Raw genomic sequence first — 56,956 nt, 5'->3', positions numbered from 1 at the left:
CTTTTAATGTAAATCCACTTGTAGCTAAAGACATTATTAGATCATGTCCTCCACCTAATAATATTGGTGCAGTTATTCCTATTACTCCAGACATTATAAATGGAATCATTACTTTATATCTCTTTTTTAAATTTTTAATACTTCCATATATGTCTTGTGTTCTAAGTATTCCCTTATTAAAAATAACGCCACTTACTCCTACAATTATTCCTAATATAACTAACGTCCAATAATACTTTAAAGGTAATACTAAAACTGTGCTAAATTCAAATGCTGTGCGTAATCCTAAAAACTGCTTTGTTATAAAATCCGATGCTATTGCAGCTGCCATTGCTGATAATAATACAAGAGGTGAAAAATTTTTATGAACCTCCTCTAATGCAAACATAACTCCTGATAATGGTGCATTAAATGCTGCTGAAAGACCTGCTGATGCCCCAGATGTAATAAGATACTTTTCCTCTAAATTAAGTCTTTTTAATTTTTTACTAAAACCTTCACCAATAGCTGCCCCCATTTGTACTGAAGGACCTTCCCTTCCTATTGAAAGACCAGCTGATAAAGCTATAACTCCACCTATAAATTTATAAAATAATACCTTAAACCAATTTACTTTTAATTTTTTTACTAATATTCCTTCTACTTGTGGGATACCACTTCCTGATATCATAGGCTCTCTTTCAACCATAAGTCCTACAACATAACCTAATATACATAGTATTAAAAATACCATGAATATTTTAGATGGGTTTCCTCTAGCATACTCATAAAACTTTTTAAAATTTTCTGTACCCCATTTAGCTAATAGTCTATTTAATACTATTATTAATCCAGCAATTAATCCTATTAATATTCCTTCTCCTATTAGCTTAAATCTTAAATTTTTTCGTCCTGTTAATACTCTTGATGTATTTTCTGTATCCATATTTCCCCCTAATATTAAATTTCACTTTAATATTTTATACTTATTTTCTTTATGACGCAAAGTATATATTTTTTTATTTTTGAATAAATAGACTAAAAAAAGACAAAAAAACCTAAATAAATAGGTTTTTCTCTTTTCAATGTTGTCTATTATATAAAATTATTTACGATTTTCATTAATATCTCTACATTTTCTTTATCCTCTGTACTATATTTATTTACTAATAATACTATAGTACATAATAATATATATACTAGTTTTTCTACTTCTAATTCATCTTTTTCTTTTATTGTGTTATTTTCTTCATATAATGATAATACAATTTTTTTTACTATTTTATCAGCATTTAATTCTTCTTTATCTTTAGATTCAAAATTTCCTTTTATAAAATAGTGACCTAAGCCTTTTCTTGCTTTAATATCATAATATAAACACTCTATAATTTCTCCTAACTTATTTAAATCATTTTTAATACTATTTGATATTTTTTTTATCTTATTAAAAGTTCCTTCCCAGCTAGTTTCTAAAACTCTTATATATAAATCTTTTTTATTACTATAATAATTATATAAAGTTCCAACTGCTATATTACTTTCTTTGGCTATTGCTTTCATATCAACATTTTCATAGCCTCTTTCTCCAAAAAGTTTTATAGCTGCATCAAATATTTTTTCCTCTATGTTTTCTATTACCTTTGGCATTTGTAAAAATCGCCTCCTTAATATTACCTATTTATATTTTAACAAATTTACTCCCATAACCCAACATATTTTTAGTAATAATTTTAATAAGAACCATTATACACTAAAGTTAAATAAAAATTTTATTAATATTTTCTTAAAATATGTACAATACTATATTTATATAAGGAGATGATTGTTTAATGAAAAAAAAGTTTTTTGTACTATCTTTAGTATCCTTATTATTTTATTCTTTTTTATCATTACCAACATTAGCAGTAAATAAGTTTAATAATCTAAATACGGTTCCAGTTTCTGATGTATATAAAAAAGGATTTTATAACTTTAATATTACTTATACTAGCTGTGAAGCTATTGCTAAATTAGTAAGTACAGATAAAAACGCTGTTATAATGGTAGTTAACTCTGATAATACTCTAAGGCTATTTAAAAAATGTACTCCAAATGACCCTACTATTCTTATAGGAAATCTTACTAAAAATGATACTGTTATTATTATTGGTGAAGGTGAATTCTCTATAAAATTTATTAAAAATACATAATCAATTTACAGTTTAAAAATGAGATCTTCTAAATTTTTAGAGGATCTCATTTTTAAATTTAATTATCTATAGAAAAATGTTATCTAAATCTAATTTCTAGTTTACATAAATAATTAAAGTCATATGAAATATACTTATTATTTTTATATTATTATATCTTCAAGTTATAATATTCATTAATAAATAATATATTATACTGTACTACAAATCTTATATTAAATGGGGGTAAGCGTTTTATATAAGGGAGGTTATATTGTTATGTATAAATTGTATAATAATATATCTGTAGGACTATGTAGCTCTCTTCTGTTTTACATTTTAACTTATATTTCTAATGAAATAGCTAGATTACTTATACAAAATTCTGGATTGCTAGTAATTTTGATAATGTTTATCTTAGTTCTAATTTCATTACACATTATTAATATTATTGTTAAATTACTAAGATAGCTATATACGAAAAGAAGGTAAGGTAATTTCAATTATTACTTTACCTTTTTTATTTCCTTTTATTATTTTAAATTAATACTATAACATACTTCTTTTTTAAAAAATAATGTATTAAATTTATAATTTAACTTATGTTGATAAAGCTATCTAAATATATTAAACATTTTGCTTATTAATACTTATAATTTATAAATAATGTTACAATATAACTATATAAATATAATTTTTAGTTATTTAATCAATTAAATTTTATAATGGAGGATAATTAGATGAAAGGAAAAACAGAAAAAGAAAAAATGTTATCAGGAGAATTATATTGCGCTGAAGACACCGAACTGAAAAAAGAGCATATTAAAGCTCAGAAAATTTTAAGTGAATTTAACAATTCATTATCTGAAGATAGAAGTAATTTATTAAAATCTTTATTCGGAAAAACAGGTAATAATTTTTGTATAAAGCCAACTTTTCATTGTGATTATGGGTATAATATTTATGTAGGAGAAAACTTTTTTGCTAATTATGATTGTATTATATTGGATGTTTGCAAAGTAACTATAGGTGATAACTGCATGATGGCTCCTAGAGTCTGTATATATACAGCAACTCATCCCTTAGATTCAGAAATAAGAATATCAGGATTAGAATATGGTAAACCTATAACTATTGGAGATAATGTTTGGATTGGTGGAAATTCAGTTATAACACCAGGTGTAACTATTGGAAATAATGTAGTTGTCGCAGCTGGATCTGTGGTTGTCAAAAACATACCAGATAATGTAGTTGTAGGAGGAAATCCTGCTAAAATTATAAAAACTTTATAGTTTTAACTTTTAAATCACATATATAAATATTTATTATTATTTTTAATACTTTCTTTTAATAAAAGAGTAAGTTTTTATACTTACTCTTTTATTTAGCCATAATAAATTAAATTTTCTAGTTATATTATAAACCTAAATAATGTTATCTTCAAGAACTCTTCTTGGTGCACAAGTAAATTTCTCACCAGCTCCCCAATCAAATCTAAATAAACCTTGTCCTCCACCTGCTGCAATAGAATGTATTTTTGTAAATCCATTCATGTTATCAACTGTTACAGTTAGAGTTAATCTATTTCCTGCCCTTTGGAAATGCTTTTCATAGACTAAAACTATTACTCCATTCTCATCATTACCCATAACTACATAATAATCAATTCTTTCACCAGTAAAACTGCCATCTACAATACCACTATCTAACCTTCTAATTGTCTCCTTTAATGATAGATTAACCCTAAAATCATCTGCTCCCATAACTAATCCCACTCCTTTTAATATTCTATATGTAAAAGTTTTAACTTATCTTAATTATATCATACTATAATTATACTTTTGCCTTTTTAGTAAAACATTACCATTAATTCTCTTATGTTATTTTACTATTGGTTTAATTTATTTTTGTGTATATAAAATTCTTTATATACGCAAAATAAATTTGAAAGGTGGTTATATTAATGAAAAAATTTATTTGGACTATCTTAATTATTTTCACCCTATCGTCAACTTGTTTCTTTAAACCTGTCTATGCTATTAATTTATTTAAGGAAGGAATTTATAAAGTCTCTGATTTTAACCCTCCTCAAGAAGATAAATATACTGTGCAAAATTCATCTTCAGAAAATAGTGTTTTAATTCAAGTCTATAATAATAATCTGCTTTTAATCCAATCAATTAAACTCATTCCTAGTTCTGAAAAATATAAATTAATAGAATTATTACCAGATTATAAAATTGTAATAATTGGTGATGGTGAAGTGTATATATCTTAAAGATAACTATTTTTATTTTATATTTATATGCAAAAAAGAACTGATAATTTTAATTCAGTTCTTTTTAGTTTATGAAATATATTTATATTGACGAGAGTGTAAAATAGTCTGTGTAAACTTCAGAAAATGATATAATAAATTATCAATTATGGAGGGAACACAGACTATGTCATTTTCAAAGGAAGAATTAATAAAAATATTAGCAAAGGATCCAAATATTAAAACAGCTGAAGATATTCAAAATGTTTTAAAAGACTTATTTGGAGGAATGCTTCAGCAAATGCTAGAAGCCGAATTAGATAATCATCTTGGATATGAGAAACATGATTACCAAAATAAAAACACAACTAATAGCCGTAATGGCAAGAGCCGAAAAACTATGAAATCCAATCTTGGCTACTTCGACTTAGATGTTCCAAGAGATAGAGAAGGTTCTTTTGAGCCTGAAATAGTAAAAAAACATCAAACTGATGTTTCACATTTAGAAAGCTCAATAATTGGGATGTATGCTAAGGGAATGACTACAAGAGATATAGCATCACAAGTAAATGAAATATACGGAATGGACATATCACCAACATTAGTTTCTAATATAACAGATAAAGTAATTCCAATGATTAGAGAATGGCAAAGCCGTCCGTTGGAAACAGTATATCCTATAGTATTTATGGATGCTATTCACTTTAAAGTGAGAAAAGATAACACCGTTGTTTCGAAAGCAGCCTACGCTGCGATTGGAGTAAATATTGAAGGAAAAAAAGATGTTCTTGGTATATGGATAGGAGCATCAGAGTCATCAAAATATTGGTTGCTTGTTCTGAATGAGTTAAAAAATAGAGGCGTAAAAGATATACTAATTGCTTCAGTTGATGGGTTAGTAGGGTTTAACGAAGCCATTAGAGCTGTTTATCCGAACACTGAAATTCAAAGATGTATTATTCATCAAATAAGAAATTCAAGTAAATACTTATCTTATAAGGATTTAAAAGCTTTCAATGCAGATTTAAAACTAGTTTACACCGCTTCTACTGAGGAGGTCGCATTAGCGGAATTAGATAGATTAGAAGAAAAATGGGGAGAAAAATACTTAATAGCAGTAAGGTCTTGGAGAAATAACTGGAATGAGTTATCAACATTCTTTAAATATCCACCAGAGATTAGAAAAATAATATATACAACTAATGCAATGGAAAGTTATAATCGTCAACTGAGAAAAGTTACTAAAACTAAATCTATATTTCCGAATGATGAATCATTAATGAAGATTTTATACCTTGCTACCGTTGATATAACAAAGAAATGGACCCAATCAATACGAGGATGGGCTCAAATTTTAGCTCAACTATCAATCTTCTTCGAAGGTCGTTTAGACGACCAGTTGTTCTAAAAAATATTTAGTCTAACTCTTATTAAAGTGCAGATTATTATGTAAAATTTATCAATTAAAGAAAAATAAAGGTTGGATGTTGTATTAACCTTTCCAACCTTTAAAATAAAACTAAATTTTCTAAAGTTTACACAAAAATATTGACAGACTCATATTGACTTTTCTTTAATAAGCCCTAAAATAGTATTTACTATTCCCATGATTAAAAATAATAGTTTATAATATTCTATTTTCCTTATCTATATACCTCAACAATGAATATCTTTTACTAATGATAATATACATTTTATTCTTTTTTCTGATAGATAATTTTCTTTATACATTATATTGATATTTTTATACTTTTATTATATTTGTTTTCTTCTCTCTGATGAATACTCCCTATTTTTTTCTGCCCAATTCTTATTAGCTCTAGTTTGTGATTAACTCGTTTTTTTATTCATAGTTATCTTCTTATTTTAAATAATTTAATTATACCTAATATTGTTACTATACAAATTAGTATCAACTTTATTATTTCAAATATATTTAATGCTGAAAAATTTATATCTCTTAATATCCACAATATAATTATTAATACTACTATATCAATGGTTAAATTCTTTTTACTCATAATTATCAATATTAAAAATACATTTCTAACATATATTTAATATACTATTCTCCCTCCCTCGCCTTACAACTACATTTCACTCCATGTATTATACGTATATCAACATTTTTCAAAAAATAAGAATATAGAATAATTTTTCCGTTATAATATAATCTTTTCCCTAAATAAGTTCCCACACTAATAATAGCATCTCCTTCAAACATAACTCCTATTGCTATTAACTCAACTTATCCTACTGATAAAATTTTTTCCCTAATATTTCTTACCATTTTATTAAACTCTGAATTTCACATTTTATTTTTCAATTTATTAAGTTATACTTTTATTATTCTCATTGTTCATCTGATTTGGTAGATTCATCAAAAGATATATGTCATTTATTTGGTATATATTTTTATTTTTTCAACTTTTTAAAAATATGCATTTTATTACATATTATTCTACTCTCTGTTCAATATAAATCTCAATAATAAGTAAACTTAATATTCTATATAAAATATGTACTTACTCTAAATAAATATATTATTTATTTACTTTAAAGTATTTATATATAAACAACTATAATAAAAGGTATAGTAAACTTTAACATCTACTCTACCTTTTACTATAGTTGTTTTCTTCTTTCTGATATCAATTCGTCAAGTTCCTTTAAATCCTCTTCTGTTGCTTTATTTCTTATAAAAGACCTTGCTTTACTCCTATCTTTTAAATAATTAGAATGCTCTTTATTCTTCTCTTGCCATCTTTTATTTGCCTCTGTTTGCTTATTAACTTCCATATCTAAAAACCTCCTGTAATCAGTTGAAAAACTGATTTTATAAACAATATTAAAAATACTATTGTTTCTTATTTAATTATTAATAATATAAGTGTTATTATACTTATAACTAAATCAAATAGGCTTATTCCTAACGTTATCTTTTCTATTTTTTCATTTTATCTTTACCTCCTTAACTAATATAATATATTTAAGAAGAAGATTCAAGGAATAGAAGGGCTTAAAATCCCGCCTCTGATTATTTGTTTAATGAGAGTATTATATTTATTGGATCTGTTGTCAAGGTTGCAATTGATGTTATTAGCTTTATTAAATCTTTATTCCTTTTCCTACTTTTATTTTACACTTATATTATACTTCCGTATTAATATAAGTTAGTATTTTTTTATAAAAAATTAAAAGGATAGAGTAACTTTTTTTATTTACTCTATACCTTGTATATTAATATCATTCTTTGTTTATTCTATGTCTAATACCTAGTATAATTTGTAACATCACTATCTGCATCATTAGGTCCGTAAATTTGAAGTCTACCAAAATTTTCAGTATCTATTATTTTTATATCTCCTTTATTTTCTACTATTTTATATGATAACCCCCCATGTCTTTGTGGTACTAATGCTCCACATTCATTTCCTACAACTGGTGGAACATTTAATGAAAAACTTTCAGTATGTCTATAATTTACATAATCAATAATCTCTTGATAAATATTTAGCATACCTATAGGAATCGTTTTAACATCTATTATAATTCCATTTTTCAATACTGTAATATCAGTTGTTCTTCCTCCTATTTCAATAATTATTAATTGTTTGTTTCCTATCTTTTCTCTAGTATTTTTATCTATAGCATAGTAGGCACTAGACCCTTCTGGTGCAACTACAACATCTTAAATAAATATCTTTCTCTTATTGATTATCCCGCATCTATTATTCATAATAAATTCTGTAAGATTATCGTCCTCAACTGATTGATATATACTTGTTGCATCTACAAAATAATGTGCTGAAGCATTTCTATTTGCTCCATAAAAATAAATTGCATTATTTCTTGCTGAATCTGTTCCTTCTGGAGTTCCTGTTCCATGAACTACAATATACTTTATTGAATTTCCTTCATAGTGGTTATAAGGGCTTATCATTCTTTCAATCTTTAACATAAATATCACCTTTCCTTTTTAAAATATTTCTATAATATAAAAAGCAGGATTACTCCTGCTCTGCAAACTAAATTTTCAACTTTTTATATTAATTTACTCTTGATCTTTTTTAGCTGACTTTACTGTTCCTTTTACAGTTGATTGTCCAAAGTAGAAGGACATAATCATTATTGCAACAGTTGTGAACTATTCTGTACTCATAATTTCTCTAGCACTTAAAATACAAAATACTGTTATAACTAATAATGCTATAATTTTCTTTACTTCTATGAGACCTATAATCTTAACTATAAATATATTCATTTCATAACCACTTTTTATTTTTCTAATTTAAATTTTTATATCCTTTAACTCTTTCAACTTCCCTTCTCTTAACATAATATAAAAGACGTTTGTACCTGCTAACACCTACTCAATTAGCTTCTACAAACGTCCTAAATAACAATTTTTATGATATTATATTATCATTTTTTATTTATTAAATCTAATTTCCACTTTATTTTTATTTATTAACACATTTCATTTTATTATTACATTTTTCTATTGTTCTGATTTTTAACTATTTATAAGTTTTTGTAAAAATACATTATCTAAATTTACCTTTCTGACCCTTGCTGCTATTTCTTCTTTATCTAATGTATAAAGACCTTCATCTACCATTCTCTTAAAATACTCTGCTCCGGCAAAAGTATATCTATTTTTTCTACCTTCTCTAGTTTTCGCTTTTTCATTAGCATATGAAATTATATCGCCTATTGCAATTGAAGCAGGCAATATTAAAAGAGGAACTCCCATTGCTAATCTAACTGCATTATGTCCAGCAAGACTTCCAGTGCAAATAGCTTCGGTATGTCCTACAAATAATCCACTTTTTTCACCTGCACAAAATAAATTATCTACACCATCAACCTTTAAATCATTTGTTCTTGGCGCTACTGAAAGATATCTTATTGAATTACCTTTGCTTCCTGCATATGGATCTACATATTTAGCTTTTTCTAATCCTTTTATCTTCCTTAGCTTTTGTAATGGATAATAAGTTGTCATAAGCTTTGCATGTGCAGTATAAACAAAACAACAACATTTAAAGAAGTATTCTCCTCTGCTAAAGAATCGGATAAACTATTATATTATAAATTACCTGAAAAAACTACTGCACAGAAAATATATAAGTTAAGAAAATTAAATGGACTTACTCAAAAGAAGTTTGCTGAAATAACAGGGGTTGGTTTCTCTTGCATATCTAAATACGAATTAGGATATAAGCCTAGTAATAAAAATCTTATTAAGATAATGAATAAATTTAATTTGTCATTTAATTACTTAAAATAATAAAATATTTAAGGCTAGAATAGACTATCTTGTATTACTAGCCTTTTTAAATATATTTTAAAACTTATATTATTTTCTATATATACATAAATGATTGTGGTGCAACCTTTATATTGGGATTGAGCTCGGACAACTCTAATGGTGTTTTATATATTTTAGGCTTCTTTATGGAAATTGCAAATCCAATTGATCTACCTTCGAAATATTTTTCATAATCATCTCTTTTAATCCCTGAATTATTCTTAGTAAGCTCCCATATAAATTCTGGACTATCTTCTATTATAGTTCCTATTTTAAATTCTCCAACCACTTTACCAATAGGCTTAGTAGCATAAACTAATATACTATCTATATCTTTTCTCTTAAATAAGGTCTTTCTATATTCAAACTTTTTTTCTCCATTAAATATTCTCTGAACATATTGTGGTTTGATTGATAATAATACTTTCATTTACCTCACCTAATCTTAATATTTTTTCAAACTGCTTGTCAGTTAAATTTACAGCTACCCATCGATTTTTATCTAATCCTATTTTATTAATCAGATCTTGCCTCACTATTCTTTTTGGAAGTGCAACATTATATAACATTTTAATTAAATATTTATATTGTTTACTCTTCCAAAATCTCCCAAGTTCATACTCACTAAAAACACTATGTTTTATACAATATCTTTTAAACTCATTATAATCTTTAAAATCATCAATATGCTTAACTTCTTCTATTACACAGATTGATGTTGCAACAGATGAATAACTTGCTGATTTTTCTTTATCTTTTGTTCTATATATTAAAACTATATCATTTTTTTTGTAGTTGCTTAAATCCGCTCCAGATAAATATATTTTTTCTATACTATTAGTTATTGATAAATCCTCTATTATATGATTTTTTTCTGTCTTTAACTTAGAGTCTGGAAACATTTTTGTATGATATTTAGGCCATATAGATAACATAAACTTGTTAACACCACTATAATTAACCCTAGGATAATCCATTAGTATATCATTATTAATTTCTTTAATAGACTTTAAATACACATTCTCTTCACCTGCATCACTAGATTTTACTCCAAAATATTTAAAACCATATTTCTCTAACAATTTAATTAGTGCTTCATGTTTTGGAAATATAGTTACATATGCCTCACTAACCCCCTCTTTAAAAATCTCATCTATTAATATTTTTATAAATCTTTCCCCTAAATTTGTACCATGCGCATTAATTTTAAATGTACCAACTTTTAAACGCTTAAATTTTTTTAAAGTTGGTTTAATGTTATTATAAATTTCATCTTCAACTTTTAAATATAAGAAACCTTGAATTCCATTTTTATCTAAAATATACGCACTTTCATTCTCATCAGCCTTTTTTTTAAACCAACCAATAAACCCTGGATAATCCTTTTTTAATGAATCAAAAAAAACATCCCTTATGTCTAGTTCTCTAAATAATCTCTTCTTAATGTCATTCATTTTTCTCTCTCCCACAATACCTAAATAATATAAAATTTTATGACTTTAACTCCATTATACATTTCTTCCTTAGTAGTATAAATTGAATATATTAAATCCAACATTTGTTTTTTATCTTTTTCAGGGTAACCAAAAAGTTTACTTTGAAAATTACTATAAACATCATTAAATGTTCTAAATTCGTAAGTACGAATTACTTTGACTTTAATAGTTTCTAATATTATATTTTTTTTATGAAATACTATCTTATCTCCTGGTTTAATGTTTCTTCTTTTTTTATCATTTAATCTAACTTCTAAAATTTTATTATTAAATAGTATATTTTCAAATTCTCTTTCGTTTAATTTCATTATATGAACCATAATATCACCCTCTTCTAATAATATTATTAATATTATTATGTTTAAATTATATAAAACATATATTTGCTTTTCAACACTTAGTTGTTATTATTTTATAATTCTTATTAATCTTTGACTTAGTATATAATTATTTTTATTTTTTCAATAAACTTAGTTAGATTTTACAATTTATTTTTTCTTATCTAATTTAACTATTTTTATTATAAATTCCTTCTTCCTTCCTAAATTATTTTCTCTAATTCCTTCAAATCATCTTCTGTGATTATTTTAAATAATTTGATATGTTTATATATAAAAAAACTGCTAATTTAAATTCAGTTTTTTGTTTCTCTAAATTATATTTACATTCACTATTTTTAATAATTACTAAATTACTATTATCTAGAAAACCTGAAGAACCATGAATTAATAATTAGCATACTTATCATTTCACTTTTTTCTAATAATATAAAAAAATACTACTATATTCTAATTTAGATTATTCTAAAATTTATAACAAATTATTACGATTTTATTAAATTCAGAATCTTCTATTTTATTTTTCTATTTATTAAGTTATACTTAATGTAGTTAGATTAGTTACATAGGATCTTTTTATTAAAATTGTTGATACCCTAAAAGATAGATGTCATTTGTTTGTCATCTATCTTTTTTGTACTTTTATATATAGATTTCTTAATTCTTTATTAATTTCTGAATTTTCCATATTATTTATTTACTTTTTGTAATATAATGAAAACATCCTTCATGTTACTACATATTGTTAATTCCGCTTAGGAATTAATTAAGCAGATGCTATTTATTTAACATCTGCTTAATTTTTGTATAAAAATATAGATTTGGTTAATACTACTAATGTAAATATTTTTTATTTTTCTCATTAATTAAACTCTCAAATAAATTGTTTTTATAATACACATTTACAAAATATCTTTTAATAAACTAGTAAATATTTTTTATTTACTAGTTTATTTTTATGTATAAAGTCTTTTAATAGGTGCTATACTATTATTGTATCTAACATTCTTTTATAGAATATATTAATTTATATTCTTTTTCAACCATATCAATGATTTACTCTTTGTATTATTTAAAATCCTAGTAAACTATTTATTTACTAGGATTTTTTTGTTAATCAAGTTAATATAAATAAAAATTTAGTTAATAATACTAATATAATTATTCTTCTCTTTTGGATTCATTCTATAAGAAAAGCTAGTAAATAATAAATTTACTAGCTTTTTAATATTATTTTATAATTTATAAGTATATATTAAAAATAATAATACATTTATTAATTATAAATTAATATTTTTTATCTTTTATTCATTAATTTATCTTGAGGGATTTTCAAATGAAGGAGGTGTTGGATTAGGACTTTTATGATCTACACCTGGTGATGATAAATCAAAATAAAGTTTTGAATCTTCTGTAACGCCAAAATCCTTATTTGAACCTGTATTTTGTACTTTATTTAATGCTTCTCTAAATAAAGCATTATGTGCCTCTTCTCTGTTTAGTAAGAAATCTATAGTTTCTTTTACATATTTATCATCAATTTGTCTATATAAGTATTCATATACTACTTTTGCTCTTTGTTCTGATGCTATGTTAGAAAGCAAATCTGCTACTAAATCTCCTGTAACAGTTACATAATCTGCTGTCCATGGAGCACCTGATGAATTTATTAATACTGGAGATAATCCACATTGTACATGTGTTTGAATCTCTCCACTAGTAACTTTACAATTGTCTACATCATGACCATTTAATAAATTTATTGTTTGTGCAACCATTTCCATATGACTTAGCTCTTCCGCTGCAATATCTAAAAATAAGTCTTTTATTTCTTTATCCTTTATTCTAAAACTTTGTGCCATATATTGCATTGCTGCTTTTAATTCCCCATTTCCTCCACCAAGTTGCTCTTGCATTAAAACTGCATATTGAGGATTTGGTTTTTCAACCATTACATCTCTTAATAATTGTTTTTCATGTTTAAACATAAAATTACCTCCATAATTTTTAAATTTTCTATTTTATATTTTCCTCAAATAGTTTTAGTTATTCATATTAACAATAAAATAATTTATTTTAATAAATTATTAATTTAGACTTTTTATTATCTATGTATATTATTTATTAACAATAAACATAATAATATCGAAAGACACTATAAGGAGTGATTAAAATGTCAAATTTAACACAATTAGAATTGCAAAATTTAAGACATCTAATAGGAGCTCATGGTACAATTGCAAATAAATTAGATGATTTTGCAAAACAATGTACAGATCCTGCAATATGTAATATGCTTCAACAAGATGCTAATGCAGCAAGAACTAGTAAAGATAAGTTAATTACATTCTTAAAATAGGAGGATTTAAAAATGAAAGAAAAAGATATAATGAACGATTACCTAAGTATGATTAATAGTAGCTTAACAGGATATGCTAGCATAATAGCTCAAACCGATAATCAAGAATTACGACAAACTATACAGCAAATGAGAAATGAAGATGAAATTCGCCAATATAAAGTATATCAAACAGCAAAAGAAAAGGGATATTATAAACCTGCGCAACCAGCAGACCAAAACGATATAAATACTGTTAAATCAGAATTAACTGCCAATCAATAAGATTACTACTAATTTTTTTCATCTTTCTACCTTTATTAAAATAAAAAAAGAGTGAGTTTTAAACTTACTCTTTTTTATTCACATTAATTTTAATATTTCATAATATAGATTATAAATTTATATAAAAAGAACCCTATTTTTAGAGTTCTTTTATTTTTTATTTATTTTTCATTAATAATACTTTTAGATTCATTATAGGAACATGTTAGTTGTTCTTCAGATGTATTATATGGTTTAATCCATCCTTTATTAACACTTAATTCTGTAAGTGCTGTATGACCTTCTACTATCTGTCCTAATGATGCTGAATATATAGCTCTTAATTCTGGTGTACTACTTGTTAGGGTAGAATTAAGATACATATCTGATGCCTCTTTTCCAGAAGAAAGCATACTTAATGCTATAAATTCATCATTTATATCAATGTTATTTTTAATCATATTTCCAATAATATTTTTCATATATTATTCCTCCTTAGAAACTTATAAATTATTATCTTCTATAAATTTTTGTATTCCTTTAATTCTTCCTTCTGTTGCTAATATACTTGCTTCTGATTGTCTTTTTAAATCTTCATCTGATATTAAAGAATCTATTGCTTTTTGCATAATTAATCCATTCTTTTCCATCTTCAATATAGCTGCTAAAGATAGATTTTCAGCTTCTGAAAGTTTTTTCATTTAATTACCACCTCTTATATAATTTTTATTTCAGAATTATAATTCCCTTTCATAAAAATATTATTCTATTTAATTTTTAAAAATATCTGATATTAATTAGATTAAAGTAATTAATAGAGTGTACCTTTATAAACTATATATTTTCTAACCCATAACCCTATATTTTATAATTTATTATTTTTCAATACTAATAAAAAAATTTTTTCCCTTTATCAATAAACATATTCATAAATTTATTCTAAATTTGAAATAATTATTAATATATAAATTTTGTTATACTTATTCAATATTTTATAATTTTTCATAGAATCTATTTTATTAGCTTCTAATAAAATAATAAAAGGGTTAATAATAGTTTTTACTCTCATTAACCCTCTACAGTTTATCTTGATTATTTAATATTTGCTGATTAATTTTATATTAATAATGACTAGCTCATTATACTTTTAATTCCTATTCTAAAAACATATATTTAAGTTTATATTATATTCATAAATTAATTATAAGTGCATTAAAAGAATTAATGCACTTATAATTAATTATTTTATTTGGTTTTCGTATTGTTCTACCATTTTTTTAACCATTTCTCCACCAACACTTCCATTTTGTCTTGAAGAAAGGTTTCCCTTGTCTGTTTCCTCATAGTTGTTTAATCCAATTGATGATGCAACTTCATTCTTTAGTCTGTTTAAACCTGCTTTTGCTTCTGGTACTAAATTTCTATTACTTCCATTATTATTTGAAGCCATATGTTTCACCTCCTAAACTATTTTACAATAATATATTAACCTTATTTAGTATGTACTACTCTATATAATTGATACTAAAAATAGAAATAAAATATTATTCTGGATAATTGTTTATTTTATACTAAATAATTAATTTTTATTAAATTCAAAATTTTATGTTTATTTTTTATGTATTAAGTTATAATATTAATGTCCTATAGTATTTGATTAGTTTTGCAAACTCATAAAAAGTAGGTGTTATTAATTTAGCATCTACTTTTTATTTACATAAAAATAATTAACTTTTTTCAAATATTTCGTAATATAAATTATAAATATATACTAAATTATTATTTTAAAATTTATTAATATATTAAAGTTTATAAAGCTTTTTAAGTATATAGGAAAATTCCTATATACTTATCAACTTAGAAAATATATTTAAAATCCTATACTAGGATTTTTCTATTCATAAATTTATTATGCAAATAACATTAAAAATTAATTGCTATAATATTTAACTTGTAATATGAATAAAAATATAAATTTGGTTAATAATACTAATATAATTATTTTAATTATATTAGAAAAGCTAGTAAGTGGTGCAGTGTTTACTAGCTTTTTTACTACTCTACTATATTTTTAATCTTTGACATCTTTTCTTTTAATTCTTTGTTTTCTTTTCTTAGTATTTCATTTTCTTTTTTAAAAATTTCATTATTATTAGATATAGTTTTAGATGCTGTAAAAGTTTTTGTAACTTCTATAGTTTTATTATTGTTATCTGTAGCTCTTACTGTGCATTTATATTGACCTTTTTCTAACTCAGTAAATTCTAATGTTTTTTCATACCCTGCAAAATGATTGTTATATTGTGGATATGCTTCATAAACATCTTCCCTCTTTTGACCTGTTTCTACTGTTCCATAACTAACATTATCTATCAATATTTCTAACTTTGCATGATTTAAAGCCCAACCTCTAACTTTTAACTTATTACTATCTATAGTAATGTGATTTGGTTCATCTAATGCAACTCTCATACCAATATCTGATTGTACTGATTGTTCAATATTTTTACCAGTAATACCTGATACTATAGCTTCTGCTATTTTTCTTGCACCTAATTTTCTATATAAAGCAACATCTTCTGTAGCTTCACAGAAACAAACTTCTACTAAAACTGCTGGCATAGTAGTCATTCTTAAATCATAATAGTCAGCTTCTTTAACACCTCTATTTTTAAATCCTAATGCTGCTATATTATTACTAATTTTTTGAGCTATATCCTCATCCTTATATGCATCTGATTTACTATATACAAAAGTACCTGTCCCTAATGCACCATTATAATTATCATATGCCTTATCAAAGTGTATAGGAATATATATATCTGCTCCCCATTCATTAGCTTTTTTAACTCCATAAACTAAATCTGTATTTACATCACATGGACCAGGAGTACAATCAAGTACTTCATGTCCATATCCTCTAGCTACATTAATACACTCTGCCAATACTTTTCTATCTTCTGTTAATTCATCAATTAACGCACTTGCTCCTGTTGCTTGTTCATTATGCCCACCTCTAAATGCAATTTTCATACTACATCACCATTCCTTTTATAAATATTTCTATAACTAAAAAGCAGGATTACTCCTGCTCTATTTTTAAATCCTTCTTCTCTCCATCTTTAAGCTGTACTAATGCGTCTTTAAGTTTTTCTGGAATAGGTAGCCCTAATCCTGCACAATTCTCTAATAAACTAATTCCCTCGTTTGCTATATAAAAGTAACATATAAGTGTTCTAAATACCCAAGTTCCTGTGTTTAGTAACCTATCTAAAATTACAGCAACTATTAAAACTATAAATATAACAGCCTTTCTAGCTATTCCTTTAAGTCCAACTGAACTTGATACATCTTTGTTTACATATGCTCTTAGAACGCCTGTTACATAGTCTAGAATCATAAATGCAATTAATGAAATTAATGCAATATCCCAAGTTCCAAAAAGCCATGTGAATCCTGTTCCTAGTGCTGCTACAACTAAATTAAAATACTTAAATAAATTTTCCATTTCTACACCTTCCTTATAAAATAAAAAGAACCTACAACTGTAAGTTCTAATTGACATATATCTTGTCCATAACTTATTATCTTTTTATAGTAGTTAACTAAATACTAGGTGGATTATTATTAACACATACTGCTATATCCTACTTCCACCTAGTATTTTTTTATCTTTAAGTTAAACAACTCCCTTGTCTTTTAAATTTTTTATTTCCCTTTCTAAAGCCTCTATCTTATTAATTGCAACTTTCAACGCATTCTCAACTACTCCTATTCTACTTCCTACGTCATAACAAAGATATCCATCAGGATCATATCCTATTAAATATTGTCCTATTTTTGTATTTTGTATATCTTGTGCTATAAATCCTATCTTTGCTCTTCCCTGTATATTGCTTCCTTTTGGTGGATTCATATAAAAGGTTGTAGGCTTTAACTCATCTTTAATAAAGTTATACATATCTGTGGATGTTAACATAGTTTCATCATTTAAATATGTTATATTATGTTTTAATCTTAAATCAGAGTTTACTTCATTGGCTCCATAAACGTTATATCCATTGCACTTTAAATCTGTAAATAACTCAATCTCTTGACCATATCTACCATCTGTTCGTTCTCTTATCCATAATGCTACTCTATTTGAATCTCCAATACGCGAACCTAATCTAATTCCATTATCACCATATATTGCTAATAAATCATTATCACCATTAAAAATTTGATGTAATACTCCACTCTTAGTTTTTATCTCAAATCCAGCTTCACTAAATTGAACATTCCTTTTAATATATAACGTCTCATGAATGTATATACCCTTTTTAGTATAAGGATGTCCACTTCCTGCATAATCATTACCAAAAAAAAGCATAGAATTATCAATACTACCATCCTTTTTCTTATGTCCAATTGAGATGTAATCTCCTTGGCCCGATGTTGCAATACTAATTCCGTTTTGGTTTCTATCTTTTGGGAAGCTTGTACTTAATATTGTCCCTACTTCTTCAACTTTATTTGTGTTTCCCCAAGTTGTGAATGTCATGGAACCATAGTTTATTTTTATTCCAATTTCTCCTGTATCATTAGTACTTTCTATACTTCCTTTTAGCGTTAAATTCCCTTTTGTATCTCCCGTTAATACAGACTTCCCTGCTCTATTTTGTATTTTTATAGCTCCATTTTTAATTGTAAATCCTGTTTTATCTAATATAGTAGTTACAGTATATATAGAAGCTTTACCACAATTTATTGCTTCTGATATACTTTGAGTTATTCTACCAGGCTCTAATTTTTGTTCTGCTGTTGCAACTCTGCTAGAAAGATTAGCTATATTATTATCTATATCTTCTGGTGCTTGTGTCCATCCTGTTACTTTATCTCCTTTCTCTACTTTAAAATTACTTACTTTAAAATTACCACTTAGCAAATAATCTGCTCTTATGTTGGTTGTCCAATATTCGTTCTTTAAGTGATTCTCTGTAATTTTAAATGAATATATTATCTTTATTTTCTTAGTTTCTGCACTACCTAATATTAGTTTTCGTATAAAATTATTAGGATTAAATGCTCCTAAATTCCATGATGTTACATTACCCACTCCTTGTATAGAAAGGGAAGGTAACTTACCAGTAACCCCAACTAAATTTGTATATTCGAAATCAAACGAAACAGTAACATTCCCCAATTCAAGTCCTGAAGTAAGAACCTTATACATTCCATGCGTTTGATTAATACCACCAGTAAGTTTATTGCTTACTCGTATCGTTTTTGTATCTAGTGCTCTATTTACAGCCCCTATTTTTATAGTTTCTAAACTTGATACTTTTAAATCTATCTCTTTAGATGTCTGCTTAAAAATAGAATAAAAATCCTGTAGTTTAACATTAGATCCATTATCAGTTATAGTTGTATTTTTGATTAATGTACTTATTTGTCCTTTTATTACTCCTATAGCTGTACTATTACTTTCTGTTTTGGTTTTAATTCCATCCGTTTTACTTTTAAGACTACTAAAAGCAACCTCTAATGTTTGATTTAATGTATCTATATTAATCTTAGAGCTTTTCAATAATGTCGTTCCATTATTAATATTTGTAACTACACTATGTATATTAAGCTTACTTCCATTAATATTTGCATTATCGCTAACCATATCATCACGTATTATTTTTTCTTTTATTCCATCTGATTTAAGTCCTGTAGCATCAAACATTAATCTTCCTGTACTATCCCAAATATACATATTATAATCATTGCTAGCATCTTTCCCTATCTGTACTCGAGTCCTGTTATTATCCCTAATTTGTATAGTATTATCCCATATAAACATCTTGCCATTATCTGATACTATTTTAAATTTATTAGTAGATATATTGCTTGATTTTAAATCATTTGCTGAAATTTCTTTTGCAATCAATTCTTTTATTACAGTATTATCTAATACTACATTCTTTGCAGTTAGATGTATTGTTTGTGTGAATCCTGCGCCTATATTACCCGCTAGAATATTATTTATATTAGCAATTTCTACTTCTGCAGTTTTTATCTTCGCACTTTCAACCTTTAAATTCCTTATTTCAGCATCATTAATATGTGCATAATTAATAAAAGCTTTATTTACTAATGCAACTTCTGTTACTAATCTATTTACTTTATTAACAGTACCTCCGCTTGAGCTAAAAGAATTCTTATTCTTAGATTCTCCTTTTGCTGATATTTCAGATGTTAACCCCCCTGTATAAGTAAATTTTTGAGATAATATAGGAATTTTTCTAACTATCCCCTTAGTATCTGTACAACTAATAATATCTCCTACATCTACAGAAATATCCCCTTGCCATTTCAAGCTATAACCTAGATATTCAAATTTATTTAATCTATCATAAATATCTGTTAATATAGTTTCATTTACCCATGGATTTTCAAATAATAATTCCATACTATCTGTTCCTAATGAACCTTTTGAAATTATCTCTTTTTCTTTAACTTGACAGCTAACTTTTCCTATTTTATATTTGACTTCTTCTCTTTTATACTCAAAATAATTATCTGCGGTAATAGAATAATTAATTTCTTTTGGATAAACTATTGTAAAATTTCCGTCTCTTGTTATAGTTGCATTTCCACCACATACAGAAGCTACATAAGATAATATTTCTCTACAAGTAAAGCCTTCCAATTTTTTAACATTGTAAGATGGAAGGCTTCCAATAAATTTAACTCCCGTTTTACTAACTAACTCATTTACTACTTGCTGTAATGTACATGAATTGCCCAAACTAGAGAAATAAGGTGTTTCAAATTTTATCATATTGTCAAAGGCTGTAATTTTAATTGTATAGTCAGTTTTTTCTACATCGTCAATATTATAATAACCCATAGGTATATACTCTATTTTATCACCTATTTTCAGTCCTATTTCAACCTTTATTTGATTAACAGAGTAAATTGTATCGCTATTATTTAATAGTGTTAAATCAAGTGTAGTAGATGTTGTAGCACCTATCATGAAGCCATCAGAAGGTTGTATGTTACTATCTATTATTACATCAACTATATCATTATTATAAAATATTCTATCCCCTATAGTTATTCTACATTCAAAAGACCTGCTAGGCTTTTTTATCTCTGTTTTATATTCTTTACTTGTTTTATATATGCTATATTCCTCCTTTCATAAATTCTAGAAGGATCTATTTAAACATATAAGATATTAACATAAGTTCCCCTGGAGTAATATTACAACTACATTTAGATAAATCTTCTATTTCTATTAAATGTATATCAATATCATTTTCTATTTCTAATAATTCTTTAATATCTTTATTCCAGTTTTCTATATCATCTATATCTACTGCTCCATCTTTATTAGATTTTATTTTTCCTTCTTCATCCTTAAATGCATACTTATCTATTAATTTCCCTTTTTCCTTATTATAAATTTCTAGTTCCTTTTCTATCTTACTTATATTTTTAGCAATAGCATAACTAACTTTTATATTTAAATCCATTCCTGTTACTTTACTTAATACACCAATACTATTTACTATTTTTTCATTACTTATTTTCACTTGTAACATCTCCTAACATTTCATATTGTTTCTTTAATGCCTTATCAATAAATTCATTTATCCCTTGTTTACAAACATCAAACTTTTTTTTATATATTTTTTTATCAACGACAGTAATATTAATATTTGGATAATTATTTCCTTCAGTATAGATACTTGCTGTCATATTAACTACTTGCTGATTTTCTATATTTACGTTTCCATTCAAATTTATATTTTCATTTATATCTAGCATTTTATTAACTCCTTACTTTTCTATAAAATTCATTTTTAGACCACTCCATTTTACTTTACCATCTACCCATGTATATGCTGGTGATGTTCTATCTCCAACGTACATTGTCTTAGTTATCATACCTAATTGTGGATCTGGAAAAGTAACCGTAAAAAAAACACTACTTACAGCACTAAGTAATGTTGATATTTCACTTTGGGTTAGTGGACCCCACTCTAAATTTAATTTTCTTTTAACTGCTATTCTATCTCTTATTAAACCACCATTAGCATTTCTGTTTGTATCTCCATCTAAGTCCTGTACTGTAACTTCATATGTCTTAGGAGCTGCTATTTTAACCCCATTAATACTTATCAATTACAACCCCTCCTTTTATGTTGGTATTAATGTTATATTTCCTTGCCTTTGCATTCTTTTTAATTGTTTTAATGCTACCTTTCCTATTACGCTTCCATCTATAATTAAAGTTAAATCACCTGATGAATAATTATCATTACTTCTTTGTGGCATTCTAGTAGCTACTTTTTCTGCTAAATCTGTTATCCATCCAGTATTATTTTCCAATGGCATTATAGCTTCTCTCCCTGCTTCTCCAACTATACCTAATGTTGCTCTATCAACTATTCCACCCTTTGCAAAATAATTAACACCTACCCTAGGAACTTCTTTAGTTTCTGCATTGAAACTACCCTCCATATAAAAATGAGGAATTTTAACTCTTAGAGTTGCATCAAAATTATTAAATAAAGATTTAATATTATTTATATAATTAGATACATTTCTATAAGCTTCTTTCATATTATTAGTTATATTATTTCTTATATTAGATGTAGTATTGATAGCTATATTTTGTATTTGTGTTAGAGTACTTTTTATCATATTTCCTGCTTTAGTAAATTCACTAGATAATTTATCAAATAAGTTTCTTAGCTTATTTGATAAATTATTTGAGTCATTAGCAAATAATTCTATATTTTCTCTAGCTCCCGATAGACTATCATTAATTTTACTCATAGATTCATCAACTATAGTAGTTAAATTTTTATAAGCTTCCTCTTGTTCTTTTGCATTATCTTTATTAGCTTGTGACATTGCTTGTGTAGCTTCTTCCGTTGTTTTAACTTGATTGTCATAGCTAGTTTTAGTTAAATTTTCAATAGATTCTCTATCTGCAGCTATAGCATCTCTTAAATCTTGTTCATAAACTTTCCCTTGGTCAGTAGTGTTTCCATGAGTAGCTAATAATTCATCTAAAGCTTGTTGCTTAGAAACTATTGAATCATGGTATTTTTGAACTTCTGCATCTATTCCAGCTTGGAAATCTGCATTAGCTTGATCCATCTTTTCTTTTTTCTCTTGATAAGATAAACTTTCATCTTTTTCTATTGTCTGTAAGTAAGCTGTATGTCTAGCAACCCTTTCATCATACTTAAGTCCTTCGTAATTAAGCATATCATCATTTATTCCTTGAATAATGCCGTATCGCTTCATAAATTCATTCTTTTCAGCTTCTGTTAAATCAGAATACATAGATTTTACTTCTTCATTGTAAATTGATTGATTATCTCCCATTTCAGCTAATTTCTCTGTATTATGTTCATATATAGCATCGAGATAATCTTGAGCATTTTGAGATAACATTCCAAACTTCTCTGTAGCACTTTTAGTTGCTTCATCTACCTCTTGAGAAAGTCTAGTTGCATTAAAATGAATGCTATCTAAATATTTATTTACATTAGATGTAGCTGTTCCAAATGCATCATCAGTAGTTTTTGCTGCATCTTCTGCTACAGTTCCAATCTCTTCAATATTCTCTTTAACCGCAGCGTCTGTATCCCAACCAAAGAATGATTTTATTTTATCCCATAACCATCCTACTTTTTCACCTATCCAACCTAATACAGATCCTAAAGCATTTGATATTTTAGACCACCAACCAAACTTATCTCCAAGTTTTTTTATAACTATAATTAATCCTGAAGCTGCCGCTATTATTAAACCAATTCCTAGTGCATCTAGAGCTAATCCTAATGCAATTGCACCTGTAGTTGCTGTTCCTTCTGCTGTAGTTAAGCCTATTAAAGCAGCTGTATTAGTCCCTATGCTTATTATGAACTTCACTAAAGATTTTACTGCTTTTACTCCCATCTCAATCGCTAACTCTTTTAAGTACCATAAATTAAATTTTATATTTTGTCCGAAATTTACCAAAGCCTTTGTAGCATTCTTACCCAACGCAACAATCCAATCTTTTAAATATAACGTACTAAGATAAATGGTTTGCCCAAACGACTTTAATGCAATAACAGTATTCTTACCTAATGCAGCAATCCAATCTTTTAAATATAACGTACTCAAATAAATGGTTTGTCCAAACGATTTTAATGCCATAATAGTATTCTTACCTAATGCAACAATCCAATCCTTTAAATATAATGTATTCAAATAAATACTTTCTCCAAGGGATTTTAATGTCATAATAGCACTTTTACCTAGTTCTTTAGTATTAGTTAATGAAGTTCCTACTTTAAATAGTTTATTTGCTAATTTACCTCCTACTGTATTAAACAATTTCATTTCCTCTTTTGCAATTAAAAATCCATCTTTCATGGCCTTTAATGAATTAGTAACACTTAAGAAATTAGTAACTAAGTTAGTTACCTTCCATGCTGCCCATAAGGAAATAAATAATTCTAATACCTTGTGACATTTTTCTATAACTATAAGAAGTGCTTTAATTACACCTGCTACTATATTTAATGTCATAGCTACAGTGCCAATAATTGCACTTCTTGCCCAACTATTCATAAAATTAGTTATAAATTTAATTGCATCTCTTATAACCTTAGCTAGTATGGTTCCAAGTAAAACAACTATATCACCTATAACATTAATAAATGCCTGTCCACCTAAATCTAAGAACTTACCAAACCAATTACCAGCACTTATAATAAAATCTCTTACAGCTATAGCTAAGCTATTCATTGCATTTATAAATTTTCTAGTATATGAATTATTATCGGGATTAATATGCCTCCATAATCTACCCAATGCAACTAATATATCTCCACCTATTTGTACAGCTACTCCACCTATTACAATTCCTATTTCAGCCATATGTTGCACAAATTCTTTTCCACCATGATTCCATACGCTAATTAAAAAATTTTTTAACTCATCACAGCTATATCCAAATGCTTTTTTAAAATAATCCCATTTAGATAAAAACCAATCACCGTAATTATCCCATGCCTTTTTTAATGGACTTAATAATTCAGATAATATTTTATTTACTTTATTACTAAATTCAGATAAGGAATTTTCTGTTGCTGAGGTATCTATTGAAGGTGATGCAATACTTCCTAATCCTCCTGCACCACCATTACCACCACTTCCAGAATCGTCATTAGAATTAACTTTGTTAATTTCATCAATTCCCATTAACGCTTCAAGTTTTTTCTTAGTTTTATCGGCACTCTTTCCTACTCCATCAGTAGCACCACCTAAATTATTCATGGCATCTGTTGCGCCATCAATACCACTTGTAGCACCATTAAAAGCAATAGGTCCACTACTGCCCCCAGAGCCACCAGTAATATTGAATCCTATTGCACTAAGAACACTATTAAATGTATTGGCCATTTGTACTAGTTTAGACATTATTGTATTTATTACATTAATAACTGGTGTTAATACTGCAATCAATCCTTGCCCTATTGCTGATTTAAACGATCGATATTGTAAACTTAATAATCTTACCTGGTTTGCCCAACTTCCACTTGTTCTAGCAAAATCACCATTTGCTGCACTTAAATTATTAGTTACATAAGCTAGTCTTAAGGCAACCTTTTCTTGCTGATTCATCTTTTCTGTAGTTTTACCATATCCATTAGCCAAAGCATATTGATTAAGATTTTCCTGCGTCATTACAACACCTAATTCTTTAAGTGTTTCAGTTTCTCCTGTAAATACACTTTTTAACTTAGTATATGCTTCGTTTTGTTTTATATTATAGAAAGATGCTACATCTCCAGAAAGATTAGTTAATGTTTCAGCCATCTGTTCAGCACTATCAACTGTAAACCCCATTGATTTAGACATAGCTCCAAAGTTCCCCATGTACTGCTTAGCCATAGTTTCAGATAATCCTACTGTCTGCCATGCATTTTTAGCAAATTCATTTACTTTATCTGACATAGAACCAAAAGTAACATCAACCACGTTTTGAACCTCTGCAAGATTAGATCCTAAATCTAAACACGACTTTGTAAATCTTCCTATTGCAGTTATTGCAAAAGCACTAGCTAATATTTTTCCAAGCTTAGCAAAAGTTCCACTCATGCTATCGATTTTGTTATTAACTCTAGTAGCCATACTGTCAACTTTACTTTGTACTTGTGCAACTTGTGTGTTGAACTGCCTAGTATTGGCATTAATAACAACCTCCAATTCTTCTAAAGTCACTTATCCTCACCTCCTTTCCTTTGTAAATTCACTCTATTGGCAAAGTCTTTCATATGTTGTTTATTTATCTCTATCTGGTTCTCAATTCTCTTTTCTTCATTAATTTTCTTTTCTTCACTGAATAAATCTCCAAACATATCTAAAAACTCAATTGGTTTATTATCTTTACTCATTATACAAGCTGTTCCATTAGTAATTAGTGTAGACAATCTATATACCATATCTGCGGTATCTTTTCTTTTAACTTCCCTTCTTCTAAAAAAAGATTCTCTTATTTTAGTTACTTCATTTATTGTCATGGAGTAAAATTCATCTACAGATAATCCACAGTCTAAAGCATCATCAAGTAAATAATTCTCAATTAATTCAGTATAATTTTCAGGAGCCTTTCTGTTAAAAAATGGGGAAGTAGTATTTTCACTATCTTCCCCTACTTTAAATTTTCTGTTTTCTCTTCTGGAGTTCCTAATATTCCACTTTCAGTTAATAGATTCATAATAAACTCAAATAAATCCATCTGCGTTTTTCCACTCTCTATATATTCATCTAATAAGTCACAAGTCTTTTCAAAGGTCATACCATGATGAAATTTTTGAAGTGATCCCCATAAAACTGTAACCAAATATTTTAAAGATGGTATAGGAATCTTAGTTACTTTTTTCATATTAATATTGCCTTTGTTATCCATAGGTGCTGATGAACCCATTTCTAATATTGGATCTAATATATTGCATCCAAGCTTTTCTTCTATGCATATAGTTGCACTCGTTGTTAACTTTAATTTATATTCTTTTTCTCCTACTGTTAATATTTTATATAATGCCATTTACACCATTCCTTTCTTATTTAAACCACAATAAAAGCACCTACATATGTAAGTGCTTAATTTATATATTTTATTTTTTAAGATGGATCTGTTACTGCAATTCCACTCTGTAATGCTAATGATAGAGTAAATTCCATAGCGCTATTAACTCCTCCACCTCCAAGTTTTACTGAACATTGAGCTTTAAATTTAAATTTAGTCCCATCTGGATAAGCTTGTTCAAAATCCACAACAGTTTTATCATCTGCTAATTTTCTTAATACTCTATATGGACTAGCTACGGTTTTATTTTCATACTTAAACTTATATGCTAAATCTCCATAATCCCCTATTCCATATTCATATTGCTTTGTTGTGTCCTCTAATGTTGTATTCTCTACTTTTTCTGGATCATTTCCCATCTCTGGTACTTCCTTTAACCCTGTTAATTTCGTATAAACTTCTCCTTTAGTTTTATAACTTAATGTAATACCGTTTGCTAACATTCAACTTCATTCCTTTCTTAATCTTTATATACAAACTCTGTTTCATTATCTATAACGCCTTCATATCTCATTACCTTATGTTTCAACCCACTAGGGTCAGATACATCTTGACACATTGTCCTTTGTAAACCTAACTTAGATATATTCTTATCAACTGCTAGAGCATATTGAGATGTACTTCTGTTATGCCATATGTCAATTTTATATCTAACATATGATTTATCCTCTCTTCCATCTGTATACTCATATACCTTATTATCCTCTTCTATATACTGTATAGCTGGTAACTTTGCCCATTCAGAAGGATAACTATCACTTACATTAATGCATATATCTTTTATAGATTTATATACTTGATCCTTTACATTAATCATCTTCTCAAAATCCTCTCTATCTCTTTTTTAACATCTTCTTTTATATTTTCCACCACTATTTTTTCATTATTTTTAAGTGCTGGATAAAGATATGGTTGAGCTGGTTGACCTTCAACCCATCTAACACCTACATCTGGAATATTAGCTAACCACTTATCTTGCTTATAACTAACATTAACCTTATTATTTTTATTAGTTCTTTCTCCAACTTTACCGGTTCCAAATTCAACGTATGCTGCATGATCTGAATTAGTATAAACTCTAGTAGTTATTTTGTTTTTATAATTTTTAGTTTCTGATTTTATACTTTGTCTTAAATCTCCTGTATCTACTGGACATAAATCCTTTGCATCACCTTTAACTAATTCCCCTTGCCTTTGCATACTCTTATATAAAGTTTCTTCAACATTACCACCTAATTTATTTAATTTTTTAAGAAGGTTATCTAAACCAACAACGCTCCTGCTCATTTTTATATCTTCTCCAATTCAATAAATAGATGACTATATCTCTTTATACTAATAACCTTATAATCTGGATCACTATCTTTTGAAACATAAACACAAATTCCATCACCTTCATTTATAGTTTTTGGTCCATCATATAACATATTAAGTATATAATTTAACCTCTCTCCATAAATTTCAGCTTGTAATTTTCCAGATGCAGGACCTATGTTAGACTGTATCTCTATAGACTCTGAATATCCTGGATACTTACCACCTTCATTATCTTCAATAATAGTTTTCTTTCTAAGATAATAAGTTTTTTTATTCTTTATTTTCATTTGCTATTCCTACCGCCTTTAACTTTCTAAAAGCATTCAATCTATTCTTTATTGATTCAGGAATATCTATAATATAATTTACAGATATTCCTCCCTCATTTCTAGAGCTTTCTCCTTCACTTCCTATACGATTGTAATATAATATAGCTAATTCTCTTTGTAAGGCTTCCATCTTAGCTAGAATGACATTTCTATTGCAATAATCTAATATTTCACATTTGGCATCTTCTAGTACTATATTAATTAAATCATCTTTAGATTTATCTTCCTTATCTATTTCAAGTCTTAATTTTATTTTCTCTAACTGTGTCATACTCATATTAAAGCTCTCTACTTCTTAATACAAATTTGTATTGCTGCAGCTCTTTCTTCTAAGATAAATACATCTTCAAAACTTTCTTCAAAATAAACATACTTACCTTGAGATAATGCACTAGGTGATTGTAATTGTGCAAATGAATAACTAACTATTGGTAATATTGCACTTGGATGAACTAATATCATAGCCATATTTTTAGCCTCACCCTTTGCTGTTATTCCCCCTGATTCTTGACCACCAGTCTTACCATCATTAAATGTATATGCTGTTTTCATTAAAGCTGTAGGAACACCAACAATATCAACTTCATCAAGTCTTGATACGGTTCTTGTTAATGTCTTATCTCCATTAGTTCTAACTATTGCTACTGCATTATCTAATAGAGTTTTAGTAAATGTATCAACATAAAGTACTCTTCCTGTTGCTGGCACTAATCCCTCATCCATTTCATCCATCATTGCATCAAATTTTACTAATGCTGATTTAGAATCTAAATCAGTTTTTTCTTGTACTATAGCCTTCTTTTCATTTTTTAACTTATATAAAGTTGAAAACATCATTGCATCTAATTCTGGAAACTTCTGAGTTTCATTCATTGTTTGTGTAATATTAGTTATAGATGCAACTTGATTAGTTTGATTTACATCTTGTGGATGAACTAAAGTTTGCCATATTCTATGATTCTTAAGCTCTTTAGTTTCCCAATCATTAGAGAAATTTTGAGAAAAATCTCCTATCTTACTTCTATCACCATTTACTCTACCTGTAGTAGATAACTTTGGTATTTTTATAGTTTTTGCATCTACAACCTTATATTTTTTATCATTTTCTGTACTCCATAATCTTCCTGAATAAAGTACATAAGGATACGCATTTGCTAATTCCTTTGAATATTGCTGAGCATAATTTACTGCCATAATTTAAATACCTTCTTTCTTTAATTATTTTGTTTCTCTTGATCTTACTCCTGTAAAGTTAAATCCAAATGTTGTTTGATTATTGTTTCCTTGTCCTCCTTTAGGTGTATTACCACCTCTTAACTTATCATTTACAGCTTTCTCTACTGCAGATTGGAAAGCTTTTTCTACTGCTTCAATACTTTTATTGCATTGCTCTGCATCTGAAAAATTAAGAGTTCCTATAAGTTCCTTAGGTAAATTCTTTTCTGCTAGAGTTTCATAAGCCTGTGCCTTTAATTCTCTAGTAGTTATATCTTTTTCTCTCTTTTCAAGTTCTGCTAGTCTTTTTTCTTCTGCATACTTTGCCTTTTGTTCAGCATTCATCTTTGCTAGTTTTTCAGCTTCTGTTTTTGCATTTTCTAATTCAGTAGCTTTCTCTGTTTCCCATTTACTCTTTGCTGTTTCAAGAGCTTTAGCAACTCTCTTATCAAATTCACTCTGATAACTCTTATCTTTTAGAACATCATCAAAGGTCTTTGACTCTCCCTGTTCTCCAGCACCTTCACCATTACTATTATCAGTCCCAGTTCCAGCACTTCCGTTCCCATCTCCAGCATCTGCATTTAAAAAAGGTCTAGATATTCTACCTAAACCAAATAACTGTAGATTCATTATTAATTTTCTTTTCATTTTTCCTCCTGCCCCTAATGTTCAATGCCCATTAGATTCAAATATTATTTAAGCAGTTTAGAGCCTTACTTAGGGCATAATAAAAAGCCTTAGTTTCCTAAGACTTAATTATTTTTCAACTTTGTAGTTTTCCCACTTTTTATAAGCATCTACATACATTTCTTTCTTGTCCCCATTGTAAGTACACTCGTAATACATTCCATCAAATAAAGTAGTACTTATTAAAGCTTTATTGTTTTGAAGAGTTTTACAGCTCCACACCATAAATACATCATCTGTTGTAATTTCCTTCTTATCAGTTTTATCCAAATGCTTATTAGTATAGTTACATACTTCCTGTTTACACCATTCTAAAAATTCTTTTTCATTCATTTAACTTTCCTCCTTACTTTTAGGTATAATAAAAAGAACCTACTTACTGTAAGTTCTTTAATAATTTCGCTAAATAACAATTTCACGTACTATTTTTTTATCACGATTTTATGCTATTTATAGACATTCATTTTTATAAATTTTGTTTATTTAAACTAAACTTTTATATTAAAAACTATAATTTCGCTATTTTAAAAGCGAAATATCTCTAATATTTTTTAATTTCCCTTTAGAAAATAAGAGTTTTATTTAAATAACTTACTCTCTTCAATTTTCTTTATATCTTGCTTAATATAAACTTTATCCTCTTCAGTAAAATTTTCATCATATATTCCACTATTGATTAAATTGTAAGATTCTTTTATTTTCTCTAATATTTTATTATTTAACTCTTCTATTTTGTTTTTATATATTAAATATGCTCCAATTGCTAAATAGTGACATGCATTTTCTACTGGATATTCATCAGTCATATATAAATCATTTTCATGAATAAACCAATTCACCAATGGATTTAAACCAGAATCTTTTAAATGAACATCATAAGTATTAATAAAATCGTCTTTTATCTCTTCTAAATATTCTAATTCCACTTATATTACCTACCTTTCCAACCATCAAAGCTTTTTCCCGATATAACATTTACTTTTATATTGTGATATTTTCTAATAAATTGTTTTGCAACGTCCTTACAACTCTCACACATAGCTTTTTCAGATAACATAAATATTTCTTTTATATCTTCATCTTTAATTTTATCATTTAAAAATTCAAAGAATTTAGCTTCGGTATCATAATATCTTGGTATTTCATTTATTTTGCCATCAACAATTTCCCCTATTTCTTTAGTTACAAATTCTCTATGCTCTTTAAGTAAAACTAATTTTTCTTTTTCACCTTTATATTTAATAAAATGACTATCTTCTTCTGATGCAATTTTACTTGAAGCAAACCTAGTTTTTCTATTATACTCTAATACTGCAAAATTCCCTTGTTTCTTATATTTACTAATTTGATTATTTCTTTTTTCTGCAAAAGCCTGTCTATCTAATTCAAGTATTTTCTGTGGTGATACATAACCAAAATCAATTTTATATAAATTAACTGCTTTAAAATTATCTTCTATCTGTTGATATTTATTAACATCAGTATACTTTAAACCTCTAAATTTATCAAATGATTTAGGTATCATATCCTTTAATACTATTTTATATTCCTCATATTGCTTTTTATCTGAAGTCTTATTTTTTATCATCTTCTCAAACACTTCAGCTTTATCTTTACCGTACTTATCAATTACAAATTTATCATACCATTCATTATAATTCATATCCTCGGGTACTATATAATTCTTACCTGTTTCAGGATCCCTGGCCCTTCTTTGCAGTCTTTTCATATTTTCAAAGTAAGCTCGTGTTGTACTCCTACAATGAGGATGTAATGGTGGAATGTTTTCACCAGGTATAGCTTTATCTACATCAATTATTTTCCCATCCATTTCTCTACATCTTTTAGATGTTCTTAAGTCTAATGTAGCTAAAAATATTAATTTTTCTATACCACACTCTTTATAGCTTTCTATATCCGCCATATTAGTCACATATGTTGTTTCTGTCCTTATTATTCTTTCACATGAAAACTTACCATAATCCGTTAGGTCCTGTAATTCTAAAGCCATTCTTCTTGAGCTTTTTCCACTCATGAGCCCAGCTGTAATAACTTCTTCTAATTTCTCTGCTAATACATCTGTATTATTCCATATACGCTTACTATAGTGCTTCCCACTCCAGTTATTCTTAAGTATCTCTTGTATTGTTTCTAATGGCATTTTTGCAACATTAAAGCCTATTCCTAATCCTTTTTGTATATCAAATAGATTAGTATAATAGGCTTTGTTTATGTTATCTGTATATAATTTAGTACTTTGTTTAATTTCAACATCTGCAGCTATCTTAGTATTTATATATATGCTTTCTTTTAATGCTTCTAACCTTGTTATTCTAGCTTTATATGCATTTGCATTTAACTGAGCCATCATATACTGTTTTAATTCTTCATCTTGTATATTATATAATCTTGCTCTAATGCTATCTAACTCTTTATTAGATATCTTAGAGTTTAATAGCTCTCTTGCTTCTGTTGTGTTTAAATTGCTATTTAATTGATACTTATAGAATATCTTATTAATATCCTCATTAATATCTTTTATAGCTTTATCATAAGCTTTATTAATTTTGTATATAGTTTCATCACTACCCTTATGGTAGTTTTCCATTCTTGCGTTAGCTCTTCTTTCCCAATAAGCATTGATTCTACTCTTCATCTACCTCACCATCTTTTTCAGTAGATTTGATGTCATAAGATCCAAAAGCTTTTTGTTGCTGTTCTATTTTCTTTTGATTTTCTTCATAAAGTCTTTTCTTCTCTTCCTCTGTATCAATTTCTGGATTATATTCCTTTATTCTAGTTTCCCAGCTTAATGAGCCTTCTGTTTCTTGAAGTATTCTTACCTTTAGTTCATCATCTACTGGAAGGCTTCTCTTCATAACAATATCTATTTTATTACTATCTATAATTTTGGCTCTTGTACCTTCTAAATTGGCTATAAGCTTTATCCTTTGTCTTAAACCCTTCTTAAAGTATCTTTCTTTTGTTTTAGCTAATTGCTCAAATCCTAAAAGCTTATATTTCATAGCTACCCCACTAGAATTACCTACAAAGTTTTCATCAGTTAAGCAAGGAACTTTACTGAATTCATGTATATCATCTTTGATAGATTTCTTAAGTACTTCTACCTCAGTTTCATTTAATTGTTTAGTAAGATATTTAGCATCTCCGCCTTCATCTAATTCAAGTATCTTCATTTCTTTTATTAATTTAGCTGTATTTGTTTGTTCAGTTTCATCATCTCCTAAACTCGCTCCTATAACTGCAAGTAATGCATCTGCCAACTGTGCCTTATCGTTAATTCTATCACTTTGTAGTGTGTTATAAGCATCTATAAGAGTCAATACTGTTTCAAAATCTCCTGTTGATGTCTTATTATTCTTGTATTCTATTATTGGAATATCATCAAAATAATGTTCATTCTCATCAATAAGATTAAGACCATTGAAACTTGTATTTGCTGTAAAATATCTGTATAGTTTATATTTTGTATATACATTTACATCAAGGCCTTTTACTGTACCCTCTATATCTTGCTTTTCTGTATAGTTAACGGCAAATATAGGCTTATGCTTTACTGTAGTATCAAATACAACAAAAGTATTTAAAGGGCTTAATACCGCTAATTCTATACCTGGTATATCTTCATCATTCATATATATAAGTTCATTACCTATACCTAATATACTTATATCTAAAGCTAATTCATTATTATGGCTATCTTCATCTATTTCAGTAAATATTTGATTTAATAATTCATCTCCATTACCTTCACCAGAATATGATATCGGTACTCCAAATACATATCCAACTGCCATATCTGTTATATAAGATGCATGATTACAAACTAACTTATTATTGGGTAAATCTTCGTTAGACATTACTCTATTAAGTATTTTATGTTTTCCTTCATAATAATCTAATAATTCTAAATATCTAATCTTCTGTAGATTATGCTCTTCCAAACACTTTATAAGTAATTTTTCTGGTATAGTTCCATCTTCATTTACTAGTTCCCTATCTTTATATATTGTCATTTCATCACTCCATCTTCTGTTATTTCGCTTTAGCTATAACGAAATATTAAAAATAAATATTAATGTTTACTTATATTAAACTAAGTTTTCTATTTTTCTGATTATAATCTCTAGTAAATAAGCCACTTTGAAATATTTCGCCAAAACTTGATTTAGCGAAATTATCTTAATCCTAATTTAGATTTACTCTTAACTCTAACCTTTCTAGAATTAATTTCACTTTCCATTCCATATCTAGCTGCATCAATAGTATGGTTATTCTTATCTGGATATTCCCCTTTAAGATTGCCATTCTTATCCTTCTCAATTTCATATTCCATGAATTCTCTTTTAGCATTAGGACATCTTACTGGATCTATTATTATTTCTTCTATTTCTTCAGACAAAAATTTAAGACCATGTTCAACTGAATCTGGTCCTTTCTTTGCTCCTATAATATTTAATCCTAATTTCTTAAATTCATTTATGGTTCTAGGCTCTGCACTATCTGCTATAACTCTCTTGTTTAACTTATTAAGCTTATTTATTTCTTCTACTGCTTTGCTATTACTTAGTTGAACCTTATATACTTCACCAAATATATACAATCTCTTTCTAGTCTTATCATAATGCATTAATAAATAAGCTAATGGATCTGCTGCATAACCAAAATCTAAGCCATTCTTTAATCTATCAAATATCTTAATTTCTTCATCTGTTATTTCTCTAATAGTTAGGTTTCTAAACACTTCTCCGCCTGTTCCAGTTACTGCTCCTAAATAATCATGCTCATATTTAGTAGGATTGACCTTCTTCATATGTGCTGCTTCTATAATAAACTGTTCTCCTAACCATTCTTTAGGTACTGTCCTATAATCACTATGGTGGATATATTTATCCTCCCTGGTTTCAATTACTTCTTGATTACACCAATTTCTTTGACTTTCAGGTGGATTAAAAGAATAGAACACAAAAAACTTAGGGCCACCTCTTAGAATAGATTGATTAATAGTATCTATCTTAGATTTATTTTCAAATTCATCTACTTCCTCATACCATAAATACTTTATATATCCTTTTGGTACTTTAGTAGATTTTACTTTCTTAGGATTATCAGCTCCTTTAAACCTTATTACTTGTCCTGTGGGCTTATATGTTATTGTTAATTTAGCTTCTGGAACGTGCCAATAATCACTTACTCCTAAAGTATCTATTGCCCATTTAATCTGATCTCTTACAGATTCTGATAAAGTATCCTTAACTCTTCTTAGTATTAAAGCATTAGACATAATTCCTTCTTGTGCATCTTTCATAATTCCTAAAACTATTTCAATAGAAATAAAAGAAGATTTCGTACTACCTCTACCTCCTTTAAACCAGTAGTGGGTATGAAATCCTCTTTTTATATCTTTATGAGCTTCATAAAAGCTTGCTGCTATTATTGATTTTAGCTTTACTTTAATCATCTATATCATCTACTACCTGAATACCTTCTGTAGTTGAATTATAATCATTTTGAGATATCTTATTTTTTAACACTTCTATACGAGTCTTTTGTTCCTCTGTCGCTAAATCCCAATTCTTATGAATTAACACTTCATAATCATTTATCATTTTATTTAGAGTATTCATAGCTGAAGCTTGTGCTTTGATAAATCTCTCTTGCTTATCCCAAGCAAATTGTAATTCATACTCCTCTAAACCCGTTTTCCCCCAACTTTGTTTTTTAAGTTCTTTAGTTAAATCATCATGATTCTTAACATACATTATCTTTTGTGCTCTAACTATAGATGCATAAAGAAACATTATGTTGCACCATAATATATCTACAGCACTTATATTTTCATCAACTGCACCTTTAATAATATTTTTAGTTGCTGCTGGTATATACTTTTGTAAGAAACCTTTATCTAAGAACTTAGAACTATCACAATATTCACCATGCTTTAAAGCATTCAAATTTCCTTTTGGTGCTCCCCCTTTATTTCCAATTGCATTTTTATTTCCTTTAGGAGCTCCTCTTTTTAATTTTTTATCCCAATTATCATTTCTCTTCCATGCATAAATATTGCTCACTTTTTCATTTAAAGTAGTTGCTATATCTTTTATTAATATTGTTCCATCGCTATCTCTATATATTTTAAATGCCTTATCTCTATTCGGACTTCGTGATTTTCCCATTACTTCCTCCAATAAAAATAAGGATGTATTTTAAACATCCTTAATCTCTTCATATCTTTTTATATATTTATATAATGTTGTTCTACTTTTCAATCCTAAAAGCTTAGTAAATTGTATTGCTGTAATATTATTATCTTTCCATTGTCTATATAACTTTTCGAATCCTTGGGGTAACTCTGATTTAGGCCTTCCCTTATATTTTCCTTCTTTTTTTGCAATTTCTATTCCTTCTCTTTGCCTACTTCTTATTTTATTTCTTTCTTCTTCAGCTATAGCTCCTAATACTTCAATCAATATATTATTTATCATCTCAAATACCCATTCGCTACCTTCTGGAAAATCCATTAATGTAGTTGGAATATTTAATATCTTAACTCTTATCTTTTTTTCTTTATAATAATCTAATTCATTTTTAACATCCTCTTTATTTCTTCCAAACCTATCTAGCTCCTTTACTATTAATGTATCACCTTTTCTTAATATCTTTTTTAATTCCTGATATTTCTCTCTATTAAAATCTTTTCCACTTTCTTTATCTATATAAATATTTTCATACTTTAACTCATTACAAAAATCTTTTAAGGCTTTAACTTGTCTATTCTCATTCTGTTCTTTACTACTAACTCTTACATAACCAAAAATCATATTATCACCTCTAATATATTATAAATATATTATATATGTTCATTTTGGGTATGTAAAATTTACTGAACACTTTTATAGCTAATTTTTATTAGATTTAATATAGTTTTCTTCTATTTTCTCTATTTATTCAATGTGCACTATAGGGTATACCTAAAATAAACACTATAAAAATACATTTTTTATTTTTATATAAAAATATATATAAAATTATCGGCTTTACATCCTACGTTATAAGGGTTTGTAGAATTATTTAAGTTGAATAAATTAGATTTTATATAAAAATTTTAAAATTGAATTTGTATAAAAATTTTTAACATATCTTAAACCCTCTATTATCAAGGCTTCCGAGGGTTTTCCCTTTTATTAGGAAATAGGTAATATAGGGGAGGATTACTTATATACTTTTTTTAGTATATATATTAGTAGTAATTTTTCATATTGCTACTAAATAAGAACCATTTTATTTTTTACTTATTCCTTAAATTCCTTCATCAGCTATTCTTGCTGCATCTGATTTCATAGCTTCTTTTAATCCTAAATATCTTTTAGTTTCTTCTATACTCTTATGACCTAATGCCACTCTTACTTTTTCCACATTAAAATTGCTCTCTTCATATATCTTAGTTGCATATGTCTTTCTTGGACTATGTCCACTTATATTTTTCAATCCTATCTTCTTTCCTACTTCACTAAGTATTAATGAATAAGATTTTTGAGTTATAAATTCATTTCTATTACCTTTTTTAGATTCAAAAGCGAAATCTGAATCTTTCTTGTTCTTAACATAATTCATTAAATATCTTTCAAGTTTAGGCCCTATTTCCGCTTTTCTCTTTTCAGGCTTCTTTCTATTAGGATAGTTTTTTAAATTACTAACCCATTGTTTATATTGCTTTTGTTCCTGGATATTAAATTCACCTGCTTTTAATGCTAGTTTAATATCTTTTATAGTTAAGCAAACAAGATCCTGCATTCTATAGCCAGTTGCTCTAGCTAATATAAATAGCATTATGTTTCTTTCTGAATTAACTTCGCTATGTTCTCGTAATGTTTCTTTAAATCTTGTATATTTACTATTTGGAATAGGTTGAGCTGTTCCTTTTTCCCAATTTCTTTTACTCATTATTTTAATGCTTAAGCATCTGCACTCCTTTCTTAAATAATATAAAAACATCTAACGAACCAATAGCACTTAATTCGTTAGATGTTTTTTGTAATCCTAATCCAAGGGTATATATATTAATTTTAGTTTTAGCTTATTTTATTTTCATTTGATAACCTTCTAGGTGTATCCCATGTCACTGCTGGTGCAATAGTTTTATTAAGAACTATATCTCCATTTGCTTTTGTTTTATAAATAGATCTATTCTTCATTATAAAAGCTTTATCTGTCATATGCCTTTTAGCTTCATAATTTGTAGCCTTAATAATTTCTCGTCTTTCTATTACTTTTCTTTCATGGATGTATTTTAAATTTTTTAAGTTTCTCTGAATATACTTTTGTATTGCGGCTTTAGTAACCTTTATCCCCTTGTTATTTAGTAGTCTGCTTATTTCACTTGAATTGAATCCCTCTAGATACATTTCTTTAGCTAAATTTTTATACAAAGTATATCCCTCCTTAAAAATGTATATAGTTCACCCTAACCATCAGAGTGGACATTCCTTATTACTATTTAAAATTTTATAGGTAATTTATAATATTGTCTGGTTTTATTACTTATTTACTATACATATATATTAATATAAATAAAAAAAAATATCATCCTAAAATAATCCGAAACTATGTTAATTTAGATAAATTTAGGTTGATATTTTGTAATTTACAGTATTGTTTTATATATTTATGTATAATTTTTTAACCTATTCTCTTTTTTAAGGTTTCTATTCTTACTGCTGATAATATAACATGTCCACTTTCCATAACTATAGCGGTAACAGTTTTTTTTCCTTCTGTTGCATCTACTAATAAATCTTTTTCTTTAGCTCTCTGAATCATTCTCCTTGTTGGTGAACTTTTTGCATTAGTTATGCTTATTACTTTTTCCATATTCACAGTATTTTCATATCCAACATTAATTAATTTATTCATATTCACTACTCCTTAATATCTATTATATATTCTATGCAATATTTTTTAGTATCATTTCTTCTCGCCTACCATAATGATTAACTTCGCTATTATAGATCCTGTTTTAGTTAAGTAAAAATTATCTTGAATAAGTTTATTTTTATTCATAACCAAAAGCTGCTTTTTAGATACTAATATTAAATTGTTAATGTCTAAATTTAACTTGTTACTATCTCCAAATAAAACATTGTAACCCTTAGGGATCTTTCCATTATATTGTTCCCAAATAACTCTATGCTTTAACCTCCATTTGTTTGGATCTGCTACTTTAACTTCTAAATAACCATCAACATTAATCCTTTCACTTCCTATTGCCCTATAATTTACTGGTCTATTTCCTTTTTTAAATGATGTCTTATTTGCTCCTGTTAATCCCTTTGTACCTTTATTCTTAGGTATATTACCCTTTTCAAATTTACCTGTAAATCCAGTATTTAATTTATATCTTCCTATAGCTCCTTTAATTTGTGATATTGTAAATGTATTTTTAAATTTTTTATTCATTAGCTCTAGTATTTCTGAATAATGTTTTCCTGGTGTTATTTCTGCTAAGTACTTCTTTTCTTCTTCACTCCATCTATGAATTTTCGATTTACTTACTTCCATTTTGCTATTCACCCAACATTTTGGGTACACTTACTTTACTTCTTCCATCTATATCAGCTATAAATTGTTGAGCTTTTAATACTACATTTGCATTTGATATAATTTGTGAAGCAACATTTACAATAGCCTTGGCTCTTCTTAATTCCTCCTGAAGCTTTTCCCCTTTTAGCTCTTCATCATTCAACCTTTCTAACTGTTCAAATAAATGATCATTTAAATCTATTAATTTATTTTTCATTTTTATCCTCCACTTTAATAATTACTTAATTATTTCAACCTCATTCATTTTTAAAATTAATGTCAAATATTTGTTTACTATTACTCTTAGCATTGACCTTCTTACATCAATTTCTGTAATCTCTCCTTCGTATACTTTACTGTTTCTTTTTGTTCTTATTACTTGTCCTTTTTTAAATATCCTTGTCATACATTCTTCCCCCTAAACATTGTTTAATAATCTCTTCTCGTCTGTATCCTATTTCCTTATCTATTATTGCTATACATAAAGGTTTTAATAGTTTTCCTATATCTTTTCATTTTGATATCTCCTCAACAATTTTTTAACTTACTACTACTATCATTTTTCATTTGTAAAATATTTGAATATGATTTTTATTTATATTAATTTTTTTATGTATATAAAATTATTTATTACACAAAATAATCCTAAAAGGAGGTTGTACTAATGAAAAAATTTATTTTCACTATAATAACTATTTTCTTTCTATCATCAAGTTGTTCTTTTAAAACTGTATATGCTAGCAATTTATTTAAGGAAGGAATTTATACAATATCTGATTTTAATCCTCCTATATCAAATAAATATACTGTTCAAAATTCTTCTTCAGAAAACTCTGTTATAATTCAAGTCTTTAATAATGATCTACTCTTACTTCAATCAATTAAGCTTACTCCTAATTCTGAAAAGTATAACTTAATTGAATTATTGCCAGATTATAAAATTATAATTGTTGGTAATGGTGAAATATTTATATCTTAAAAGATACTATTTTAGTATCTTTTCTTATACATAATTATTTTCAAGTTTATTTAATATAGATTCTCCATAACTTTCCATAAGGCTACTATACCTTTCAAACTCATCTTTACTAACATGCACTTTTTCTAGTTCTTTTAATAAAGTTTTAAATATACTTTCTGCTTGATCAAAATAAATCTTCAAATTTAAATTCCCTGTATATAATTCATTTTGTAGATTTTGTAATTGAACCTCCTTCTCTTCTTTTTCTTTTTTTAATCTATATACCTCTTCTTGTAATTTGCTATCTGTACTACCGGCAGTTGCATCTATTTGCTTATTAACAAGTTGATTTATCTCTTCCTCTAACTTTTCTATTTTAGTTTCTAGTCTATTTCTCTCTTCTGCTCCTGAATTAAATGCAACTTCAAAAGCTTTATTTGTTTCTTCTAAATCATTAACTTTTTCTAAGGCCCTCTTTTTTTCTTTAATAATCTCTTCCTTTTCTTGCTTTAATTCTCTAATGATTTTCTCAAGTTCTCTAGTAGATAAATTCTCTACATTGTTATCTTTTATAAAATCTTCTCTTCTCTCTAGAGGTATTCCCAATAACAATACTGCTTGACTATAACTCAAACTTCCAAACGCTTGGATTTTCGTATTATCTCCTAGTAAAGTTGTTTGCTCTGCTCCATATTCCTTGAATATTTTCATTAGATTATTAGCTGTACTTTTTGAGTATTCAACTTCTTTTTCTAACCAATTACCCCATTCCCCATGTGGTAGAAGTTCTTTAGCTTCAACTAACTTTCTACCTATTTCTATACTGTTGTATAAAACCATCTTCTTTGTTTTAAACTTTATATCATTTATTTCTGCAGCTATAAGTCCTGGTGTTCTTTTTACACTTAATTCACCATTAGAACTAATATTTATTACATTTTCTTGTACTGCATCTATTCCAAAATAATCTGTTGCTAATTCTATATAGTCCTGGATACCTATATCTTTATAATTACTTTCAACATATTTTGTAAAATTTTTAATACATTCTTTTTCTTTTAATATTTTTTCTACAGCCACTTTATTTATATCTATTTGCTTTAATAAATGATTTCCTATTAGCTTTACTAAAGGATCACTATTATTGTCCATTTCTTCATTTATTTTTTTAATAGCTTTTTCAATCACTTCTTTTCCTCCTTTTATCTAAATAATTTTTTACAGTTCTTCTCATGAGTATATTCATATACACTCCTCCATTTTCTTCATTGTATTTTATTGAATAATCTGTAAGAGTATATCCTGGATATAATGCTTCTATTTCTTCTCTACTAGGATGTTGTGTTAGCATTTCTCTCATTTTCTTTCTACTAAATCTGTTATCATTTATCATTGCTTGTGGTTCTACTAAGTTACCCCTAGAACATTTCCAACGTTTCTTTGAATTACCCTCTTTAGTCATATATTGTGTTAAATCCTTAAATCCATCTTCTCTAGCTCGAAGAGTTCTTGTATTAGAATATCCTTTCTTCCAAAAGCTCTCTAAGGTATTTCTGTCTATATCTCCATCTATAATTATGTGATAATGAATTCTTTTCTTTGTTCCTTCTCCACCCTCTTTAACTGCCATATATCTTGTTCTTTCTAACCCCTTCTTTTTTCTATAGTTATTAATTCTTCTAATTAAATTTTCAAAATCTCTATTCGCCTCTTCATCATTCTTAGGCTTTTTATCATAAGAAATACACCAAATGTAATCACTAGTATCAAAATTACATTGAACTTTTCTATAAAAGTATTTTTTTGCATTCTTATCATTTAAATTTTTCTGAACTACTCTTGATTCTCTCTTCTTTCTCTTTCTACTTTTCTTCTTTTCAAACATGGTAATTGGGAACATGCTTATGTCTAATACTTCTTGTGATTCTTTTGTTTTTACATTCATCTTTTTTATAAGCTTATATACTTTCTGTCTATAAAACATATCCTATATTCCCTCCATATTTTTATTATTAATATATAATGGTTGTAATTTTAATACCTATTACAAGCACCCTAAAGCCCTTTCGGTACCTAAAAAAAGTAAAAAAATAATAGGGTACTTGATATACCTAATTTTTTTGTTTATACTTTATTTAAAGTATTATTTGATTAACTTCAAAAGATTAACACATTACTTGCTTTCCATAGCACTAGTAATGTGTTTTTCTTTTATCTAAATATATAGTCATAAATCTCCTACTATCTCACCAGTATCTACAGTGTAAATTTCTCCACTGTCTAAATCTATAGATGTGCCTTTCGCCTTCTCTATTGCATCAATCCAATTTAAATTTTCTTTTTCTATTAACTGCATAGCTTTTTCTACTATTTCAAAGAATTCTTTTCTTTCCATTTGTCATACCTTCTTCTTTGCTCTATTTCAATTTCCTTATCCCTTTTTCGACTTAACATTATTGTAACTATGTCACCTAATTCATAAAGGATTGTAGCTTCATCTAACATCTTTTGAGTTTTACTCATTTGAAATTCTCCTTTTCTTATCTTTTAAATTTTTCTCATGATACTTAACACTTATTGCACCTACAGTCTTCTATACATACAATTAATTTAAATGTTATTGAATATAACCATTCGTTTAACTTTTCTCTTACTATGAGGCTTCTTGAAAAATATCATAATTGGTTAAACAATTAATATCCTATGAGATCGCTTTTGTTGCCTGTTTATTTCATCAATAACAACTCTAGCAATCTCTGTAGAATCAATTTTCAAAGTTACATACTGCTCTTGAACAGTTCTTTCTAATTCTTTAATTGCATATTCTAATGCTTGTACATCTTCTTCCATTGTTTCTATACTTGTAAACTCTTTAAAGTTATATAATAGATCCTTTAATTTTATTATTGCTTCCTCTCTTTTCATTGCTTTTCCTCCCATCTCTCTTTCCTTATTTATTGTTCCCCTCAGAAAAATATGGTAAAATTTTGTTGAAAGGGTGTGTTCTCACTTGAATTATGAAATATTTAAAACAATAGTTCCTCCAGTAATAGCTGGACTTATAACATATAGGGTTGCCAATAAGAATATATTCTCCAATATTCGCTTACAAGTAGCCAATGAACAATTAAAAAAAGTATATTTACCTCTTTTCATTTTTTTGGAACCATATTTGTATAAACAACCTGATATACAAATAATTAAGTCTTTTATAAATATGTTTAATGAAATTAAAAGTACTAACTATGAACTTATTGATTCAGATTTATTAAACTGTGTTCAAATATTAGAAAAATCAATACATGACAATAAATATAATTTTAATTATTATGAATCTGTTTGTAGTATTCTTGATAAGCTATTTGAAAGAACTAGAAAACTACTAAAATTACCTACTAGAAGTATTTCTTATAGGCTAAACAATAAGCAATATGGTACTAGCATTAATGAAGCCATTAAATTCATTGAAGATATAGTTCTCAAGGTATTGCCTATTTTACTCTTAACTATTATATTCATAATCATTCATACATTTATTAACACATTCATACATTTATTAAAATAGATAAACTATTAAATTAATTAAAAGCTTTATTAAAATATAGATTATTAAATAAGTAATGAAAATCTTAATAAAATTCCTCATTTCTACTTCTCCTAAATTGGTACTTCTTTAGAAGTTACTTTTGATTTTTTAATTTTACTGTATTGAATAGCTTTTAAACAAAATTTCAAAATAGAAGTAGCTCTAATTACTAATGTACCTTCCAAGTCTTTTAGTATTTTAAGAGCTATTTCTTTTTCTTCTTCAATTAAGTTGTCATCCTCAAGAATACCTTTGCTTATTACTTCTATTTTTTCATTGTTCATTTTTCACACCTCTCTTATTATCTCTATATATTCTTTTCACTATTTTTTATATGTTAAGTTAAACATTAAGGCTTTTCAGCCCCATCTTCTTATGTTTAAACTTGTCCATCTTCTTCCTGCTCCTCTAATTTCTTTATTAGATATCCTAGTTCTTCTTTGCTTAATCTATCGCTTACTATTTCTGCCATGGCTACACTAAACTTTCTGCGTAACTCGGTCATATCTTTTGGTAATACAAGTGTTACTCTGTACATACCTTTCCTCCTATTAATGCTTAATATATAATATGTTTTTGTCTCTATTTTTCTTACTAATTTTGAAAATTTATAGTTATGTTAGGTAGCCATTAGTAAAAAACTTAAACTTTTTTATCCCATCCCCCTTTACAAACTAATTCTTTAATTCTTTTTTAACTCTTTGTTGCTCTGCTTGAACTCCTAGCATATAACCTGCTATAAACTCTTTATTACAGTTATCCATTAAATTAAAAGCATTAACTACGCTTTTAATTATTTCTATTTTTTCTCTAGTCATTTATTTCCCCCCCTTAAAAGTTCCCTTTGTGTCTATATTAGTTCATTAAGTGAATTTTGTCAATATGTATTCTTCTTTAAAGTTTGCTTAGTGAACTTCTTTATGATATCATTGTTTTCAAGGAGGTTTAATATGGATATAAAAGAACGAATTAAAATATTGAGAAAAGATATACTCAAATTAACTCAAACCGATTTTGGTAATAGAATAGGTGTCGCTAAAAGTACAATCGCTGGATATGAATTAGGAACTAGGCGACCTATAGATAGAGCTATTAACTCTATTTGTCGTGAATTTAATGTAAGTCACGCCTGGTTAACGGAAGGTATAGGAGATCCATTTATACAATCTGATGATGATGATATAATAGAACTTATAAATAAAGCTTTATCTAACGAAAATGAATTTATTAGAAATGTTTTTAAAAGTTTTGCTAAGTTGGATACTAAACATTGGGAAGCTCTAGAAGAGTTTATGAAAATTTCTCTTGGTATTGATGAAAAAAAACAAGAAAATAAAAAATAAAACCAGCTCTAAAAGCTGGTTTTTTTTCTGTAAAAGTAAGATACATACTTATCTATTAACATCAAATATCTTACTTCTTTTATATATCCAATTTTTTTCATTATGGATTTCTTGTATTTTCTTTCTTTATCTTCATTTGTTTTCTTCATTTAATACTCCCCTTTTAATATTTTTAATATATTTTTAATTGTTCCCCCTCTCCGATGTTGCATATTATATCAGCATTTTAATATTCTTTGTTAAAATTTATGTTTAATTCCAATATATTGGATTTTTTTATAAAACTACTTATATTCTGATTCAAAAAGTTCTATAATTCTTGTATCAGTAGCTTTTGCTATTGCTTCTAGCTGACTTATTTTAGGAATAACCTTTCCATTTTCAATATTATTTAAGGTACTTTTACTTATTCCTGTTAATTTAGCTAATTCAACAAGAGTAAGATCTTTTCTTACTCTTGCATTCCATGTCAAAATTTTCATAAATTAAGTACCACAGTATTAAATACTTAAATAATTATAATTAACTATTTTATTTAAAATCAATTCTTATATTTATTTTTTTACTTAATATTGAATTTTACACATATTAAGTAAAATGATACAATTAAAATTATTACATAGGAGGTAATGTCATGAAAAAAATAGGAATTTATTCTCGTAAATCTAAATTTACCGGGAAAGGAGATTCTATAGAAAATCAAATAGAAATGTGTAAAGAATACACCTTAAAAAATCTAGGTAATGATGTTGAATTTATAATATATGAAGATGAAGGTTTTAGCGGTGGAACTATTAATAGACCTGAATTTAAAAGACTAATAAAAGATATAAAGGATAAAAAAATTGATGTTCTTGTATGCTATAGATTAGATAGAATTAGCAGAAATGTTTCTGATTTCTCTTCTACTTTAGAAATATTACAAAGTAATAATTGCTCATTTATAAGTATTAGAGAACAATTTGATACTACTTCTCCAATGGGTAGGGCCATGATTTATATTGCAAGTGTATTTGCTCAACTTGAAAGGGAAACTATAGCTGAAAGAATAAAAGATAATATGATTGAATTAGCTAAAAATGGTCGCTGGACTGGTGGTAAAGTTCCTTTAGGGTTTGAATCTAAAAAAATTAAATTTAAAGATGCTGACGGTAATACAAGGGAAAAACCTCAACTTGTAATTAATCCTGAAGAAATGGAGTTTGTTAAATTTCTTTACAATAAATATTTAGAACTAGGTAGCTTACATAAGCTTGAGGTTTTTATAACTGAAAATCAAATTAAATCTAAAAACAATATTATGTATGAAAAAAGTAGCTTAAAGTTAATTCTTCAAAATCCTGTTTATGTTAAAGCTAATAATGATGTTATTAATTACCTAAAAGAAAATGATTGGACTGTTTATGGTGAGGCTGATGAAATACATTCTTTATTAACTTATAATAAAACTGAACAAGTAAAAAAAGATGGTAAGTACACTAAAGCTAATAAATCTAAAAATGATCGCTTTGCTTCTGTTTCATCTATAGAAGGGTTTTTAGAACCTGAATTATGGCTTAATGTTCAAAAACAATTTGATAAAAATAGAAATAAATTTCCTAGACTAGGTAAAACACATAATGCTCTTTTAGTTGGTAAATTAAAGTGTGGTGAATGTAAGGAAAATATGCTTATACAGCATGGTAAAACTTCTAAAGTAACTGGTGAAAAGTTATTTTATTATGTTTGTTCTTTAAAAAGAAAATCTCATAAAAAATTATGTAATAACAAAAATGCAAAAGCTGCTGAAGTTGAAAGTTTAGTTCTTCTTAGTTTAAGACGATTAGGACTTGAGAAAAAATCTTTTTTAGATTCTCTTAAAAATAAATATAATACTCAAAATACTAATAATATTAAAATTGAACGTATCTCTCTTGAAAAAACATTATTATCTAAAAAAAATCAAATAGATACCTTAGTTGATAAACTTTCTCTAGCTGATGGTATAGAGGAAATATTATTAAATAAAATCAAGGAATTAAAAAAGGAATGTGAAGATTTAAACATTAAATTAAATGATTTAGATGTAAAAGTTGAGAACTTAAAAGTTGAAAAGCTTAATTTAGAACTAATAGAAGAAGCTTTAAATATGTGCATTAATATTCAAGATTTATCTAGAGAAGAACAAAAGAAATTAATTGATATACTTATAGATAAGATCTATTGGTATGGTGATGGTGGAATTGAAATAAAATTTGTCGGTACTGATGATAGCTCAAAATCCCAAAATTTCAGCTTATCTGAATATGAACTGCAACATGTGGACAAGTTGCAGTTTTGTTCACAGAGCATGACCTGTATCTAGAAGAATTATATTTTCAGCAAATTCTTTTAATGCATATTGTTGACATACTTTCGTACTAAGTTTACCATAATTAACATCTTCCCTAGGAACTTGTAATATAACTTTACCCGTACTATTTAATTCATCTAATATTTCAGGAGAAAGACTTTCTTTTGCCAATTTACATGATCCAGAAAAAGCACCTAAAATATCATCATCTCTCTCTCCTTGTATATCTGACACGCCACATCTTTCACTTATGCTTAGTCTCGGTCCAAATGCTGGACATCTTAATACACACATTGAACATCCATTTCCATATCTTAAGCAGTTACCCATAGGTCCTGTTGTTCCTGTTGTTTCTATAAAAACATCACCTTTAATGTATGAACCATCACTTAAATAAATTCCTTTTATTTTTTTATTTTCTACTTCTACATCAGTAACCCTATTTTCAGTAAATACCTTTATTCCCATCTCCTCTATATATTCTCTTACATTACCTTCTATTATATTTACATCATATAACGTAGCATGTTTATGCCCTGGAAAATCTATATTTTTATGCCTAGCAGAATTATCTATAACATCAATAAGATCCCCTGCCCCTAATTCTTTTAACTCTTCAGAGGCTGTCCATCTTCCATTATTTCTCATTATGCCTCCAACATTACCTAATCCTAATAAAAGATCTGTTTTTTCATATAAATATACATCTGCTCCAGCTTTTTTAGCAGTAATGGCTGCTGCACAACCTGCCCATCCACCACCTACAACTATAACTTTTATCATATAAATCTTCTCCCTTCAAAAACATCTCTTGGATCTGCTTGAACCTTACAAAATCTTTTAACTTTATGACCTTTAAATCGAGTTGTACAACTCCCACATACACCTTCTCCACAACACATTTTAGTGTTATTACAACAAGATAAAGTAACATCTTTTCTATCTATTTCATCTAAATAATCAATTACTTTATATGTCAAAATATCTGCTCCTGCAACATGTACATGAGTTATATTTTCATTATTTACAAAACTCTTTAATGCCGTTTTCCCTTCTGTTGAAAGTTCTCCTTTATCCACTAAATTAATTTCAATTAGAGTTATATTATATTTCTTTAAAAATTCCTCTACGTATATATTGTCATATGGTTCTCTATCTAATATAAGATTAATTTTATTATTATTTTCAGAAAGCTTTCTTATAACAGGCATCATAGGAGCCATCCCTATTCCCCTTGCCATTACTAAAACATTTTTTTCCTTCTGCTTTTGTATGTTTTTAACCCCAAATACTCCATTCCAATATGGTCCCCTTATAGTTATCTCCTCTCCTATATTTATATCAAGTAATTTTTTTGTTTTTATGCCTCTTATTTCTATCATTATTGAAATTATATTACTTTCTATATCTGACTCTAAAATAGAAATAGGAACATCAAAATATACATTTTCATCTGTCCTAATAAAAACAAAACTACCTGGTTTAACCAAATCTATTGCAAGCTTATGTGGAGCTTCAAATTTAATTAATAATACATCTGGTTGATGTAATATCCTTTCTTTTACTAAGCATTTATATGTCTTTCTTCCTTCTTTAGCTTTCAAGCCATTATACTTAAATTCTTGGTAAATACAAACTCCTTTCCAGTTAGAGCAATCACAAAAACAGCTTCCATGTAATTGTGAACACAATATACATTCTCCAGACTCAGCTAAATGACAAGGACAATATTCTGAACCTGCATCTATACAATCCATTGCTTCTTTAAACATCTATTCTCCCCAGTGAAATTTCTTACATAGTAATAACTTATTTTAAAACTTTAAATTTGTTACTATTTTGAAAGCATTAAAATTTACATTTAAAATAAATTTTAATAAAAATAAGTCTCAGAAACAATTTTCTGAGACTTATTTTTATGTATATGGAATTACTCTTTCAATTTCTTTGGCTCCAATATTCGTATTACTTTTAAGGGGAGTTTTATATCTTTCTTTATTATTATCTTTTAGTATTATTTTACCTAATACATCTCCCTCTTTTACTTCTATAGAAGGTTTAAAAACCTCTACTTCTAAACTATCATTTTCTTTATATCCATATTTAAATTCCTCATCTTCAATAATAGCTCCAAGACTCATAAATCCTTCATTTTCAACTAATTCCTTCTTTGAAATTGACTTCAAAGTATGAGTTGAAATAACGTAATTATAAATTTTTTCAGTTTGATTCCATCTATCAACACAATTTAGTACTACTATTATTATATTTCTACCATCATGATTTACTGATGATACTAAACATTTTCCAGCTTGACCTGTATATCCAGTTTTCACACCATTAGCTCCAGGTATTCTATATAATATTTTATTTATATTTTGATAATCCCTTGTAAAATCATATTTATCTTTTAAAATAGTTTTTTCCCCAACTATTTCTCTAAAAACTTCACTTTTCATACCTTTAGCCGCTAAAATAGCTAAATCATATGCAGAAGAGTAATGCTTTTGACTATCTAATCCATGTGGGGATTCAAAATGAGAATTCAACACTCCAATACTTCTTGCAAAATCATTCATTATATTTGCAAATCCTTCTATTGAGCCTCCTATATCTTCTGCTATTGCTATTGCTGCATCATTTCCTGATCTAAACATAAGTCCAAATAGCAACTCTCTCATTGTTATTTCTTCACCAGCTTTATATCCTACAGTTGAGCCTCTAATTGATGAAGCATTTTTACTGATGGTTACTTTTCTATCTAAATCTCCATAATTAATGGCTATCAATGATGTAAGAATTTTTGTGGTGCTTGCCATAGGTACTATTTCGTACCCCTTTTGATCCCAAAGTACTTGCTTAGATTGTGCATCAATTGCTATGGCATTTCTTGCACTTACTCTTAATGGTCCTTTAGTATCAACTTTAGTATTGTCTACATCGTAGATACCTTCTTCATCTAAATTAATAATTTCATTATCAATGTCTATCTCCTCTTCCACTAATGCTTTAGGTGAAGCTATAAGACATTGACTAGTTAATGATATAGTTAATAAAACTAATAATATTTTTTTCATATTTTTCATAAAATCACCCTCTAAATTAACCATCTATGACTAGTGTGTTCTAAAAACAAAATTTTAAACATAATAAGGCAAAAAATTTTTAGATTATTTTAATAATTTCTGGCAATACTATAAGATAGTTTTATTAGGAGGAGAATAATGGTTATATCTATAATTATTTTACTTATAATTTTAATTTTTTTACTTCCAATTCCCTTAAAAATAACATTATATAGAAATAAAAAATATTTTCATATAAAGATTTTTAATATAGTATTACTATCTCCTGAAAAAGGAGTACTAAATGATTTACTAAAAAAAAGTAATAAAAAAAATTCTAAAACCTCATTTAATGAAAATAATAGAAATAAAAATATTTTATTTAAAAGAAAAAATAAAAAGCTATCTTTAATTTCTCTATATCATAGCATTGTAAACAATAGGTTTAAACCTTGGTTTAAACTAAATGGCAAAATTGACTTTGCACTAGACGATGCTGCTTATACTGCTATAGGGTATGGATTACTCTGTAATTTACATCCAATACTATATGGCATTTTAAAGCAAGCTTTTTTAGTAAAAAAATTCAAACTAGAAATTAACCCACATTTTAATGAAGATAAAATATTAAATTTTACTATCTATAGTATAATTTACTTTAATCTTGCTCATGCTATATACATATTGTATTTAATATATAATTCTTTTGAAAATGTAGAGGAGGTGGCCCCTATATAGGGATATATTATGACAAATGAACATCCAGTTGAAAATTTAATGAGAAGTACTATGGAAAACTTAAGAGATATGATAGATGTAAATACGGTTATAGGAGAAGCTGTAGAAACTAGAGATGGTAGCTACATAATTCCAATATCTAAAGTTACATTTGGTTTTGCTTCAGGTGGAAGCGAATTTGGTGCAGCTACTAAACAAAGTTCTCCAAATGAATCTAAACATCCATTTGGAGGTGGCTCAGGTGCTGGTGTTACAGTAAAACCTGTTGCTTTTTTAGTAGTTAGGGAGGATTCTGTTAGATTATTGCCTGTGAACCAAGATAATGCATGTGATAGAGTTGTAGATTCAATTCCTACTGTATTAGATATGTTTAAAAATTTTTTCAACGATATGTCTAAAAATAAAAATGGCAAGAAAAATAATGATAATTTAGAGTCAACTAATTGTAACACTTGTAATTCAAAAATTGATGAATGTGTTTGTGATGATTCTGACTCTTCATCTAATAATATTTACTAAAAAATCATAGTGCTTAAAAATAAAAAGTAGAGAGTGTAAAATAGTCTGTGTAAACTTCAGAAAATGATATAATAAATTATCAATTATGGAGGGAACACAGACTATGTCATTTTCAAAGGAAGAATTAATAAAAATATTAGCAAAGGATCCAAATATTAAAACAGCTGAAGATATTCAAAATGTTTTAAAAGACTTATTTGGAGGAATGCTTCAGCAAATGCTGGAAGCCGAATTAGATAATCATCTTGGATATGAGAAACATGATTACCAAAATAAAAACACAACTAATAGCCGTAATGGCAAGAGCCGAAAAACTATGAAATCCAATCTTGGCTACTTCGACTTAGATGTTCCAAGAGATAGAGAAGGTTCTTTTGAGCCTGAAATAGTAAAAAACATCAAACTGATGTTTCACATTTAGAAAGCTCAATAATTGGGATGTATGCTAAGGGAATTACTACAAGAGATATAGCATCACAAGTAAATGAAATATACGGAATGGACATATCACCAACATTAGTTTCTAATATAACAGATAAAGTAATTCCAATGATTAGAGAATGGCAAAGCCGTCCGTTGGAAACAGTATATCCTATAGTATTTATGGATGCTATTCACTTTAAAGTGAGAAAAGATAACACCGTTGTTTCGAAAGCAGCCTACGCTGCGATTGGAGTAAATATTGAAGGAAAAAAAGATGTTCTTGGTATATGAATAGGAGCATCAGAGTCATCAAAATATTGGTTGCTTGTTCTGAATGAGTTAAAAAATAGAGGCGTAAAAGATATACTAATTGCTTCAGTTGATGGGTTAGTAGGGTTTAACGAAGCCATTAGAGCTGTTTATCCGAACACTGAAATTCAAAGATGTATTATTCATCAAATAAGAAATTCAAGTAAATACTTATCTTATAAGGATTTAAAAGCTTTCAATGCAGATTTAAAACTAGTTTACACCGCTTCTACTGAGGAGGTCGCATTAGCGGAATTAGATAGATTAGAAGAAAAATGGGGAGAAAAATACTTAATAGCAGTAAGGTCTTGGAGAAATAACTGGAATGAGTTATCAACATTCTTTAAATATCCACCAGAGATTAGAAAAATAATATATACAACTAATGCAATGGAAAGTTATAATCGTCAACTGAGAAAAGTTACTAAAACTAAATCTATATTTCCGAATGATGAATCATTAATGAAGATTTTATACCTTGCTACCGTTGATATAACAAAGAAATGGACCCAATCAATACGAGGATGGGCTCAAATTTTAGCTCAACTATCAATCTTCTTCGAAGGTCGTTTAGACGACCAGTTGTTCTAAAAAATATTTAGTCTAACTCTTATTAAAGTGCAGATTATTATGTAAAATTTATCAATTAAAGAAAAATAAAGGTTGGATGTTGTATTAACCTTTCCAACCTTTAAAATAAAACTAAATTTTCTAAAGTTTACACAAAAATATTGACAGACTCAAATAAAAAGTACAGAAAATATCTGTACTTTTTATCATATATCTTTCATAGCCTTATTTAAAACCTCTATTGATTCTTCAATTTCATTTTCTCCATATAAGTCTATTGATGGTAATTCTTTTAATGTTTTAAGTCCAAACTGTCTTAAAAACTCCTCAGTTGTTCCAAATAATATAGGTCTACCTGGAACCTCCAATCTTCCAACTTCTTTTATAAGCTCTTTTTCTATTAACCTTTGAATTGCACTTTCAGATTTTACACCTCTAATTTCATCTATATCAATTCTGGTAATTGGCTGTTTGTAAGCTATAATAGCTAAACTTTCAAGTGAAGCTTGAGATAATGATTGACGTTTATTTTTCTTTAACAATTTTTGTATAACATCACTATTCTGCGCTTTTGTTACTAACTGATACTCTCCATTTATAGAAATTAATTTTATCCCCCTATGTTCTTCTTCATATTCAACTATCATCTCTTCTAATATTTTTTCTAAATCTTTTGCTGATACCTCTAGATGTGTACTTAAAGTTCTTAAACTTAAAGACTCACCACTTACAAACAATAGTGCTTCAATTGAAGATTTTATTCTTGCTTTTTTAGAAGCACCTTGAAATTCACATTGATTTATTTCTATATTATTCATTATGTCTCCTCTTTATCAATATATTATCAAAGCTATTATCCTGGTACACTCTTACCATTCTTAATTTTATAAGTTCTAATAAAGCTAAGAAAGTTACTACTGCTTCCATTTTACATTCACTTTCAGCTATAAACTCATTAAATTCTATTACTTTAATATTCTGTAGCTTTTCTAAAACATACTGTATCTTATCCTCTAATTTATATTTATCAACAAATATTCTTTTTTGTATTACACTTTCATTATTTCTTTTTAGTCTATATGTTTCTAATAAGTCATTATATAATTTATATAGATCTAATAAAGTAACATTCTTCAATAAATCCTCTGTTTTCACCTGTTCCTTCTTTTCCTCTATTAATTCTGGCATTTTAGTATACACATCCCCAGAACTAATATATCTCTCCCTAAAGAATTCGGATACATTTTTAAACTTTTTATATTCTATTAATTTAATCATAAGATTCTTTTCAATATCTTCTTCATTTTCCTCTTGAACTGCCACTTTAGGAAGTAGCTTTTTAGATTTTATTTCTATTAAAGTTGCTGCTACTACAATAAATTCAGATGTTATATCTAAATCCATTTCCTTCATTTCATCTAAATATCTTAAATATTGATTTGTTATTTTATATATTTCTATATTATAAATATCCATTTCATGCTTTTTTATTAAATGTAACAATAAATCGAAGGGTCCTTCAAAATCTGCTACCTTTATACTAGGCATTTCCATTAATTTACCACCCCCATATAAAAGATTACACTTATTTTTCACATATATTCTATAATATCAAGTTTACGAAAAAAGAACAAGAAAAAGCGAACCCTAACAAGGGTTCACTTTATTCTATATACCTTTTTTAAACATATTCTTCATATTGAACTTAAAGTTTTCAAAGAATCCGCCAACTTTAATATCTCTATCTGAATAAAGTTCTACTTCTCCTACTTTTTCTTCACCTAAGTAAACTTCACATTTACCTACAGCTTCTCCTTCTTTATATTCTTTTTTAATTTCATCCATGACTATTCTTTTTTCTAATTCACCATTGCTTCCTTTTGGCAATACAACTATTAAATCATCTTTAGCTTTTGCCATAAAGAATTTATCTGTTTGCTTACTTAAATAAACTGTTTCTACATCTTCATCTTTTAACACAAGTTTTTTACCTTCGTATTTTGAAAATCCATAATTTAAAAGCATTCCTGCATCTCTATTTCTAATTTTATAAGTTGGTGCTCCCATTATAACTGAAAGCATTCTAACACCACTTTTTGTAGCAGTTGCACTTATACAATATTTAGCCTCTTCTGTATACCCTGTTTTTAGTCCGTCACAACCTTCAAAAAATCTAACTAACTTATTATGGTTTACTAATTCAATAGGTGATTTACGACCTTCTGAAATAGTTTCCATATATGTACCTGAATATTTTAATATTTGAGGATGTTTTAATAATTCCATAGACATAATAGAAATATCTCTAGCAGTTGATTCATGCCCTTGAGCTGGTAACCCATTACAATTTTTAAAAGTTGTATTTGTCATTTCAAGCTCTTTAGCTTTTTTATTCATCATTTCTACGAAGGCTTCTTCTGTACCACCTAAATATTCAGCTAAAGCTACTGCTGCATCATTTCCTGATGCAATTGCAACACCTTTTAGCAATTCTTCTACGGTTCTTACTTCTCCTGTTTCAAGAAGCATTGTACTACCACCCATTTTTTTAGCATTTTCACTACATGTAACTTTATCTTGAAGTGTTATTTTTCCACTATCTACAGCTTCCATAGTTAATAGCATTGTCATTATTTTAGTAACTGATGCTGGTGCAAATTTTTCATC

At 27.2% G+C, this 56,956-nt stretch carries 70 protein-coding genes and 4 pseudogenes (2 of these 74 cut by a window edge); 14 read left to right on the top strand and 60 right to left on the bottom strand.

Annotation, left to right across the window (positions count from 1 at the left end):
• Both CP523_RS15520 and CP523_RS15515 read right to left on the bottom strand, forming a co-directional pair.
• On the bottom strand, positions 1 to 925 hold the 5' portion of the coding sequence (locus CP523_RS15520) for a ClC family H(+)/Cl(-) exchange transporter (protein WP_066678715.1). 638 nt of this gene lie to the left of the window's left edge; 925 of the gene's 1,563 nt are visible here — the first part of the coding sequence; its start codon is at positions 923 to 925; its stop codon lies beyond the left edge, outside the window.
• Positions 926 to 1,074: 149 nt separating this feature from the next.
• Complete coding sequence (locus CP523_RS15515; protein ID WP_066678717.1) at positions 1,075 to 1,626, bottom strand: TetR/AcrR family transcriptional regulator; 552 nt, start codon at positions 1,624 to 1,626, stop codon at positions 1,075 to 1,077.
• Positions 1,627 to 1,808: 182 nt separating this feature from the next.
• Here CP523_RS15515 and CP523_RS15510 point away from each other — a divergent pair, with 182 nt between their 5' ends.
• Entirely contained in the window at positions 1,809 to 2,168 is a 360-nt protein-coding gene (locus CP523_RS15510) for a hypothetical protein (RefSeq protein ID WP_066678719.1), read from the top strand.
• A 719-nt stretch (positions 2,169 to 2,887) separates the two neighbouring features.
• Complete coding sequence (locus CP523_RS15500; RefSeq protein WP_066678721.1) at positions 2,888 to 3,439, top strand: maltose acetyltransferase domain-containing protein; 552 nt, start codon at positions 2,888 to 2,890, stop codon at positions 3,437 to 3,439.
• Positions 3,440 to 3,571: 132 nt separating this feature from the next.
• Here the strand turns inward: CP523_RS15500 and CP523_RS15495 are convergent, their stop codons facing one another.
• Complete coding sequence (locus CP523_RS15495) at positions 3,572 to 3,910, bottom strand: DUF6054 family protein (RefSeq protein WP_066678722.1); 339 nt, start codon at positions 3,908 to 3,910, stop codon at positions 3,572 to 3,574.
• Between the two features lie 200 nt (positions 3,911 to 4,110).
• Between CP523_RS15495 and CP523_RS15490 the strand changes: the two genes are divergently transcribed.
• Positions 4,111 to 4,425 carry a hypothetical protein gene (locus CP523_RS15490; RefSeq protein ID WP_066678724.1) on the top strand — a complete coding sequence of 105 codons (315 nt, stop codon included), beginning with the start codon at positions 4,111 to 4,113 and terminating at the stop codon, positions 4,423 to 4,425.
• 166 nt (positions 4,426 to 4,591) lie between these two features.
• Positions 4,592 to 5,812 (top strand): IS256 family transposase, encoded by a 1,221-nt coding sequence (locus tag CP523_RS15485; RefSeq protein WP_120140434.1) that lies wholly within the window; start codon positions 4,592 to 4,594, stop codon positions 5,810 to 5,812.
• Between the two features lie 445 nt (positions 5,813 to 6,257).
• On the opposite strand, the gene CP523_RS16140 is transcribed toward CP523_RS15485, so the two are convergent.
• The 5 genes and pseudogenes from CP523_RS16140 to CP523_RS15470 form a co-directional block, all read right to left on the bottom strand.
• Complete coding sequence (locus CP523_RS16140; RefSeq protein WP_162926016.1) at positions 6,258 to 6,425, bottom strand: hypothetical protein; 168 nt, start codon at positions 6,423 to 6,425, stop codon at positions 6,258 to 6,260.
• A 604-nt stretch (positions 6,426 to 7,029) separates the two neighbouring features.
• Positions 7,030 to 7,203 carry a hypothetical protein gene (locus CP523_RS16130; RefSeq protein ID WP_162926014.1) on the bottom strand — a complete coding sequence of 58 codons (174 nt, stop codon included), beginning with the start codon at positions 7,201 to 7,203 and terminating at the stop codon, positions 7,030 to 7,032.
• 469 nt (positions 7,204 to 7,672) lie between these two features.
• Entirely contained in the window at positions 7,673 to 7,969 is a 297-nt protein-coding gene (locus tag CP523_RS15480) for a hypothetical protein (RefSeq protein ID WP_243106756.1), read from the bottom strand.
• 126 nt (positions 7,970 to 8,095) lie between these two features.
• On the bottom strand, positions 8,096 to 8,365 hold the full coding sequence (locus CP523_RS15475) for an N-acetylmuramoyl-L-alanine amidase (protein ID WP_066679277.1): 270 nt from the start codon (positions 8,363 to 8,365) through the stop codon (positions 8,096 to 8,098).
• Between the two features lie 555 nt (positions 8,366 to 8,920).
• A pseudogene (locus CP523_RS15470) lies at positions 8,921 to 9,430 on the bottom strand (FAD-dependent oxidoreductase); the annotation flags it as partial.
• Between CP523_RS15470 and CP523_RS15465 the strand changes: the two are divergent.
• Complete coding sequence (locus CP523_RS15465; protein ID WP_227909511.1) at positions 9,422 to 9,697, top strand: helix-turn-helix domain-containing protein; 276 nt, start codon at positions 9,422 to 9,424, stop codon at positions 9,695 to 9,697. The pseudogene CP523_RS15470 and the gene CP523_RS15465 sit on opposite strands and share 9 nt — an antisense overlap.
• Positions 9,698 to 9,773: 76 nt before the next feature.
• On the opposite strand, the gene CP523_RS15460 is transcribed toward CP523_RS15465, so the two are convergent.
• The 4 genes from CP523_RS15460 to CP523_RS15445 all read right to left on the bottom strand — a co-directional run bounded on the left by CP523_RS15460 (position 9,774) and on the right by CP523_RS15445 (position 13,540).
• Positions 9,774 to 10,148 carry an ASCH domain-containing protein gene (locus CP523_RS15460; protein ID WP_120141024.1) on the bottom strand — a complete coding sequence of 125 codons (375 nt, stop codon included), beginning with the start codon at positions 10,146 to 10,148 and terminating at the stop codon, positions 9,774 to 9,776.
• Positions 10,099 to 11,172 carry a GNAT family N-acetyltransferase gene (locus CP523_RS15455; RefSeq protein ID WP_120141023.1) on the bottom strand — a complete coding sequence of 358 codons (1,074 nt, stop codon included), beginning with the start codon at positions 11,170 to 11,172 and terminating at the stop codon, positions 10,099 to 10,101. Before CP523_RS15455 ends, CP523_RS15460 begins: the two co-directional genes overlap by 50 nt.
• 20 nt (positions 11,173 to 11,192) lie before the next feature.
• Entirely contained in the window at positions 11,193 to 11,534 is a 342-nt protein-coding gene (locus CP523_RS15450) for an ASCH domain-containing protein (protein WP_120141022.1), read from the bottom strand.
• A 1,334-nt stretch (positions 11,535 to 12,868) separates the two neighbouring features.
• The gene (locus CP523_RS15445) at positions 12,869 to 13,540 is read right to left on the bottom strand and encodes a manganese catalase family protein (RefSeq protein ID WP_066679281.1); all 672 of its coding nucleotides are present in this window, start codon (positions 13,538 to 13,540) and stop codon (positions 12,869 to 12,871) included.
• A gap of 185 nt (positions 13,541 to 13,725) precedes the next feature.
• Here CP523_RS15445 and CP523_RS15440 point away from each other — a divergent pair, with 185 nt between their 5' ends.
• Both CP523_RS15440 and CP523_RS15435 read left to right on the top strand, forming a co-directional pair.
• Positions 13,726 to 13,911: a hypothetical protein gene (locus CP523_RS15440; protein WP_120140391.1), complete on the top strand. Its 186-nt coding sequence runs from the start codon at positions 13,726 to 13,728 to the stop codon at positions 13,909 to 13,911.
• A 12-nt stretch (positions 13,912 to 13,923) separates the two neighbouring features.
• Complete coding sequence (locus CP523_RS15435; RefSeq protein ID WP_066678730.1) at positions 13,924 to 14,175, top strand: spore coat protein; 252 nt, start codon at positions 13,924 to 13,926, stop codon at positions 14,173 to 14,175.
• Positions 14,176 to 14,336: 161 nt separating this feature from the next.
• Here the strand turns inward: CP523_RS15435 and CP523_RS15430 are convergent, their stop codons facing one another.
• From CP523_RS15430 to CP523_RS16125, 32 genes are all read right to left on the bottom strand, one after another.
• A complete protein-coding gene (locus CP523_RS15430) occupies positions 14,337 to 14,636 on the bottom strand; it encodes a spore coat protein (protein ID WP_066678737.1) in 300 nt (99 codons plus the stop codon).
• Between the two features lie 21 nt (positions 14,637 to 14,657).
• Positions 14,658 to 14,855 (bottom strand): hypothetical protein, encoded by a 198-nt coding sequence (locus CP523_RS15425; RefSeq protein WP_066678747.1) that lies wholly within the window; start codon positions 14,853 to 14,855, stop codon positions 14,658 to 14,660.
• A gap of 539 nt (positions 14,856 to 15,394) precedes the next feature.
• Positions 15,395 to 15,604, bottom strand: coding sequence for an alpha/beta-type small acid-soluble spore protein (locus CP523_RS15420; RefSeq protein ID WP_066678749.1), 210 nt, complete (start codon positions 15,602 to 15,604; stop codon positions 15,395 to 15,397).
• 605 nt (positions 15,605 to 16,209) lie between these two features.
• Positions 16,210 to 17,187 (bottom strand): N-acetylmuramoyl-L-alanine amidase, encoded by a 978-nt coding sequence (locus CP523_RS15415; protein WP_120141021.1) that lies wholly within the window; start codon positions 17,185 to 17,187, stop codon positions 16,210 to 16,212.
• Positions 17,188 to 17,236: 49 nt separating this feature from the next.
• Entirely contained in the window at positions 17,237 to 17,662 is a 426-nt protein-coding gene (locus CP523_RS15410; protein WP_066678757.1) for a phage holin family protein, read from the bottom strand.
• A 171-nt stretch (positions 17,663 to 17,833) separates the two neighbouring features.
• Positions 17,834 to 21,163, bottom strand: a complete 3,330-nt coding sequence (locus tag CP523_RS15405) for a tail fiber domain-containing protein (RefSeq protein WP_120141020.1) — start codon at positions 21,161 to 21,163, stop codon at positions 17,834 to 17,836.
• 184 nt (positions 21,164 to 21,347) lie between these two features.
• Entirely contained in the window at positions 21,348 to 21,725 is a 378-nt protein-coding gene (locus tag CP523_RS15400; protein WP_083089629.1) for a hypothetical protein, read from the bottom strand.
• A complete protein-coding gene (locus CP523_RS15395; protein WP_066678762.1) occupies positions 21,712 to 21,960 on the bottom strand; it encodes a hypothetical protein in 249 nt (82 codons plus the stop codon). Before CP523_RS15395 ends, CP523_RS15400 begins: the two co-directional genes overlap by 14 nt.
• A gap of 12 nt (positions 21,961 to 21,972) precedes the next feature.
• Positions 21,973 to 22,317 (bottom strand): DUF6711 family protein, encoded by a 345-nt coding sequence (locus CP523_RS15390; RefSeq protein ID WP_120141019.1) that lies wholly within the window; start codon positions 22,315 to 22,317, stop codon positions 21,973 to 21,975.
• Between the two features lie 15 nt (positions 22,318 to 22,332).
• Positions 22,333 to 26,424, bottom strand: a complete 4,092-nt coding sequence (locus CP523_RS15385) for a hypothetical protein (RefSeq protein WP_120141018.1) — start codon at positions 26,422 to 26,424, stop codon at positions 22,333 to 22,335.
• A complete protein-coding gene (locus CP523_RS15380; protein ID WP_066678774.1) occupies positions 26,421 to 26,723 on the bottom strand; it encodes a hypothetical protein in 303 nt (100 codons plus the stop codon). The genes CP523_RS15385 and CP523_RS15380 overlap by 4 nt, the downstream gene beginning before the upstream one ends.
• A gap of 131 nt (positions 26,724 to 26,854) precedes the next feature.
• A complete protein-coding gene (locus CP523_RS15375) occupies positions 26,855 to 27,250 on the bottom strand; it encodes a DUF6096 family protein (protein WP_066678776.1) in 396 nt (131 codons plus the stop codon).
• Between the two features lie 77 nt (positions 27,251 to 27,327).
• Complete coding sequence (locus tag CP523_RS15370; RefSeq protein ID WP_066678780.1) at positions 27,328 to 27,735, bottom strand: phage tail tube protein; 408 nt, start codon at positions 27,733 to 27,735, stop codon at positions 27,328 to 27,330.
• Between the two features lie 17 nt (positions 27,736 to 27,752).
• Positions 27,753 to 28,109, bottom strand: coding sequence for a hypothetical protein (locus CP523_RS15365; RefSeq protein ID WP_066678782.1), 357 nt, complete (start codon positions 28,107 to 28,109; stop codon positions 27,753 to 27,755).
• Positions 28,106 to 28,579: an HK97-gp10 family putative phage morphogenesis protein gene (locus CP523_RS15360; RefSeq protein WP_120141017.1), complete on the bottom strand. Its 474-nt coding sequence runs from the start codon at positions 28,577 to 28,579 to the stop codon at positions 28,106 to 28,108. Before CP523_RS15360 ends, CP523_RS15365 begins: the two co-directional genes overlap by 4 nt.
• Before the next feature lie 2 nt (positions 28,580 to 28,581).
• Entirely contained in the window at positions 28,582 to 28,896 is a 315-nt protein-coding gene (locus CP523_RS15355) for a hypothetical protein (RefSeq protein ID WP_066678785.1), read from the bottom strand.
• Positions 28,880 to 29,215, bottom strand: coding sequence for a phage head-tail connector protein (locus CP523_RS15350; RefSeq protein ID WP_083089631.1), 336 nt, complete (start codon positions 29,213 to 29,215; stop codon positions 28,880 to 28,882). Before CP523_RS15350 ends, CP523_RS15355 begins: the two co-directional genes overlap by 17 nt.
• An 11-nt stretch (positions 29,216 to 29,226) precedes the next feature.
• Positions 29,227 to 30,132, bottom strand: a complete 906-nt coding sequence (locus CP523_RS15345) for a capsid protein (protein ID WP_227909512.1) — start codon at positions 30,130 to 30,132, stop codon at positions 29,227 to 29,229.
• Between the two features lie 24 nt (positions 30,133 to 30,156).
• Positions 30,157 to 30,804, bottom strand: coding sequence for a DUF4355 domain-containing protein (locus CP523_RS15340; RefSeq protein ID WP_066678789.1), 648 nt, complete (start codon positions 30,802 to 30,804; stop codon positions 30,157 to 30,159).
• Positions 30,805 to 30,912: 108 nt separating this feature from the next.
• Positions 30,913 to 31,176, bottom strand: a complete 264-nt coding sequence (locus CP523_RS15335; RefSeq protein ID WP_120141015.1) for a DUF6275 family protein — start codon at positions 31,174 to 31,176, stop codon at positions 30,913 to 30,915.
• 245 nt (positions 31,177 to 31,421) lie between these two features.
• A complete protein-coding gene (locus tag CP523_RS15330) occupies positions 31,422 to 31,769 on the bottom strand; it encodes a hypothetical protein (protein WP_066678534.1) in 348 nt (115 codons plus the stop codon).
• Between the two features lie 5 nt (positions 31,770 to 31,774).
• Positions 31,775 to 33,499 carry a minor capsid protein gene (locus CP523_RS15325; protein WP_120141014.1) on the bottom strand — a complete coding sequence of 575 codons (1,725 nt, stop codon included), beginning with the start codon at positions 33,497 to 33,499 and terminating at the stop codon, positions 31,775 to 31,777.
• Complete coding sequence (locus CP523_RS15320; protein WP_120141013.1) at positions 33,489 to 34,880, bottom strand: phage portal protein; 1,392 nt, start codon at positions 34,878 to 34,880, stop codon at positions 33,489 to 33,491. Before CP523_RS15320 ends, CP523_RS15325 begins: the two co-directional genes overlap by 11 nt.
• A 161-nt stretch (positions 34,881 to 35,041) precedes the next feature.
• Positions 35,042 to 36,325, bottom strand: a complete 1,284-nt coding sequence (locus CP523_RS15315) for a PBSX family phage terminase large subunit (RefSeq protein WP_120141012.1) — start codon at positions 36,323 to 36,325, stop codon at positions 35,042 to 35,044.
• Complete coding sequence (terS, locus tag CP523_RS15310) at positions 36,318 to 37,040, bottom strand: phage terminase small subunit (RefSeq protein ID WP_120141011.1); 723 nt, start codon at positions 37,038 to 37,040, stop codon at positions 36,318 to 36,320. The genes CP523_RS15315 and terS overlap by 8 nt, the downstream gene beginning before the upstream one ends.
• Before the next feature lie 30 nt (positions 37,041 to 37,070).
• The gene (locus CP523_RS15305; RefSeq protein ID WP_120141010.1) at positions 37,071 to 37,685 is read right to left on the bottom strand and encodes a recombinase family protein; all 615 of its coding nucleotides are present in this window, start codon (positions 37,683 to 37,685) and stop codon (positions 37,071 to 37,073) included.
• A gap of 478 nt (positions 37,686 to 38,163) precedes the next feature.
• On the bottom strand, positions 38,164 to 38,808 hold the full coding sequence (locus tag CP523_RS15300) for a tyrosine-type recombinase/integrase (protein WP_120141009.1): 645 nt from the start codon (positions 38,806 to 38,808) through the stop codon (positions 38,164 to 38,166).
• Between the two features lie 128 nt (positions 38,809 to 38,936).
• Positions 38,937 to 39,293 (bottom strand): DNA-binding response regulator, encoded by a 357-nt coding sequence (locus CP523_RS15295; protein ID WP_227909513.1) that lies wholly within the window; start codon positions 39,291 to 39,293, stop codon positions 38,937 to 38,939.
• Positions 39,294 to 39,543: 250 nt separating this feature from the next.
• Complete coding sequence (locus CP523_RS15290; protein WP_066678555.1) at positions 39,544 to 39,777, bottom strand: DUF370 domain-containing protein; 234 nt, start codon at positions 39,775 to 39,777, stop codon at positions 39,544 to 39,546.
• Positions 39,778 to 39,828: 51 nt separating this feature from the next.
• Entirely contained in the window at positions 39,829 to 40,422 is a 594-nt protein-coding gene (locus tag CP523_RS15285; RefSeq protein ID WP_066678556.1) for an HNH endonuclease signature motif containing protein, read from the bottom strand.
• A 4-nt stretch (positions 40,423 to 40,426) separates the two neighbouring features.
• Complete coding sequence (locus CP523_RS15280; protein ID WP_066678558.1) at positions 40,427 to 40,660, bottom strand: hypothetical protein; 234 nt, start codon at positions 40,658 to 40,660, stop codon at positions 40,427 to 40,429.
• Positions 40,661 to 40,681: 21 nt separating this feature from the next.
• On the bottom strand, positions 40,682 to 40,849 hold the full coding sequence (locus CP523_RS16125) for a hypothetical protein (RefSeq protein WP_162926012.1): 168 nt from the start codon (positions 40,847 to 40,849) through the stop codon (positions 40,682 to 40,684).
• A gap of 258 nt (positions 40,850 to 41,107) precedes the next feature.
• On the opposite strand from CP523_RS16125, the gene CP523_RS15275 reads away from it, so the two are divergent.
• The gene (locus tag CP523_RS15275) at positions 41,108 to 41,422 is read left to right on the top strand and encodes a hypothetical protein (RefSeq protein ID WP_066678559.1); all 315 of its coding nucleotides are present in this window, start codon (positions 41,108 to 41,110) and stop codon (positions 41,420 to 41,422) included.
• Between the two features lie 24 nt (positions 41,423 to 41,446).
• Here CP523_RS15275 and CP523_RS15270 read toward each other — a convergent pair whose 3' ends face one another.
• The 5 genes from CP523_RS15270 to CP523_RS15260 all read right to left on the bottom strand — a co-directional run bounded on the left by CP523_RS15270 (position 41,447) and on the right by CP523_RS15260 (position 44,329).
• A complete protein-coding gene (locus CP523_RS15270) occupies positions 41,447 to 42,592 on the bottom strand; it encodes a DUF3102 domain-containing protein (protein ID WP_227909514.1) in 1,146 nt (381 codons plus the stop codon).
• Complete coding sequence (locus tag CP523_RS15265) at positions 42,585 to 43,388, bottom strand: rolling circle replication-associated protein (protein ID WP_066678560.1); 804 nt, start codon at positions 43,386 to 43,388, stop codon at positions 42,585 to 42,587. Before CP523_RS15265 ends, CP523_RS15270 begins: the two co-directional genes overlap by 8 nt.
• 243 nt (positions 43,389 to 43,631) lie before the next feature.
• Entirely contained in the window at positions 43,632 to 43,799 is a 168-nt protein-coding gene (locus CP523_RS16120; RefSeq protein WP_162926011.1) for a hypothetical protein, read from the bottom strand.
• On the bottom strand, positions 43,772 to 43,927 hold the full coding sequence (locus tag CP523_RS16115) for a hypothetical protein (protein WP_162926010.1): 156 nt from the start codon (positions 43,925 to 43,927) through the stop codon (positions 43,772 to 43,774). Before CP523_RS16115 ends, CP523_RS16120 begins: the two co-directional genes overlap by 28 nt.
• A gap of 162 nt (positions 43,928 to 44,089) precedes the next feature.
• Positions 44,090 to 44,329: a hypothetical protein gene (locus CP523_RS15260; RefSeq protein WP_120141008.1), complete on the bottom strand. Its 240-nt coding sequence runs from the start codon at positions 44,327 to 44,329 to the stop codon at positions 44,090 to 44,092.
• Between the two features lie 85 nt (positions 44,330 to 44,414).
• Here CP523_RS15260 and CP523_RS15255 point away from each other — a divergent pair, with 85 nt between their 5' ends.
• Positions 44,415 to 44,969 carry a hypothetical protein gene (locus tag CP523_RS15255; RefSeq protein WP_120141007.1) on the top strand — a complete coding sequence of 185 codons (555 nt, stop codon included), beginning with the start codon at positions 44,415 to 44,417 and terminating at the stop codon, positions 44,967 to 44,969.
• 92 nt (positions 44,970 to 45,061) lie between these two features.
• Here the strand turns inward: CP523_RS15255 and CP523_RS15250 are convergent, their stop codons facing one another.
• The 3 genes from CP523_RS15250 to CP523_RS16105 all read right to left on the bottom strand — a co-directional run bounded on the left by CP523_RS15250 (position 45,062) and on the right by CP523_RS16105 (position 45,808).
• Positions 45,062 to 45,274 (bottom strand): hypothetical protein, encoded by a 213-nt coding sequence (locus CP523_RS15250; protein WP_066678567.1) that lies wholly within the window; start codon positions 45,272 to 45,274, stop codon positions 45,062 to 45,064.
• A gap of 95 nt (positions 45,275 to 45,369) precedes the next feature.
• A complete protein-coding gene (locus CP523_RS16110) occupies positions 45,370 to 45,528 on the bottom strand; it encodes a hypothetical protein (protein WP_162926009.1) in 159 nt (52 codons plus the stop codon).
• 136 nt (positions 45,529 to 45,664) lie between these two features.
• Entirely contained in the window at positions 45,665 to 45,808 is a 144-nt protein-coding gene (locus tag CP523_RS16105) for a hypothetical protein (RefSeq protein WP_162926008.1), read from the bottom strand.
• 132 nt (positions 45,809 to 45,940) lie between these two features.
• Here CP523_RS16105 and CP523_RS15245 point away from each other — a divergent pair, with 132 nt between their 5' ends.
• Positions 45,941 to 46,333: a helix-turn-helix domain-containing protein gene (locus CP523_RS15245; RefSeq protein ID WP_162926007.1), complete on the top strand. Its 393-nt coding sequence runs from the start codon at positions 45,941 to 45,943 to the stop codon at positions 46,331 to 46,333.
• A gap of 8 nt (positions 46,334 to 46,341) precedes the next feature.
• Here the strand turns inward: CP523_RS15245 and CP523_RS16100 are convergent, their stop codons facing one another.
• Both CP523_RS16100 and CP523_RS15240 read right to left on the bottom strand, forming a co-directional pair.
• On the bottom strand, positions 46,342 to 46,482 hold the full coding sequence (locus CP523_RS16100) for a hypothetical protein (protein WP_162926006.1): 141 nt from the start codon (positions 46,480 to 46,482) through the stop codon (positions 46,342 to 46,344).
• Between the two features lie 135 nt (positions 46,483 to 46,617).
• Positions 46,618 to 46,815 carry a helix-turn-helix domain-containing protein gene (locus tag CP523_RS15240; protein ID WP_066678578.1) on the bottom strand — a complete coding sequence of 66 codons (198 nt, stop codon included), beginning with the start codon at positions 46,813 to 46,815 and terminating at the stop codon, positions 46,618 to 46,620.
• A gap of 152 nt (positions 46,816 to 46,967) precedes the next feature.
• Here CP523_RS15240 and CP523_RS15235 point away from each other — a divergent pair, with 152 nt between their 5' ends.
• A complete protein-coding gene (locus CP523_RS15235) occupies positions 46,968 to 48,677 on the top strand; it encodes a recombinase family protein (protein ID WP_066678580.1) in 1,710 nt (569 codons plus the stop codon).
• Here the strand turns inward: CP523_RS15235 and CP523_RS15230 are convergent.
• The 3 genes and pseudogenes from CP523_RS15230 to CP523_RS15220 all read right to left on the bottom strand — a co-directional run.
• A pseudogene (locus tag CP523_RS15230) lies at positions 48,660 to 49,445 on the bottom strand (FAD-dependent oxidoreductase); the annotation flags it as partial. The gene CP523_RS15235 and the pseudogene CP523_RS15230 sit on opposite strands and share 18 nt — an antisense overlap.
• Entirely contained in the window at positions 49,445 to 50,437 is a 993-nt protein-coding gene (locus tag CP523_RS15225; protein ID WP_066678582.1) for a sulfide/dihydroorotate dehydrogenase-like FAD/NAD-binding protein, read from the bottom strand. The pseudogene CP523_RS15230 and the gene CP523_RS15225, both read right to left, overlap by 1 nt.
• Before the next feature lie 384 nt (positions 50,438 to 50,821).
• A pseudogene (locus tag CP523_RS15220) lies at positions 50,822 to 51,775 on the bottom strand (D-alanyl-D-alanine carboxypeptidase family protein); the annotation flags it as partial.
• A 114-nt stretch (positions 51,776 to 51,889) separates the two neighbouring features.
• Here CP523_RS15220 and CP523_RS15215 point away from each other — a divergent pair.
• The 3 genes and pseudogenes from CP523_RS15215 to CP523_RS15205 all read left to right on the top strand — a co-directional run bounded on the left by CP523_RS15215 (position 51,890) and on the right by CP523_RS15205 (position 54,310).
• Positions 51,890 to 52,468: a DUF2953 domain-containing protein gene (locus CP523_RS15215; protein WP_066678589.1), complete on the top strand. Its 579-nt coding sequence runs from the start codon at positions 51,890 to 51,892 to the stop codon at positions 52,466 to 52,468.
• Positions 52,469 to 52,477: 9 nt separating this feature from the next.
• Complete coding sequence (gene ytfJ / locus CP523_RS15210; protein WP_066678591.1) at positions 52,478 to 52,987, top strand: GerW family sporulation protein; 510 nt, start codon at positions 52,478 to 52,480, stop codon at positions 52,985 to 52,987.
• 103 nt (positions 52,988 to 53,090) lie between these two features.
• Positions 53,091 to 54,310: pseudogene (locus tag CP523_RS15205) on the top strand (IS256 family transposase).
• A 185-nt stretch (positions 54,311 to 54,495) separates the two neighbouring features.
• Here CP523_RS15205 and scpB read toward each other — a convergent pair.
• The 3 genes from scpB to CP523_RS15190 all read right to left on the bottom strand — a co-directional run.
• The gene (gene scpB, locus CP523_RS15200; protein ID WP_066678999.1) at positions 54,496 to 55,107 is read right to left on the bottom strand and encodes an SMC-Scp complex subunit ScpB; all 612 of its coding nucleotides are present in this window, start codon (positions 55,105 to 55,107) and stop codon (positions 54,496 to 54,498) included.
• On the bottom strand, positions 55,100 to 55,843 hold the full coding sequence (locus tag CP523_RS15195; RefSeq protein ID WP_066679000.1) for a segregation/condensation protein A: 744 nt from the start codon (positions 55,841 to 55,843) through the stop codon (positions 55,100 to 55,102). Before CP523_RS15195 ends, scpB begins: the two co-directional genes overlap by 8 nt.
• Positions 55,844 to 55,957: 114 nt before the next feature.
• A protein-coding gene (locus CP523_RS15190) for a D-alanyl-D-alanine carboxypeptidase family protein (protein WP_083089640.1) crosses the window boundary here: on the bottom strand, positions 55,958 to 56,956 show its 3' portion. Its footprint extends 255 nt past the window's final position; the window shows 999 of its 1,254 coding nt (coding positions 256-1,254); its start codon lies beyond the right edge, outside the window — the gene reads right to left on this strand; the stop codon is at positions 55,958 to 55,960.

It is taken from the genome of Clostridium septicum (assembly GCF_003606265.1).
In the GTDB taxonomy this organism is placed as follows: Bacteria; Bacillota; Clostridia; order Clostridiales; family Clostridiaceae; genus Clostridium; species Clostridium septicum.
Note: the sequence above shows the minus strand (reverse complement) of the source record. Positions and strands in the feature narration are given on the sequence as shown.

Bases quoted from the DNA above. Each gene is read 5' to 3' on its own strand.
- CP523_RS15290 (WP_066678555.1), bottom strand. From the start codon at position 39,777: ATGAATAAATTAATTAATGTTGGATATGAAAATACTGTGAATATGGAA.
- CP523_RS15345 (WP_227909512.1), bottom strand. From the start codon at position 30,132: ATGGCAGTAAATTATGCTCAGCAATATTCAAAGGAATTAGCAAATGCG.
- CP523_RS15410 (WP_066678757.1), bottom strand. From the start codon at position 17,662: ATGGAAAATTTATTTAAGTATTTTAATTTAGTTGTAGCAGCACTAGGA.
- CP523_RS15455 (WP_120141023.1), bottom strand. From the start codon at position 11,172: ATGAATGACATTAAGAAGAGATTATTTAGAGAACTAGACATAAGGGAT.
- CP523_RS15425 (WP_066678747.1), bottom strand. From the start codon at position 14,855: ATGAAAAAACTTTCAGAAGCTGAAAATCTATCTTTAGCAGCTATATTG.
- CP523_RS15440 (WP_120140391.1), top strand. From the start codon at position 13,726: ATGTCAAATTTAACACAATTAGAATTGCAAAATTTAAGACATCTAATA.
- CP523_RS15320 (WP_120141013.1), bottom strand. From the start codon at position 34,880: ATGACAATATATAAAGATAGGGAACTAGTAAATGAAGATGGAACTATA.
- CP523_RS15460 (WP_120141024.1), bottom strand. From the start codon at position 10,148: ATGAAAGTATTATTATCAATCAAACCACAATATGTTCAGAGAATATTT.
- scpB (WP_066678999.1), bottom strand. From the start codon at position 55,107: ATGAATAATATAGAAATAAATCAATGTGAATTTCAAGGTGCTTCTAAA.
- CP523_RS16125 (WP_162926012.1), bottom strand. From the start codon at position 40,849: ATGACAAGGATATTTAAAAAAGGACAAGTAATAAGAACAAAAAGAAAC.
- CP523_RS16100 (WP_162926006.1), bottom strand. From the start codon at position 46,482: ATGAAGAAAACAAATGAAGATAAAGAAAGAAAATACAAGAAATCCATA.
- CP523_RS15250 (WP_066678567.1), bottom strand. From the start codon at position 45,274: ATGAACAATGAAAAAATAGAAGTAATAAGCAAAGGTATTCTTGAGGAT.
- CP523_RS15375 (WP_066678776.1), bottom strand. From the start codon at position 27,250: ATGGCATTATATAAAATATTAACAGTAGGAGAAAAAGAATATAAATTA.
- CP523_RS15435 (WP_066678730.1), top strand. From the start codon at position 13,924: ATGAAAGAAAAAGATATAATGAACGATTACCTAAGTATGATTAATAGT.
- CP523_RS15325 (WP_120141014.1), bottom strand. From the start codon at position 33,499: ATGAAGAGTAGAATCAATGCTTATTGGGAAAGAAGAGCTAACGCAAGA.
- CP523_RS15355 (WP_066678785.1), bottom strand. From the start codon at position 28,896: ATGAAAATAAAGAATAAAAAAACTTATTATCTTAGAAAGAAAACTATT.
- CP523_RS15370 (WP_066678780.1), bottom strand. From the start codon at position 27,735: ATGTTAGCAAACGGTATTACATTAAGTTATAAAACTAAAGGAGAAGTT.
- CP523_RS15445 (WP_066679281.1), bottom strand. From the start codon at position 13,540: ATGTTTAAACATGAAAAACAATTATTAAGAGATGTAATGGTTGAAAAA.
- CP523_RS15450 (WP_120141022.1), bottom strand. From the start codon at position 11,534: ATGGTTCATATAATGAAATTAAACGAAAGAGAATTTGAAAATATACTA.
- CP523_RS15195 (WP_066679000.1), bottom strand. From the start codon at position 55,843: ATGGAAATGCCTAGTATAAAGGTAGCAGATTTTGAAGGACCCTTCGAT.
- CP523_RS15305 (WP_120141010.1), bottom strand. From the start codon at position 37,685: ATGATTTTTGGTTATGTAAGAGTTAGTAGTAAAGAACAGAATGAGAAT.
- CP523_RS16120 (WP_162926011.1), bottom strand. From the start codon at position 43,799: ATGGAAAGAAAAGAATTCTTTGAAATAGTAGAAAAAGCTATGCAGTTA.
- CP523_RS16130 (WP_162926014.1), bottom strand. From the start codon at position 7,203: ATGGAAGTTAATAAGCAAACAGAGGCAAATAAAAGATGGCAAGAGAAG.
- CP523_RS15485 (WP_120140434.1), top strand. From the start codon at position 4,592: ATGTCATTTTCAAAGGAAGAATTAATAAAAATATTAGCAAAGGATCCA.
- CP523_RS15300 (WP_120141009.1), bottom strand. From the start codon at position 38,808: ATGAGTAAAAGAAATTGGGAAAAAGGAACAGCTCAACCTATTCCAAAT.
- CP523_RS15415 (WP_120141021.1), bottom strand. From the start codon at position 17,187: ATGAAAATTGCATTTAGAGGTGGGCATAATGAACAAGCAACAGGAGCA.
- CP523_RS15335 (WP_120141015.1), bottom strand. From the start codon at position 31,176: ATGAATGAAAAAGAATTTTTAGAATGGTGTAAACAGGAAGTATGTAAC.
- CP523_RS15365 (WP_066678782.1), bottom strand. From the start codon at position 28,109: ATGATTAATGTAAAGGATCAAGTATATAAATCTATAAAAGATATATGC.
- CP523_RS15380 (WP_066678774.1), bottom strand. From the start codon at position 26,723: ATGACAATAAATGAAGTAACTAAAATAAGAGAATCTTTTTTTAGAAGA.
- CP523_RS16140 (WP_162926016.1), bottom strand. From the start codon at position 6,425: ATGAGTAAAAAGAATTTAACCATTGATATAGTAGTATTAATAATTATA.
- CP523_RS16115 (WP_162926010.1), bottom strand. From the start codon at position 43,927: ATGAGTAAAACTCAAAAGATGTTAGATGAAGCTACAATCCTTTATGAA.
- CP523_RS15260 (WP_120141008.1), bottom strand. From the start codon at position 44,329: ATGAAAAGAGAGGAAGCAATAATAAAATTAAAGGATCTATTATATAAC.
- CP523_RS15475 (WP_066679277.1), bottom strand. From the start codon at position 8,365: ATGTTAAAGATTGAAAGAATGATAAGCCCTTATAACCACTATGAAGGA.
- CP523_RS16105 (WP_162926008.1), bottom strand. From the start codon at position 45,808: ATGACTAGAGAAAAAATAGAAATAATTAAAAGCGTAGTTAATGCTTTT.
- CP523_RS15245 (WP_162926007.1), top strand. From the start codon at position 45,941: ATGGATATAAAAGAACGAATTAAAATATTGAGAAAAGATATACTCAAA.
- CP523_RS15280 (WP_066678558.1), bottom strand. From the start codon at position 40,660: ATGAAAAATAAATTAATAGATTTAAATGATCATTTATTTGAACAGTTA.
- CP523_RS15405 (WP_120141020.1), bottom strand. From the start codon at position 21,163: ATGATAGGTGCTACAACATCTACTACACTTGATTTAACACTATTAAAT.
- CP523_RS15495 (WP_066678722.1), bottom strand. From the start codon at position 3,910: ATGGGAGCAGATGATTTTAGGGTTAATCTATCATTAAAGGAGACAATT.
- CP523_RS15275 (WP_066678559.1), top strand. From the start codon at position 41,108: ATGAAAAAATTTATTTTCACTATAATAACTATTTTCTTTCTATCATCA.
- CP523_RS15500 (WP_066678721.1), top strand. From the start codon at position 2,888: ATGAAAGGAAAAACAGAAAAAGAAAAAATGTTATCAGGAGAATTATAT.
- CP523_RS15265 (WP_066678560.1), bottom strand. From the start codon at position 43,388: ATGTTTTATAGACAGAAAGTATATAAGCTTATAAAAAAGATGAATGTA.
- terS (WP_120141011.1), bottom strand. From the start codon at position 37,040: ATGGGAAAATCACGAAGTCCGAATAGAGATAAGGCATTTAAAATATAT.
- CP523_RS15340 (WP_066678789.1), bottom strand. From the start codon at position 30,804: ATGAAAAGAAAATTAATAATGAATCTACAGTTATTTGGTTTAGGTAGA.
- CP523_RS15430 (WP_066678737.1), bottom strand. From the start codon at position 14,636: ATGAAAAATATTATTGGAAATATGATTAAAAATAACATTGATATAAAT.
- CP523_RS15240 (WP_066678578.1), bottom strand. From the start codon at position 46,815: ATGAAAATTTTGACATGGAATGCAAGAGTAAGAAAAGATCTTACTCTT.
- CP523_RS15490 (WP_066678724.1), top strand. From the start codon at position 4,111: ATGAAAAAATTTATTTGGACTATCTTAATTATTTTCACCCTATCGTCA.
- CP523_RS15515 (WP_066678717.1), bottom strand. From the start codon at position 1,626: ATGCCAAAGGTAATAGAAAACATAGAGGAAAAAATATTTGATGCAGCT.
- CP523_RS15465 (WP_227909511.1), top strand. From the start codon at position 9,422: ATGTGCAGTATAAACAAAACAACAACATTTAAAGAAGTATTCTCCTCT.
- CP523_RS15395 (WP_066678762.1), bottom strand. From the start codon at position 21,960: ATGCTAGATATAAATGAAAATATAAATTTGAATGGAAACGTAAATATA.
- CP523_RS16110 (WP_162926009.1), bottom strand. From the start codon at position 45,528: ATGTACAGAGTAACACTTGTATTACCAAAAGATATGACCGAGTTACGC.
- CP523_RS15285 (WP_066678556.1), bottom strand. From the start codon at position 40,422: ATGGAAGTAAGTAAATCGAAAATTCATAGATGGAGTGAAGAAGAAAAG.
- ytfJ (WP_066678591.1), top strand. From the start codon at position 52,478: ATGACAAATGAACATCCAGTTGAAAATTTAATGAGAAGTACTATGGAA.
- CP523_RS15350 (WP_083089631.1), bottom strand. From the start codon at position 29,215: ATGAGTATGACACAGTTAGAGAAAATAAAATTAAGACTTGAAATAGAT.
- CP523_RS15225 (WP_066678582.1), bottom strand. From the start codon at position 50,437: ATGTTTAAAGAAGCAATGGATTGTATAGATGCAGGTTCAGAATATTGT.
- CP523_RS15315 (WP_120141012.1), bottom strand. From the start codon at position 36,325: ATGATTAAAGTAAAGCTAAAATCAATAATAGCAGCAAGCTTTTATGAA.
- CP523_RS15360 (WP_120141017.1), bottom strand. From the start codon at position 28,579: ATGAGCAGGAGCGTTGTTGGTTTAGATAACCTTCTTAAAAAATTAAAT.
- CP523_RS15420 (WP_066678749.1), bottom strand. From the start codon at position 15,604: ATGGCTTCAAATAATAATGGAAGTAATAGAAATTTAGTACCAGAAGCA.
- CP523_RS15235 (WP_066678580.1), top strand. From the start codon at position 46,968: ATGAAAAAAATAGGAATTTATTCTCGTAAATCTAAATTTACCGGGAAA.
- CP523_RS15510 (WP_066678719.1), top strand. From the start codon at position 1,809: ATGAAAAAAAAGTTTTTTGTACTATCTTTAGTATCCTTATTATTTTAT.
- CP523_RS15215 (WP_066678589.1), top strand. From the start codon at position 51,890: ATGGTTATATCTATAATTATTTTACTTATAATTTTAATTTTTTTACTT.